Source organism: Acinetobacter nematophilus, from assembly GCF_026344175.1.
GTDB classification, from domain to species: Bacteria; Pseudomonadota; Gammaproteobacteria; order Pseudomonadales; family Moraxellaceae; genus Acinetobacter; species Acinetobacter nematophilus.
In genome coordinates this window covers 173,014-230,684 of sequence record NZ_JAPKMY010000006.1, presented here as the reverse complement: position 1 = coordinate 230,684, position 57,671 = coordinate 173,014, and the positions used below count along the sequence as shown (strand labels likewise).

47 protein-coding genes, 1 tRNA gene and 1 pseudogene (2 of these 49 only partly in view) are annotated in these 57,671 nt (G+C 38.3%); 28 read left to right on the top strand and 21 right to left on the bottom strand.

Annotated elements, in window-relative coordinates; translation table 11 throughout:
* Positions 1 to 176, top strand: the 3' portion of a protein-coding gene (gene sthA, locus OSH00_RS13095; protein ID WP_196076703.1) for a Si-specific NAD(P)(+) transhydrogenase. It extends 1,240 nt beyond the left edge of the window; 176 of the gene's 1,416 nt are visible here — the last part of the coding sequence; its start codon lies off the left edge, out of view; its stop codon occupies positions 174 to 176.
* Positions 177 to 277: 101 nt separating this feature from the next.
* Here the strand turns inward: sthA and mgtA are convergent, their stop codons facing one another.
* Both mgtA and OSH00_RS13085 read right to left on the bottom strand, forming a co-directional pair.
* Positions 278 to 3,034: a magnesium-translocating P-type ATPase gene (gene mgtA / locus OSH00_RS13090; protein WP_266130777.1), complete on the bottom strand. Its 2,757-nt coding sequence runs from the start codon at positions 3,032 to 3,034 to the stop codon at positions 278 to 280.
* Between the two features lie 106 nt (positions 3,035 to 3,140).
* Positions 3,141 to 3,836: a hypothetical protein gene (locus OSH00_RS13085; RefSeq protein WP_266130776.1), complete on the bottom strand. Its 696-nt coding sequence runs from the start codon at positions 3,834 to 3,836 to the stop codon at positions 3,141 to 3,143.
* 557 nt (positions 3,837 to 4,393) lie between these two features.
* Between OSH00_RS13085 and OSH00_RS13080 the strand changes: the two genes are divergently transcribed.
* On the top strand, positions 4,394 to 5,461 hold the full coding sequence (locus OSH00_RS13080; RefSeq protein ID WP_266130775.1) for a 4-phosphoerythronate dehydrogenase: 1,068 nt from the start codon (positions 4,394 to 4,396) through the stop codon (positions 5,459 to 5,461).
* On the top strand, positions 5,458 to 6,432 hold the full coding sequence (epmA, locus tag OSH00_RS13075; protein WP_266130774.1) for an EF-P lysine aminoacylase EpmA: 975 nt from the start codon (positions 5,458 to 5,460) through the stop codon (positions 6,430 to 6,432). Before OSH00_RS13080 ends, epmA begins: the two co-directional genes overlap by 4 nt.
* Positions 6,433 to 6,580: 148 nt before the next feature.
* Here the strand turns inward: epmA and OSH00_RS13070 are convergent, their stop codons facing one another.
* The 6 genes from OSH00_RS13070 to ahcY form a co-directional block, all read right to left on the bottom strand.
* Positions 6,581 to 7,822, bottom strand: a complete 1,242-nt coding sequence (locus OSH00_RS13070) for a multifunctional CCA addition/repair protein (RefSeq protein ID WP_266130773.1) — start codon at positions 7,820 to 7,822, stop codon at positions 6,581 to 6,583.
* A gap of 108 nt (positions 7,823 to 7,930) precedes the next feature.
* Positions 7,931 to 10,201 carry an NADP-dependent malic enzyme gene (locus OSH00_RS13065; RefSeq protein ID WP_266130772.1) on the bottom strand — a complete coding sequence of 757 codons (2,271 nt, stop codon included), beginning with the start codon at positions 10,199 to 10,201 and terminating at the stop codon, positions 7,931 to 7,933.
* Between the two features lie 137 nt (positions 10,202 to 10,338).
* Positions 10,339 to 13,197: an EAL domain-containing protein gene (locus OSH00_RS13060; RefSeq protein ID WP_338150163.1), complete on the bottom strand. Its 2,859-nt coding sequence runs from the start codon at positions 13,195 to 13,197 to the stop codon at positions 10,339 to 10,341.
* Between the two features lie 136 nt (positions 13,198 to 13,333).
* On the bottom strand, positions 13,334 to 14,053 hold the full coding sequence (locus OSH00_RS13055) for a 16S rRNA (uracil(1498)-N(3))-methyltransferase (RefSeq protein WP_266130770.1): 720 nt from the start codon (positions 14,051 to 14,053) through the stop codon (positions 13,334 to 13,336).
* Positions 14,054 to 14,090: 37 nt separating this feature from the next.
* On the bottom strand, positions 14,091 to 14,927 hold the full coding sequence (gene metF / locus OSH00_RS13050; protein ID WP_266130769.1) for a methylenetetrahydrofolate reductase [NAD(P)H]: 837 nt from the start codon (positions 14,925 to 14,927) through the stop codon (positions 14,091 to 14,093).
* Positions 14,928 to 15,050: 123 nt separating this feature from the next.
* Positions 15,051 to 16,433: an adenosylhomocysteinase gene (gene ahcY / locus OSH00_RS13045; protein WP_196076569.1), complete on the bottom strand. Its 1,383-nt coding sequence runs from the start codon at positions 16,431 to 16,433 to the stop codon at positions 15,051 to 15,053.
* A gap of 287 nt (positions 16,434 to 16,720) precedes the next feature.
* Here ahcY and OSH00_RS13040 point away from each other — a divergent pair, with 287 nt between their 5' ends.
* From OSH00_RS13040 to OSH00_RS13025, 4 genes are all read left to right on the top strand, one after another.
* Positions 16,721 to 17,563: a hypothetical protein gene (locus OSH00_RS13040; protein WP_266130768.1), complete on the top strand. Its 843-nt coding sequence runs from the start codon at positions 16,721 to 16,723 to the stop codon at positions 17,561 to 17,563.
* Positions 17,564 to 17,565: 2 nt separating this feature from the next.
* Positions 17,566 to 18,126, top strand: coding sequence for a hypothetical protein (locus tag OSH00_RS13035; protein WP_266130767.1), 561 nt, complete (start codon positions 17,566 to 17,568; stop codon positions 18,124 to 18,126).
* Positions 18,127 to 18,667: 541 nt separating this feature from the next.
* Positions 18,668 to 18,850, top strand: coding sequence for a hypothetical protein (locus OSH00_RS13030; protein ID WP_266130766.1), 183 nt, complete (start codon positions 18,668 to 18,670; stop codon positions 18,848 to 18,850).
* Entirely contained in the window at positions 18,840 to 20,258 is a 1,419-nt protein-coding gene (locus tag OSH00_RS13025; RefSeq protein WP_266130765.1) for an amidase, read from the top strand. The genes OSH00_RS13030 and OSH00_RS13025 overlap by 11 nt, the downstream gene beginning before the upstream one ends.
* A 336-nt stretch (positions 20,259 to 20,594) precedes the next feature.
* On the opposite strand, the gene OSH00_RS13020 is transcribed toward OSH00_RS13025, so the two are convergent.
* The 4 genes from OSH00_RS13020 to OSH00_RS13005 all read right to left on the bottom strand — a co-directional run bounded on the left by OSH00_RS13020 (position 20,595) and on the right by OSH00_RS13005 (position 23,635).
* Positions 20,595 to 21,119: a tetratricopeptide repeat protein gene (locus tag OSH00_RS13020; RefSeq protein ID WP_266130764.1), complete on the bottom strand. Its 525-nt coding sequence runs from the start codon at positions 21,117 to 21,119 to the stop codon at positions 20,595 to 20,597.
* A gap of 89 nt (positions 21,120 to 21,208) precedes the next feature.
* Positions 21,209 to 21,547, bottom strand: a complete 339-nt coding sequence (locus OSH00_RS13015) for a DUF3325 domain-containing protein (RefSeq protein ID WP_266130763.1) — start codon at positions 21,545 to 21,547, stop codon at positions 21,209 to 21,211.
* Positions 21,544 to 23,280 carry a PepSY-associated TM helix domain-containing protein gene (locus tag OSH00_RS13010; RefSeq protein ID WP_266130762.1) on the bottom strand — a complete coding sequence of 579 codons (1,737 nt, stop codon included), beginning with the start codon at positions 23,278 to 23,280 and terminating at the stop codon, positions 21,544 to 21,546. The genes OSH00_RS13015 and OSH00_RS13010 overlap by 4 nt, the downstream gene beginning before the upstream one ends.
* Position 23,281: 1 nt before the next feature.
* Positions 23,282 to 23,635 (bottom strand): hypothetical protein, encoded by a 354-nt coding sequence (locus tag OSH00_RS13005; protein ID WP_266130761.1) that lies wholly within the window; start codon positions 23,633 to 23,635, stop codon positions 23,282 to 23,284.
* A gap of 292 nt (positions 23,636 to 23,927) precedes the next feature.
* Here OSH00_RS13005 and OSH00_RS13000 point away from each other — a divergent pair, with 292 nt between their 5' ends.
* Complete coding sequence (locus tag OSH00_RS13000; protein ID WP_196077493.1) at positions 23,928 to 24,182, top strand: hypothetical protein; 255 nt, start codon at positions 23,928 to 23,930, stop codon at positions 24,180 to 24,182.
* A gap of 55 nt (positions 24,183 to 24,237) precedes the next feature.
* Here OSH00_RS13000 and OSH00_RS12995 read toward each other — a convergent pair whose 3' ends face one another.
* Both OSH00_RS12995 and OSH00_RS12990 read right to left on the bottom strand, forming a co-directional pair.
* Positions 24,238 to 24,627 (bottom strand): carboxymuconolactone decarboxylase family protein, encoded by a 390-nt coding sequence (locus OSH00_RS12995; protein ID WP_266130760.1) that lies wholly within the window; start codon positions 24,625 to 24,627, stop codon positions 24,238 to 24,240.
* Positions 24,628 to 24,777: 150 nt separating this feature from the next.
* On the bottom strand, positions 24,778 to 27,234 hold the full coding sequence (locus OSH00_RS12990) for an acyl-CoA dehydrogenase (RefSeq protein ID WP_266130759.1): 2,457 nt from the start codon (positions 27,232 to 27,234) through the stop codon (positions 24,778 to 24,780).
* Positions 27,235 to 27,813: 579 nt separating this feature from the next.
* Between OSH00_RS12990 and OSH00_RS12985 the strand changes: the two genes are divergently transcribed.
* Positions 27,814 to 30,045, top strand: coding sequence for an NADP-dependent isocitrate dehydrogenase (locus OSH00_RS12985; protein ID WP_266130758.1), 2,232 nt, complete (start codon positions 27,814 to 27,816; stop codon positions 30,043 to 30,045).
* A gap of 186 nt (positions 30,046 to 30,231) precedes the next feature.
* Here OSH00_RS12985 and OSH00_RS12980 read toward each other — a convergent pair whose 3' ends face one another.
* Both OSH00_RS12980 and OSH00_RS12975 read right to left on the bottom strand, forming a co-directional pair.
* Entirely contained in the window at positions 30,232 to 31,020 is a 789-nt protein-coding gene (locus OSH00_RS12980; RefSeq protein WP_004829176.1) for an rRNA large subunit pseudouridine synthase E, read from the bottom strand.
* 46 nt (positions 31,021 to 31,066) lie between these two features.
* Entirely contained in the window at positions 31,067 to 31,243 is a 177-nt protein-coding gene (locus OSH00_RS12975) for a hypothetical protein (protein WP_266130757.1), read from the bottom strand.
* 85 nt (positions 31,244 to 31,328) lie between these two features.
* On the opposite strand from OSH00_RS12975, the gene OSH00_RS12970 reads away from it, so the two are divergent.
* From OSH00_RS12970 to OSH00_RS12950, 5 genes are all read left to right on the top strand, one after another.
* Positions 31,329 to 31,985, top strand: coding sequence for a hypothetical protein (locus tag OSH00_RS12970; RefSeq protein ID WP_266130756.1), 657 nt, complete (start codon positions 31,329 to 31,331; stop codon positions 31,983 to 31,985).
* 357 nt (positions 31,986 to 32,342) lie between these two features.
* Positions 32,343 to 33,599 (top strand): NADP-dependent isocitrate dehydrogenase, encoded by a 1,257-nt coding sequence (gene icd / locus OSH00_RS12965; protein ID WP_266130755.1) that lies wholly within the window; start codon positions 32,343 to 32,345, stop codon positions 33,597 to 33,599.
* Between the two features lie 591 nt (positions 33,600 to 34,190).
* A complete protein-coding gene (locus OSH00_RS12960; RefSeq protein WP_266130754.1) occupies positions 34,191 to 34,676 on the top strand; it encodes a DUF2867 domain-containing protein in 486 nt (161 codons plus the stop codon).
* A 172-nt stretch (positions 34,677 to 34,848) separates the two neighbouring features.
* On the top strand, positions 34,849 to 35,205 hold the full coding sequence (locus OSH00_RS12955) for a DUF4124 domain-containing protein (protein WP_266130753.1): 357 nt from the start codon (positions 34,849 to 34,851) through the stop codon (positions 35,203 to 35,205).
* A 173-nt stretch (positions 35,206 to 35,378) separates the two neighbouring features.
* Positions 35,379 to 35,618 (top strand): hypothetical protein, encoded by a 240-nt coding sequence (locus tag OSH00_RS12950; protein ID WP_196074389.1) that lies wholly within the window; start codon positions 35,379 to 35,381, stop codon positions 35,616 to 35,618.
* Positions 35,619 to 35,685: 67 nt separating this feature from the next.
* Here OSH00_RS12950 and argG read toward each other — a convergent pair whose 3' ends face one another.
* Together argG and OSH00_RS12940 are read right to left on the bottom strand one after the other, a co-directional pair.
* Complete coding sequence (gene argG, locus OSH00_RS12945) at positions 35,686 to 37,029, bottom strand: argininosuccinate synthase (RefSeq protein WP_196074390.1); 1,344 nt, start codon at positions 37,027 to 37,029, stop codon at positions 35,686 to 35,688.
* Between the two features lie 301 nt (positions 37,030 to 37,330).
* Positions 37,331 to 38,182 (bottom strand): LysR family transcriptional regulator, encoded by an 852-nt coding sequence (locus OSH00_RS12940; protein ID WP_266130752.1) that lies wholly within the window; start codon positions 38,180 to 38,182, stop codon positions 37,331 to 37,333.
* Between the two features lie 149 nt (positions 38,183 to 38,331).
* Between OSH00_RS12940 and OSH00_RS12935 the strand changes: the two genes are divergently transcribed.
* The 5 genes from OSH00_RS12935 (at position 38,332) to dld (ending at position 45,683) form a co-directional block, all read left to right on the top strand.
* The gene (locus OSH00_RS12935) at positions 38,332 to 39,249 is read left to right on the top strand and encodes a DMT family transporter (RefSeq protein WP_266130751.1); all 918 of its coding nucleotides are present in this window, start codon (positions 38,332 to 38,334) and stop codon (positions 39,247 to 39,249) included.
* Positions 39,250 to 40,085: 836 nt separating this feature from the next.
* Positions 40,086 to 41,756 (top strand): L-lactate permease, encoded by a 1,671-nt coding sequence (lldP, locus tag OSH00_RS12930; protein ID WP_266130750.1) that lies wholly within the window; start codon positions 40,086 to 40,088, stop codon positions 41,754 to 41,756.
* A gap of 41 nt (positions 41,757 to 41,797) precedes the next feature.
* The gene (gene lldR / locus OSH00_RS12925; RefSeq protein ID WP_196076665.1) at positions 41,798 to 42,541 is read left to right on the top strand and encodes a transcriptional regulator LldR; all 744 of its coding nucleotides are present in this window, start codon (positions 41,798 to 41,800) and stop codon (positions 42,539 to 42,541) included.
* A 2-nt stretch (positions 42,542 to 42,543) separates the two neighbouring features.
* On the top strand, positions 42,544 to 43,698 hold the full coding sequence (gene lldD, locus OSH00_RS12920) for an FMN-dependent L-lactate dehydrogenase LldD (protein WP_196076666.1): 1,155 nt from the start codon (positions 42,544 to 42,546) through the stop codon (positions 43,696 to 43,698).
* Between the two features lie 287 nt (positions 43,699 to 43,985).
* Positions 43,986 to 45,683, top strand: coding sequence for a D-lactate dehydrogenase (gene dld / locus OSH00_RS12915; protein WP_266130749.1), 1,698 nt, complete (start codon positions 43,986 to 43,988; stop codon positions 45,681 to 45,683).
* A gap of 108 nt (positions 45,684 to 45,791) precedes the next feature.
* On the opposite strand, the gene OSH00_RS12910 is transcribed toward dld, so the two are convergent.
* Positions 45,792 to 46,610, bottom strand: coding sequence for a hypothetical protein (locus OSH00_RS12910; RefSeq protein ID WP_266130748.1), 819 nt, complete (start codon positions 46,608 to 46,610; stop codon positions 45,792 to 45,794).
* A 259-nt stretch (positions 46,611 to 46,869) separates the two neighbouring features.
* Here OSH00_RS12910 and OSH00_RS12905 point away from each other — a divergent pair, with 259 nt between their 5' ends.
* Positions 46,870 to 48,903 carry an NADPH-dependent 2,4-dienoyl-CoA reductase gene (locus tag OSH00_RS12905; protein ID WP_266130747.1) on the top strand — a complete coding sequence of 678 codons (2,034 nt, stop codon included), beginning with the start codon at positions 46,870 to 46,872 and terminating at the stop codon, positions 48,901 to 48,903.
* A gap of 98 nt (positions 48,904 to 49,001) precedes the next feature.
* Positions 49,002 to 49,091 (top strand) — tRNA-Ser (locus OSH00_RS12900).
* A gap of 275 nt (positions 49,092 to 49,366) precedes the next feature.
* On the opposite strand, the gene OSH00_RS12895 is transcribed toward OSH00_RS12900, so the two are convergent.
* A complete protein-coding gene (locus OSH00_RS12895; protein WP_266130746.1) occupies positions 49,367 to 51,607 on the bottom strand; it encodes a TonB-dependent receptor in 2,241 nt (746 codons plus the stop codon).
* A 1,117-nt stretch (positions 51,608 to 52,724) separates the two neighbouring features.
* On the opposite strand from OSH00_RS12895, the gene OSH00_RS12890 reads away from it, so the two are divergent.
* The 5 genes and pseudogenes from OSH00_RS12890 to OSH00_RS20575 form a co-directional block, all read left to right on the top strand.
* Positions 52,725 to 53,090 (top strand): hypothetical protein, encoded by a 366-nt coding sequence (locus OSH00_RS12890; RefSeq protein WP_266130745.1) that lies wholly within the window; start codon positions 52,725 to 52,727, stop codon positions 53,088 to 53,090.
* A gap of 4 nt (positions 53,091 to 53,094) precedes the next feature.
* Positions 53,095 to 53,829, top strand: a complete 735-nt coding sequence (locus tag OSH00_RS12885) for a hypothetical protein (protein WP_266130744.1) — start codon at positions 53,095 to 53,097, stop codon at positions 53,827 to 53,829.
* 263 nt (positions 53,830 to 54,092) lie between these two features.
* A complete protein-coding gene (locus OSH00_RS12880) occupies positions 54,093 to 54,440 on the top strand; it encodes a hypothetical protein (RefSeq protein WP_266130743.1) in 348 nt (115 codons plus the stop codon).
* Positions 54,441 to 54,486: 46 nt separating this feature from the next.
* Positions 54,487 to 54,810, top strand: a complete 324-nt coding sequence (locus tag OSH00_RS12875; RefSeq protein ID WP_266130742.1) for a hypothetical protein — start codon at positions 54,487 to 54,489, stop codon at positions 54,808 to 54,810.
* Between the two features lie 375 nt (positions 54,811 to 55,185).
* Positions 55,186 to 55,335 (top strand): annotated as a pseudogene (locus tag OSH00_RS20575) (MipA/OmpV family protein); the annotation flags it as partial.
* Between the two features lie 219 nt (positions 55,336 to 55,554).
* Here the strand turns inward: OSH00_RS20575 and OSH00_RS12870 are convergent.
* Positions 55,555 to 56,253, bottom strand: coding sequence for a DUF1826 domain-containing protein (locus OSH00_RS12870; protein ID WP_266130741.1), 699 nt, complete (start codon positions 56,251 to 56,253; stop codon positions 55,555 to 55,557).
* A 469-nt stretch (positions 56,254 to 56,722) separates the two neighbouring features.
* On the opposite strand from OSH00_RS12870, the gene OSH00_RS12865 reads away from it, so the two are divergent.
* Positions 56,723 to 57,259, top strand: coding sequence for a Csu type fimbrial protein (locus tag OSH00_RS12865; RefSeq protein WP_266130740.1), 537 nt, complete (start codon positions 56,723 to 56,725; stop codon positions 57,257 to 57,259).
* A 62-nt stretch (positions 57,260 to 57,321) separates the two neighbouring features.
* Positions 57,322 to 57,671, top strand: partial view of a spore coat protein U domain-containing protein gene (locus tag OSH00_RS12860; RefSeq protein WP_266130739.1) — the 5' portion only. The gene runs 205 nt beyond the window's last position; 350 of the gene's 555 nt are visible here — the first part of the coding sequence; it begins with the start codon at positions 57,322 to 57,324; its stop codon lies beyond the right edge, outside the window.

Genomic DNA, 57,671 nt, shown 5'->3' with positions numbered 1-57,671 from the left:
TGTTAGGCGTACACTGTTTTGGTAATAACGCTGCCGAAATTATCCATATTGGGCAAGCCGTGATGCAAAGTGGTAACAATACCATCAAGTATTTTGTTGAAACTACCTTTAACTATCCGACAATGGCGGAAGCTTATCGTGTTGCAACATTGAATGGTATGAATCGATTGTTCTAATCAAAAATGTTGATGCCAAATCTATTTAGAGCATCAACATTGCATAATAAAAAAGCCTTTCCCAGCAACATGGGAAAGGTTTTTTTCAATTCATGTAAATTTTATTGCCAACCATAACGACGGATGTATATTGTTTTAATCCACTGTGTTAAACACATATAGGCAATTAAAATAAATGGCAGATAGAAGAAATAGCTTAGTGGCAATGCTTCCAGTTTTAAATAACTTGCCAATGGCCCCATTGGCAAGAATATGCCTATACACATAATGATTGCGGTCATGACCAATAAAGGTGTTGCGGCACGGCTTTGAATAAATGGAACTTTGGCGGTACGGATCATATGTACGATCAGTGTTTGAGTGAGTAGTCCCACCACGAACCAGCCTGATTGGAATAAAGTTTGCTGTGCTGGGGTGTTTGCTGAAAAAACAAACCACATCAGGGCAAAGGTTAAAATATCAAAAATCGAGCTGATTGGTCCAAACACGATCATGAAACGGCCCACTTCACCAGGCTGCCAACGTTGGGGTTGAGCAATCAGTTCATCATCCACATGGTCAAATGGAATAGCGATCTGGGAAATATCGTAAAGTAGATTTTGAATCAATAGGTGAATCGGCAGCATCGGTAAAAACGGGATAAAGGCACTGGCAACCAACACAGAAAAAACATTGCCAAAATTGGAGCTCGCGGTCATTTTGATGTACTTCAGCATATTGGCAAAAGTTCTACGGCCTTCAATCACACCTTTTTCCAAGACCATTAAGCTTTTTTCAAGTAGGATCAAATCTGCAGATTCTTTGGCAATATCCACTGCGGTGTCCACAGAAATTCCAATATCGGCTGCACGAATCGCTGCCGCATCATTGATTCCGTCACCCAAGAAGCCGACCACATGCCCATTGGCTTTAAGTTGATCCACAATACGCTCTTTATGAACGGGACTGAGTTTGGCGAAAATATCATAGTGCTCGACAGCTTCTTTCAGTTGTTTGTCTGACAGAGTTTCAATAATGCCACCAAGTAAAATGCGTTCACATTGAATACCAATTTCACGACACACTTTTTGTGTGACAAATTCATTATCTCCAGTCAATACTTTTACTGCGACACCATGCGCATGTAAGCTTTTTACTGCTGCCATGGCTGATTCTTTTGGTGGATCTAAAAAGGCAATATAGCCAATTAAAATCAGATCACTTTCATCGGCTACAGAAAAATTTTCTTGTGTCGTTGGAAATTCACGATAAGCCACAGCCACTACACGCAAACCATCTTGGTTATAACGTTGAGTCAGTGTTTCAATTGCAGTCTGTTTTTGTGTAGTTAGCGCTTCTACTTTGCCATCAATTTCAACATAACGACAAACTTTGAGCATTTCCTCAACAGCCCCTTTGGTAATCATGCGGACTTTGTCTTGTGGTGTTTTCACCACGACAGACATGCGACGGCGATCAAAATCAAAAGGTACTTCATCTAGTTTTTTAAAACGTAACTTTTGTGTTTTGATCTCTGGGTCAACAGCTTCTAATACAGCAACATCAAGCAGATTTTTCAATCCGGTTTGATAGTAACTGTTTAAAAATGCCTGCATTAAAACATAGTGCGAGGTTTGACCGAGTATATCGACATGTTGTGATAGAAAGATTTTGTCCTGAGTCAATGTTCCTGTCTTATCCGTACACAACACATCCATTGCACCAAAGTTCTGAATGGCATCCAGGCGTTTCACAATGACTTTCTTTTTAGATAAAAACACTGCACCTTTTGCTAAAGTTGAGGTAACAATCATCGGCAACATTTCAGGTGTTAAGCCGACTGCAACGGATAATGCGAATAAAAAAGCCTCTGTCCAATCACCTTTGGTAAACCCATTGATAAACAGTACAACAGGTGCCATGACCAACATAAAGCGGATCAATAACCAACTGACTTTATTTACACCCATTTGAAAAGAGGTTGTGCCTCGATCTGTCGCTGTTACTCGATGAGCCAAAGCCCCAAAATATGTGTGTATTCCTGTGCTTACGACCATGGCATGTGCTGAACCTGAAACGACATTGGTTCCCATAAAGACCATATTTTCGAGTTCCAAAGCATTGCTTTGCTGAAGGTTTGTTTGCACAGGAAATTTTTCTACAGGCATAGATTCACCTGTCATTGCCGCTTGAGAAACAAATAGATCTTTGGCAGTGAGAATTCGACAATCGGCAGGAATCATGTCTCCTGCGGAGAGCAAAATAATATCACCCGGAACCAAATATTGAATTGGCATTTCAAATTGAGAGTTTTTTTGATTTTTAACATCAATGCCATAGCGTTGTTGCATCAGCACCAGATCATCATAACTGAGTTGATCTCTTAAAACGGTTGCGGTATTGCTCACCATTGCTTTTAAGGCATCTGCTGCTTGGTTTGATTTGGATTCTTGCCAATAGCGAAGCAGGGTAGAAAGAATCACCATCACGCTGATAATACATGTGCCTGTCAAATCATCAGTAAGAAATGCCACCAGTGCTAAAAGACTCAATAGAATATTGAAAGGATTACGGTAGCAATACCAAAGGTGCTGCCACCACATCAGCGGCTTTTCATGAGAGATCTCATTCAAACCTATGATCTTTTGTTGGGCACTTGCTTGTTGCTCGGTTAAACCTGCTTCTGAACTGTTAAATTTGTTGAGCAGTTGTGCGGAGTCCAATTTGGCTGCCTTGACCAATCGGGTAGATAAAGTTTTGCTGATTTCTTGTGCATAACTGGATTGATGCAATTCTTTAAAAGATTGACTGCGTCCAAAGAAACGCATGAGATGAAATCTTTTGAGAAAGGTGGTAAATAGTTTGTGCCAGAGTTTCATATTGAAGTCCTCTTTTTTTAGGCGTGCAAAGGCTCTGACCTTATGATCGAAATAAAGCCGATTTGAAAAATAATTTATAAAATAGAGCGGGGAATTAAGCTTACAATTAAGGTGTGTAACTTAATCCGAGTCCAAACCATCTCTGTCGGAAGGCATTGAAACGATCACCGAAAGTTGCTTCGAATGTTAAGATGTTTGGGATCAGGCTATAGTGGGCAGCGGTCTGAAAAAAAGGCGAATCACGATCTTGATTATAGGTTTCTGCGTTTAAAACCCAGCGATCGTTTAGCGAATAATGTGTAGCAATTCCCCAACGAATTAAATGTGAATGATCATGCGCATATTGGTAACCCAAGTTAGTATCTACTGCTAAGTGCGGAGATAAATTAAAACTCATGGGTAGATTGAGAAACCAGTCTAAATCTGAAAAATGCTGAGACTGGTCATCTTGTGATAGCATCAGACTACTTGCAATGCCCCAGAAATGACCCATGGGTTTTAATACGGTTTTTGCTTGAGCTGAAAAACCATGTACATTATCAATATCTTTCGATGCATGATATCCCACTGAAAGTTCTAAATTTTCAGCAAAGTTACAAGCAGGTGCAACTTGATATGACCATGTACCTGCTGTGCTATGTGAATAAGCACTTTCTAATTGGCAGCGGTGAGCTGCTGTAATAGATGCATCATCCGTATTTAAAAGCGGATCGGCTTTGCTTTTTTGAGCAAGCACAACGATTCCACAGAGTAAAAATACACTGATCGCACAATACCATTGAATGGAAGCATGTAAAAACATCGGCCTCTCCCCATTTTTAGGTGAGAAACTAAACGGGTTGTAGTCAACACATTAAATTTTTGCTGATATGTAAAAATTTTATAGAGGGGGGATTGAATTATATTTTTTTTCAAAGCTATCTCGTTGCAAGATAGCCGACCTAATAGGCTATATTGCTCAGTATTCGCTTTGGTTTAAAAGATAATTAAACCCGAACCTCGAACAACTTCCCATTTAGGATCTCCATTGAATAAACTCAACGGCATTATAGTGCAAGTGTTTGGATTAACAAGTCATATTTGATGAATTTTTTATTATAAATTTAAATTTAACAATCAATACTTGGTAAATAAACGACTTAGCTCATTTTTTATTTTACGGATATGGTGCTTCAGGAGGATTGGATTTTAAATTTTTACTCATTTTTTATGTTTAAGATTTAAAAGTCTGAATTATCTCAAAGTACTTAACAGTTTTTCTTGAGCTGCATACTTTTTTAGAAATTTGATCTATGAACAACATAGTTTTAACAGGTTCAAAGGTTTATCATAGCTTCAGTTCAATATGTGGATAAGGTTATGAAAATTGTTGCAGATGAAAATCTAGCATTTACTGAATATTTCTTTTCAGAATTCGGGGAAATTCATCAGGCAGCAGGGCGAACTCTTAGCCACGACAATGTTAAAGATGCGGATGCTTTATTGATTCGATCGGTCACGAAAGTTAATGAGCAGTTGATTGCACAGACTGCATTAAAATTTGTAGGCAGTGCGACGATTGGCACAGATCATTTAGATATTCAAGCTTTAGAAAAACATCAAATTACTTGGTCGAATGCAGCGGGCTGTAATGCACAAGCTGTTGCTGAATATGTCATCACCGCTTTGTTGCATCTTCATCCAGAATTTTTGGATGCAGGAAAACACTTCACTTTAGGAATTGTGGGTTTAGGTAATGTGGGGACGCGTTTAGCTTACATGGCGCAATTATTGGGCTGGAATGTGATCGGCTATGATCCTTTTATGCAGCATGACAGCATTAGACATGTTGAGCTTGAAGAATTACTGAAGAATTCCAATGCTGTGACCCTGCATGTACCTATAACCCACACAGGGCAATATCCAACACATCATTTGATCAACGCTGAAAGATTGGCGATGATGTCTCCTGAAACAATTCTCATCAATTCTGCGCGAGGTGCCGTGGTTGAAGAGGCGGCATTGATTGCAGATATTTTAACGACCCGACGTAAAGTGGTGCTCGATGTATTTGAACATGAGCCTGAGATTTCACAACGCTTGCTTGATTTAATTGCTCTCGTGACGCCACATATCGCAGGATATAGTTTAGAAGGTAAGGCGAGAGGAACGCAGATGATCTATGAGGCGTTCTGTAAACGATTCGAATATTTAAATCATAAAAAGTTTGAATCACAATTGCCTGCCTGTGAACAATACTTCTATGGCAATAGTATTAAACAGACCCTGAAAAACTATTTGGCTGAAATCTATAATATTCAACGTGATGATGACAATTTGCGTGACTGCCTAAAAGATGGAAAAGTGGATCAAAAAGCGTTTGATTTTCTCCGTAAAAGCTATCCTCTGCGCCGTGAATGGTCTGCTCATGGAGGTCCAAAAGCATGACGATTAACTTTAAACCGACTTGTGATATTCCTGCACTGAAAGCACGTGCAAACATGTATCAGCAAATTCGTCATTTTTTTGAGCAACGGAATGTTTTGGAAGTTGAAACACCGATCTTGTCGCAAGCGGGTGTCACAGATGTTCATTTGGCTTCAATACCGGTGCAACGCCATCTGCAAGGTAAAATGCAAACACATTATTTACAAACTTCTCCTGAATTTGCGATGAAGCGTTTATTGGCCAGTGGCAGTGGTGCAATTTATCAAATTTGCAAAGTATTTCGTGATGATGAGCATGGTCGAAAACACAACAGTGAATTTACAATGTTGGAGTGGTATCGACCGCAATTTAGTTTGAAAGATTTGATGTTCGAAGTGACTGATTTACTTAATGTTGTTTTGGCTGAACGTTTTGGTGAGGTTCGTCCAACAATATTGAGCTACAAGCATGCATTTATTGATCGTCTAGATTTAAACCCACTGCAAGCTACTTTGAAAGAACTCAAAGATGCAGCCCATCGAGTAGGTTTAAATCTGGATTTGGGGGATGACCGCTTGGCTTATATGGATTTGTTATTTTCACATATGGTTGAACCGAGTTTAGGCTTTGATACACCTGTATTTTTAATCGACTTTCCAGCTGAATTGGCATCATTGGCGAAAACTAAACTTGATGAAGATGGTGAGTTGGTTGCTGCACGTTTCGAGCTGTATATTGAAGGGCTTGAACTTGCCAATGCCTATGATGAATTGATTGATGCAGAGATTTTACGAAGCCGTTTTCAAGCAGATAATGCTGAGCGTGAAAAACTCGGTTTACATGTGATGCCTGTCGATGAGTATTTATTGGCGGCTTTGCCGAATATGTCGGAGTGTGCAGGGATAGCGTTGGGGATTGACCGCCTATTGATGGTGGTGATGAACCAAATAAAATTGGAAAAGGTGATTACATTTCCTGCGGATGTATCTTGAAAGTATTTTTTTCACCTATTGTTCATGTAGTTGGGGCAATAGGTAAATATATTAAATGGTCATATTCATTTTACAGACAACAATATTAATTGTTTCAGGTTTTAGAGTCGTCCATGAATAAAAAACCTCTCACGCTGAGAGGTTTTTTTTAAACTGTATGATGATGATGACCTGATTGATGTTTTAAGTGTGCAATCGCATCGATACGCTTTTGGATCAGCATCTCACCAATATCCGCCCCTTGAACCTCCGGTGGTAAGTCTGAGGCTTTGATAGTACGTACAATTTTCATGGCCTCCAAAAGGTAATTGGCTTGCGGGTATTCACGATCTTCTAAACCCAAGCGACCTTTGGCATCGCATTCACAGGCTTGTACAAATGCCTCAACACGCTCAGGACGGCGTAATACATCTAAACGTTGTAGTAAACGCCATAATGTACCTGCTTTTAAAGTAAAGGCTTGATGGCATTTTAAATGCTCTTTACATACAGCAAGCGCCAGTTGTTTGGTTTGGGTCGGTACACGTAAACGATCACATACTGCTGTAACAGGTTGAATACCACGTTCTTCGTGCATGATATGACGCGGAAGCTCATCTTTAGGCGTGAGGGCTTTCCCTAAATCGTGAACCAGTACAGCAAAGCGCACATCTAAAGCGTAATGGGCTTTGCAAGCTTGTCGCAGAGACATGAGGGTATGAATGCCACAGTCAATTTCAGGATGGTATTCAGGTCGTTGCGGTACGCCAAAAAGTGCATCAATTTCCGCAAATAGAACTTTTAAAGCACCACACTCACGTAATACTTCAAAATAAACATCGGCATGATCTTCCATTAAAGCGCGTGAGGTTTCTTTCCAGACCCGTTCTGGTGTTAAGGCTTGCAACTCACCAGATTCAGCCAGTTGGCGCATGAGTGCAATGGTTTCATCGGCTATACGGAAACCGTATTGAGCATATCGGGCAGCAAAACGTGCAACACGGAGCACACGCAAAGGGTCCTCTGCAAAAGCACTGGAAACATGACGTAAAATTTTATGCTCTAAATCATCCTGCCCGTGATAGGGATCATAGACTTGACCGGCATCGTCCATTGCCATGGCATTGATGGTCAGATCGCGACGAATCAAATCTTCTTCTAAAGTGACGGCAGGGTCGGTAAAAAATTCAAAGCCATGATATCCAAATCCCGACTTACGTTCAGTACGTGCGAGTGCATATTCTTCTTTTGTTTCTGGGTGTAAAAACACAGGGAAATCTTTTCCCACAGGTTGATAACCTTGGGCAAGAAGTTGTTCTGGTGTTGCACCAACCACAACATAATCTTTTTCGTGATAGGGATGTCCGAGTAAATGATCTCTAACGGCACCGCCTACTAAATAAACTTGCATGAAAAAACCTCTATTCTTGATGCCATCATGCAACAGAATAGAGGTTTTCTCAAGTACAGAACTTGAGTTGCTTGACTAAAGTTCCGTGGGATTCATGACAAAGCTCAATTAGCCTTGTGCTTGTTGAATTTCAGCAACAGTTAAAGCAGTCATATTCACCAAACGACGTGTTGTTGCAGTCGGTGTTAAGATATGTACAGGTTTAGCAACGCCAAGCAAAATAGGACCAATCGTCACATTGTTGCCTGAGGTTGATTTTAACAAGTTGAATGAAATGTTTGCCGCATCAAGATTTGGCATAATCAACAAGTTTGCAGAACCTTTGAAGCGTGAATTTGGGAATGCGAAATGACGAATATTTTCATCTAATGCTGCATCTGCATGCATTTCGCCTTCCACTTCTAACTCAGGTGCAATCTCAGTCAAGATTTCAAATACCTTACGCATTTTTTGTGCACTTGGATCATTTTGGTCTGAACCAAAGCTTGAGTGCGATAACAAAGCAACACGAGGTGTCATACCAAAACGGCGAACTTCTTCAGCAGCCAAAATCGTCATTTCTGCAAGTTGTTCAGCAGTTGGGTTGGTATTGACATATGTATCAGCAATGAAAATATTGCGATCTTCAAGCATCAAAGCATTCAAGGTAAAGAATGTGCTACGACCTTCTTTTAGACCAATTACATTTTTAACGAAGTCTAAATGAATGTCGTAACTTGCATAGGTACCACACAACATGCCGTCTGCTAAACCATGACGAACCAACATTGCAGCGATGAGTGTAGAACGACGGCGTGACTCACGTTGAGCGTACTCAGGTGTGACGCCTTTGCGTTGCATCAAATTGTAATAATCATCTGCAAACTTATCGTAATCAGGATTTTTCTCTTGATCAACAATCGTGATGTTTACACCGTGTTCTAGGCGTAAGCCCAATTTCTTGATGTTGGCTTCGATTACAGAAGTACGACCCACGAGAATAGGTTGTGCTAAACCTTCATCTACAGCAATCTGTACTGCACGCAATACACGAAGATCTTCACCTTCAGCATAAGCAATACGTTTAGGTGCAGTTTTTGCTTGTGCAAAAATAGGTTTCATCATCAATGCTGAGTTATATACAAACTCAGATAAACGTTGACGATAAGCAGAGAAGTCAGCAATTGGACGGCTCGCCACACCTGAGTCCATCGCAGCTTGAGCGACAGCAGGTGCAATTTCCAAAATCAGACGTTGATCAAGCGGGCGTGGAATTAAATAATCACGACCAAATGATGCAGACTTTTCACCATAAGATGCAGCGTCTGCTTCAACATGTGCCATACGTGCAATTGCATGTACGCAAGCGATCTTCATTTCTTCATTAATCGTTGTTGCACCAACATCAAGCGCACCACGGAAAATATATGGGAAGCACAGCGCATTATTCACTTGGTTTGGATAGTCTGAACGACCTGTTGCCATAATCACATCTGGACGTACTTCATGTGCATGTTCAGGCAGAATTTCTGGATCCGGGTTGGCTAGGGCAAAGATAATTGGATCAGCGGCCATCACTTTAACCATTTCTTTGGTTAAGATCCCCGCGGCTGAAAGACCTAGGAACATATCCGCATCTGCAATCACATCTGCGATTTGAGAGCCTTCAATATCCTGAACATAACGCTTTTTAGACTCATCTAAGCCTTCACGTTTAGTGGTTAATAGACCACGCGAATCGGCCACAATGATGTTTTCTTTTTTCGCACCAATCGCGCAAAGTAAATCTAAACAAGAAAGTGCAGCAGCGCCTGCGCCAGAAGCGACAATTTTGATCTCATCAATTTTCTTGCCGTTTAATTGTAAGGCATTGAGAAGCGCAGAACCAACGATGATCGAAGTACCGTGTTGGTCATCATGAAACACAGGGATTTTCATGCGTTCACGAAGCTTTTGTTCAATATAGAAACATTCAGGCGCTTTAATATCTTCGAGGTTGATCCCGCCAAAAGTAGGTTCTAGTGCTGCTACGATGTCAACAATTTTATCCGGATCATTTTCAGCAATTTCGATGTCGAAAACGTCAACACCCGCAAATTTTTTAAAGAGTACGCCTTTACCTTCCATGACTGGCTTAGATGCCAATGGACCAATATTACCCAGTCCTAAAACGGCTGTACCATTACTGACCACTGCGACCAAATTACCGCGCGCAGTATAAAGCGCAGCTTTAGAAGGGTCTTTTTCAATTTCTAAACAAGGTGCTGCGACGCCAGGAGAGTAGGCAAGGGCCAGGTCATGTTGATTGACCAATTGTTTGCTTGGTGTAACGCTGATTTTTCCTGGTGTTGGAAATTCGTGATAGTAAAGGGCTTGCTGTTTTAAAGATTGATCATCCATCTGAATCTCGATTATTACATGTTCCAGCGAGGCTGGTGGTTTGACTAAATTTGATCGAATATAACATTTGTTGAACAATACCGACAGTCAAAAAGTAGTTATTTCCAACAAACTTATAGATTTGAAGTCTAAAAGAATTAACAAATCGTAATAAGCTTGTGCTGTTCTAAATATTTTGTACTGTCTGCTGAAGAAAGTGCTTTTGAAAAATAGAATCCTTGTAAAATATAGCATCCGTGTTTTTCTAAAAATAAAGCTTGTTCTTTGGTTTCAACACCCTCAGCGACAAGTGTAATTCCTATGGCATTTCCCATGGCAATAATTGCATTGACAATCGCTTCATCTTTTTCTTGACCAATTTTTGAAATAAATGCTTTATCAATTTTTAAAATATCAAAGGGATAACTGGTGAGATAGGCAAGCGAAGAATAGCCTGTACCGAAATCATCTAAAGAAATTGAAATATGACGGTCTTTGAGTTGTTTTAAAAGTAAATTGACTTGGTCAGACTTTTCAAATAAAGAAGATTCGGTGAGTTCAAGTTCAAGCATATCACCGGAAATATTGTATTTTTTTAGTGCATAATCAATATCCTCAATCAACTGACCACGATAGATTTGTTGAGCAACAATATTGATGGATACTCGAAAATGGTCAAAGCCCAGAGATTGCCAATATTGAATCTGTTTACAGGTTTCATGCAACACGATCAATCCGATATCGGAAATTAGACTGGTTTCTTCTGCGAGTGGAATGAAAATATCCGGCAAAATATAGCCCAGTGTAGGATGCTGCCAGCGCACTAACGCTTCAAAACCATAAATACGTTGAGTTTTGACACAGATTTTAGGCTGGTAGTGGACAGTTAACTCTTTATGTTTAATTGCTTTTCTAAGTTCACTTTCTAAATTTATACCTTGATTAAGTAAAGGTGTTTTCTTATCCGAATAGAAATAGACTGTATTGCCACCTAAACGTTTGGCTTCTCGTAAAGCAGATTCTGCATGACCATTTAAACTATCCAATTGCAAACCATGTTCAGGGTACAGGGCAATCCCAATTGAAAGCGTGATGGTCTGTTCCTGCGCATTGATATCAAATGGTTGTTTAAATGCATCTAAAATATTTTGTGCGTGCTGATGAATATTGATATTACTGTTTAAATTGTATATTACAGCAAAATCATCATTGTTTAAGTAGGCAATAAGAGATGCGCTGCTACAACACAATCTTAAACGATGGGCTACTCGTTTGAGTAATTCATCACCTTCTTTATGGCTCATGAACTCATTGAACAGTTTAAAACGATCAATGTTAATCCGTAAAACCGCAAAGTTTTTAAATGTACTTGAATAATGGGTTAAATAATGATGCAAGCGTTGCTTGAAATAAAAGCGATTGGGCAGATCGGTGAGAATATCGTAATGTTCCAGATAGGAGAGTCTTTGTTCCTGTTTTTTACGATCCGTCAAGTCAGTAATAATGCCCACATAGTTTGAAATTTTATTTTTTTCATCATAAATCGCATTAATGTGTACCCAAAGAACCAGCTTTTTTCCTGACGTAAAATCAATTTGCAATTCGGATTCAAATTCACCATGTTGGACTAAGCTTTGGGTAATCACCGTATACATTTTTTCAGTACGGGCATTGTTGTTGATGGTGATATCAAAGAGATGGCGACCGATCAAATCATTTTCTTTGTAAGCCAGAAGTTGTTCGAAATAGGGATTTACTTCTAAATAACACAAATTATTGTCTAAAATAAATACACCTTCAGCCACTTGCTCTAAAACATTCGCAGCCAGTTTCAGTTTTTCTTGATCCGTTTTTTCTTTTTGAATATTTCGTTGAATACCCACCATTCTTAATGGTTTATTGTTAAAGTTTTTTGAAACGACCTTACCAATATCCTGAATCCAGCACCATTGATTGTCACGCTTTACACGATAGATTGCTTCAAAACGTTCAGTCTTGCCTTTGAGGTGCTGTTTGAGCAAGGTCTTATAATTTTCAATATCTTCAGGATGAATGAAATCATCGACATTGTTCTGTTTAAGATTTAATTGTCTGAATTCAGCATCGCTTTTTGAATCTGCAATTTCAAATGTACGTTTCTCTATGTTCCAAACCCATGAATGGATGCCTGCTGTTTCATGTGCAAAGGTAAGATTGGCTTGATGATTTTCAAGGCGATCATTCATCTGCTTAAAATCATAGGTTCTTTCCTTTACTTTCTGTTCTAATAAATGATTATGCAGTTGCAATTCATTTTTCATGATTTGAGTTTTGGAAATTTCATTTTTGAGTTGAAGCTGTAATCCTTTTGATTCTTCAAGTTGTTGTTGAGATTGTCTAATCAAAACTCGATTCTTTAGATTTAGAATTTCTGAATTTAAGTAAATTTTATGTGAGATATAGGCACTAAAAAATAACAAGGCAAACCACACAATAAATACTGTGCTATATACTTCATTGGTATTTTGTGGAAACAGTAAGGGAATGCTGAAAACTGGAATCGAAGAGGGAACGAACAATGCTGTAAAATAGCTAAATCTCTGATTCAGAAAGTTCATTGCCATTACATAAGAAAAGCTCAACAAAAAACTGGATAAAAGAAAAGAGTAAAATGGATTGAGTATATCGGGTAATCTGGTTAGTTCTAAATTGATAATATAGATGCCAATTCCAAAAAGAGTACCTAAAATTAAACTAAAAAATTGAAAAAAAACATGTATATGCTTAAAATATCTTTTGTTTTTTTGATAAAGTAAACAGGTTAAAAAAATACAGATAAACAGTATAAATACAACGGTGACAGCAAACCAAGATGCTAATAAATTGCTATGTGTCTTAAACAAATAAAGATAAATAAAGGCATCACATACGCACGTAAAAAATACCCAAATAAAAAATATTCGGATATTTTTAACAGTCTTTCTGATGTTCGATGAATTCACATCATATGAAAGAAGCTCTTCCTGAACATCATTCATTCGCTGTTGCACCTCTGCTATTTTTAGAATGCGTAGGTTTAAGGGAGCAACTATTGAAAATTTGTTAATTAATAGTCTCTTTGCTATTAAAATACTGTGAAATCACCAAATTTGCAATTGCTTTGTGTGAGCCAAGTCACTTTAATGGGAAATAATAATTCAAAATAGACAAGGCAACCACGGGGGCTGTCTCAGTTCTCAGCACTCGCTCACCAATACACCAATTTTTAAAACCGAATTGGTTGGCTGTTATGATTTCAGCTTCGCTCAGTCCACCTTCAGGACCAATCAACAGGACAAGATTGGATGATGCATCTGCAAGAACATCTGTTTGCTCTTTTTCAGGAGCGAGAACAAATCGAGTCTTTGGTAACTCGCTTTCCAGCCAATTCTGTAAGCTGAGGGGAGCAAGAACTTTAGGAACAATATTCATCCCACACTGTTCGCAGGCTGCAATCGCAATACCTTGCCAATGATCTAGTTTTTTTTGGTCGCGATCATATTTTAAACGCATTTCACAACGTTCAGAAGTCAGTAATTGAATTTTGGTCACACCAAGCTCGACTGCTTTCTGAATGGCATAATCCATACGATCGCCTTTACTCATGACTTGCCCAAGCAGTGTTGTAAAAGCAGGTGTACGGTTATCTGGATGAAATGATTCTATCCAAACAGATGCAGACTTTTTAGTCACCTCTGTTAAGCGCACTTCATATTCACCACCTTGTCCGTTGAACAAGATGGCGTGTTCACCAACTTGTGCGCGTAATACCTTGACCCAATGATGAAATACGGTTTCAGTCAGTTCAACTGTCGTATTGACAGCTAAATCCGTTTCAATATAAAAGCGAGGCATTCAGTTTCACTCACAAGTCGGGAAATCAATTTTTGGTTTAGGCTAAGCCAAGATCAAGAACAAGTTGGCGGTTTGGTTCAGTGTGGTTCATTGTATAAAAGTGCAGACTAGGGGCACCGCCTTCGATAAGGCGTTCACACAGCTTAATCACAACCTCATGACCAAAAGCTTTAATACTGGCAGAGTCGTCACCATAAGTAGCCAGTTGTTTACGAATCCAACGTGGGATTTCAGCACCTGTACCGTCAGCAAAACGAATCAAATTACTGGCATTGGTAATTGGCATGATGCCTGGTGCGACTGGAATATTAATCCCTGCTTTCTGGATGCGGTCCACAAAATAGAAATAGGCATCGGGATTAAAGAAAAATTGAGTGATGGCTGCATTTGCTCCTGCATTTACTTTTTCAACAAAGTGTTGAATATCTGCATCATAGCTTTCTGCTTGAGGATGCATTTCGGGATATGCTGCGACTTCAATTTTAAAATGGTCGCCTGTATGTTCACGAATAAAACGAACCAAATCGGTCGCATAAGGGAGCTCACCTAGCCCGACTTGACCTGAAGGTAAATCACCGCGTAATGCAACGATACGATCAATCCCCTGTGCTTTATAAATATCTAATAATTCAGCAATGCGCGCCTTATCATCTCCAATACATGAAAGATGCGGGGCAACAGGAGTACCTTTACCGTTGAAGTCAGAAATTGCGGCTAAGGTTCGTTCGCGGGTTGAACCACCAGCACCATAAGTAATCGAAAAAAACTCTGGATTGAATTGTTGCAGTTCTTGATGAACGACTTTAAGTTTTTCCGCACCTGCATCGGTTTTGGTTGGGAAAAACTCAAACGAAATGGGAATACGTTTGCTCATGATTAAATCCTTTTTTATAAATGCTTTTTAATGTGTTTTCACTTTTACCCAATCCTCTCGCAGAGGAGAGGATGTCTACTTTCAATATATAAACTTTAAAAGTGAGGGGTAGCGGATGAAAACTTAGTATTTATAAGCTTCAGATTTAAACGGACCTTCAACTTGCACACCTAAGTAGTCTGCTTGTTCTTGAGTCAATTGTGTCAATACACCACCGAAACCTGCAACCATTGCAGCAGCAACTTCCTCATCAAGTTTTTTAGGAATTAATTCGACACGGATTTTTGCAGCTTTTTGATCTTCAGGAAGATCAGCAAACTTTTCAGCAAATAAGTGCATTTGACCTAATACTTGGTTGGCAAATGAACCGTCCATCACACGTGATGGGTGACCTGTAGCATTGCCTAAGTTGACCAAACGACCTTCAGAAAGAAGAATTAAATAATCATTTTCATTTTCTGTGCGATAGACCTGATGTACTTGCGGTTTAACTTCAACCCATTTGTAGCCACGTAAATAGTTGGTATCAATTTCGGTATCGAAGTGACCGATGTTACACACAACAGAACCCGCTTTTAATGTATCTAGCATTGCTGAGTCACATACGTGATAGTTACCTGTAGTGGTTACAATCAGGTCCGTATTTTGAAGAAGGTCTAAGTTAATATCTTCTTTCTTGCCTGTTTGAATACCGTTTTTATATGGAGAAACAACTTCATAGCCATCCATACACGCCTGCATTGCACAGATCGGATCAATTTCTGTAACACGAACGATCATGCCTTCTTGACGAAGTGATTGAGCAGAACCTTTACCTACATCACCATAACCAATGACAAGTGCACGACGTCCAGATAAAAGCATATCTGTACCACGTTTAATCGCATCATTTAGCGAGTGACGGCAACCATATTTGTTGTCATTCTTCGACTTGGTAATAGAGTCATTGACGTTGATTGCTGGAACTTTTAATGTTCCATCACGGAACATTTCATGCAGGCGTTGTACACCTGTTGTTGTTTCTTCAGTGATACCATGAATTTTAGCGATGAGTTCAGGATATTTCTCATGAACAACAGCAGTTAAGTCACCGCCATCATCTAAAATCATGTTGGCATCCCAAGGTTTGCCATTTACATTAATCTGCTGTTCAAGACACCACATGTATTCTTCTTCAGTCTCACCTTTCCAAGCAAATACTGGAATGCCAGAAGCTGCAATAGCCGCAGCAGCATGATCTTGGGTAGAGAAAATATTACATGATGTCCAACGCACTTCTGCGCCTAGTTCAACCAGTGTTTCAATTAAAACAGCGGTTTGGATGGTCATATGGATACAACCAAGAATTTTTGCGCCAGCAAGTGGTTTTGCTGCTGAATAACGCTTACGTAAACCCATCAATGCTGGCATTTCTGCTTCAGCTAGTTTGATTTCTTTACGACCGTAATCGGCAAGGGAAATGTCAGCAACTTTATAATCTGTAAATGAAGCATTAACCGCGTTCATCACGATCTCCTTTATAAATAACAAATATTGATCATTCAGTTCGCGGATGCCGTTGTTGATCAGTATATATGTCTGACCGAATCGTCGAGCCTAGCGATTTCACATTTAAGTGCCTGTGAAAAAGTCGCAGCATCCCTCGACTGGCGACTATTGTACCTAGATTTTATTAGAGTTCAAATGTAGTTGGTTAATATTCAACTAAAAGATAGAATGAGTTTTTGGGCAAAATCTGTATGAAAAATAGTTCAGCATCAATAAAACGATCAAGATCATAATAAAGGCAAATAATGCATTCACATCAAATCAAACAATATTTAGGCGTTCTATTTGTAGCTGTATCTGTGATTTTTGGTCTATTTTTCTATTTTATTGCGGATGAAAATATTCACATTTTTCTCTATGTGTTTTTCCTCTATATTATTTTCTATCTATTTCGAGGACGAAAATATTCATTTTCCCAGCACGGTTATCTGCATGGTTTGGTATTGGTTTGTAGCTATTTAATTTTGCAGTGTGTTTATACCGCTTCCCCTCGAATACAATTTGAAGAATTTAGACTCTGGCATCCGACTTGGGAAAAAGTACAACACGTCAGTGTCATTGATTATTCTGCTGAACGGTATCGAATCGGGCGCAGTACCAGTTTTGCCTATATGAATGTGATCTATGAGTATCGTTATCATCAAAAGATGTATACGGTTGAACAACCAGATATTGCTCGGCAGTATTATCTGTGGTTTACAGATCAATCTGATACCTTGACGCAATATTCGCAACAGAAGTTTGAAATGTCAGTGCAAAATCATGAATTTGAAGTTTGGATCAATCCGGCACAACCCCATGAGGCTTTTTTATTTTATGCCCAGGATTGGTTTGATTTAAGAGGATCGTGGCTCGCCAAAATAATTTTTATTGTTCAATATATTTTTGTTTTTGCAGTGACTATTGCTGGTTCGATGTACGTAGTGGGACGATTAAGAAAGCATTTGTCTGGTTTTAGCCGAGCACTGAATCGTCAACCCGCTTGGCTGAGATATGTGTTAATCAGTGTGATATTTACTGTAGGTGTGATGACTTTGCTTTTTCTTTGGATTGGTTTTATGGTTTTAAAAAGTCAGTATTGGGGCTGAAAATGATAGATATCATTAAAATCATTGTCTTACATATCTTTGCACTTAAGCAATCAATTGAACAGGCCTCAATTGAACAACGCAAGAGTCTGGTCAAAGCGATTTTCAGTTTTTATGAGAAATTACCTCTCTTTTATTTTTATATTGAAAAAAACTATAAAATTACGATCAATAAATCCCAGTTGTTTGATGATATCGATCACGAGCTTTTGATTCACTATCAACAAAAGATCCAACGCAGTAATGCGGTCATAGATGAATACGCTGATGATTATGAAACGCTTGATGAAATAGAGGTGATTTGCTTAGATGCTTTTGCAATGATGGTTGCAAAACAATCTAAATCTCAAGCATTGGTGGCGTTATTCAGTGCCGTGGTTGAAGTGTTGGACTACTATCAAAACTTTTCAGATCAGCCGGAATATTGGAATGCCATACTGGAAAAAGAAATTCTGTTTCAAGAACAGATCATCCATGATATTTCAAGCCATATTATTTTTGATAGCGCGATTTACATGAGTCAATATCAAAACATTGAATTTAAGTGTTTAGATGAAATTTAATACTGCGATAAAGAGAAATAAAATTAATAATTAAAGCCAGTAGATCTAAGGAGAGGATGAGCGAAATCAGATGTTTTTTTCAGATGATTATGAATATCTAGCATAATGAATATTCGGATCGCTAATCTAAATAGAGTTTTAAGCTACACGTATATTTTTTAAAATTTTAAGAATATATTTTTAATAATTATACCTTTGTAATTTTTAGGCAGTTAATTTTCATCATAAAAAATTAACAGGAGTTAATGCAGGTTTAAATTTAAGCGTATTGCTTGTAAGTGAAACTGTATTGTCTATAAGGGATTGTTTTTATTATTGTTTCTATGCTGTTAAGTGATGCATTTCTTAAAAATGGTTTTCTGTGTCAATTCAACCTAGGTCTAATATTATAATTTTTATATCCAATTAAATTGGAGCTGATTGCCTGTTAAATAATCTTTATGGATGTAATTAAAGAATTATTATTTTGTTGAAACCCAAGTTTTCTGGTAATCAGATAGTTAATCTGAAAATATAATTTTCCAAAAGGACGGTGATAATAATGGATATTAGTGCAACAAAAATATTGGAACAACTTGATATACCGGTTAATCCAAAAACTCAAGCAGAATTAGAACAAAGATGGAAAGGAATCAAAACGCTAAAAAAAATGGTACGGACCCAAATTAAAAACGACAATGATATCTGCATTATCAATACAGCAGGAGGCGATCATGTTAAATAAAGAGGTATTGAGCCTTTCTGTTATTGAATTGGCTAAAGGTATTGAAGATCGTCGTATCAGTTCAGTAGATTTAACGCAACTCGTATTACAGCATGCTCAAGATTACAATACGGAAATCAATGCATATATTTCTTTTCGTGCAGATAAAGCTTTGGCAGAGGCTGCTCAAGCAGACGCAGAAATTGCACAAGGAAAATATAAGGGTATATTTCATGGCATCCCAATGGGCATCAAGGACAATATTTATATTGGGGGTGAAGTGACTACCATGGCTTCTAAAATTCATGCCCAATTTATTTCTAATGATGATGCAACTGTGATTTCCAAACTCAAGGCTGCTGGTGCAATCATTATCGGTAAGTTGAATATGCACGAGTATGCCTGGGGCATTACAAATAACAGTCCACACTTTGGTGCATGCCGAAATCCATGGAATCTGAATAAGATTCCTGGAGGATCAAGTGGTGGTTCAGGTGCAGCGGTTGCTTCTGGAATGTCTACCATTACATTGGGAACAGATACAGCAGGTTCAATTCGTATCCCATCTTCAGCATGTGGTTTAGTTGGATTAAAGCCCACTCACGGCTTAGTCGCAAAATATGGTTGTTTTCCATTAGCATGGACCTTAGACCATATTGGACCAATGGCAAAAACTGTCGCTGACGCTGCGGCTATGTTAAAAGTAATAGCAGGATTTGATGAACGTGATCCAACCTCTAAACATGTAGAAATTCCAGATTATGTTGCCTTGCTCAATAGTGATGTCAAAGGCAAAGTGATTGGTATCAATGAAGACTATTTCTTTCATCAAGTTGATGCGCCGATTGAAAAATTAGTTCGTGAACAAATCGCTCAGCTTGAGCAACGTGGTGCGATCATTAAGCAGGTCTCAATCCCGGCACTGCAAAATGCTGAATATGTAGAGTTGGTGACGAGCCTGTCCGAAGCTTCTACAATTCACCATGATGATTTGCAGCAGCGTCCAAATGATTTTGGCGATGACATACGTCTATTATTTGAATTGGGTGAGTTGCCAACGGCAGTTGAATATTTACAAGCTCAACAATTGAGAAGGGAGCTAAAACAACAGTTTGCTCAAGCCTTCAAAGACATTGATGTTTTGATTGCACCGACCTTACCTATTTTACCACCGGATATAGACAGTTCAGTTGCAAAACTTAATGGTGAAAATGTTGATTTATTGAATCATATTATTCGCTTTACCGGTCCGAGTAATTTAACAGGCTTACCTGCTTTAAGCATTCCCTGCGGCTTGGTTGATGGACAACCAGTAGGATTACAAATCATAGGTCCAGCTTTTCAGGAACAAAAAGTATTCAATATAGCCTTGGCTATTGAAGAGCAGATGAAATTTAATTATCAACAGCCTGTTTGGGACCGTATTTAAACTTTTGAAGTCGAAATGCCAAGACGAGATGATAGAAGTATGAATCAAGGTTTGTATTTCTATTATTTAAAACGAGCAGTGAGTACATTGAGTTAAATTGCCGTCACTGAGGCAAAATGGGCAAAATCAATTCAGATTTTTAAATCAACGATCGAACAATACAAGAGTGAACCTGTTTCATTTTTTGGAAAGTGATGAAATACACAATCAGTCCAATGCAGTTCCAAATGTTAGAAAAACGCTTTATGCCTCAACAGGATGAGATGTTTTTTGTGTATTTAAGCAATTAGAGAATTTCAGCATCAAGTCCATTCAGATTAGACTTGATGCACTGTTTTATTTTTCGGTATCTTCAGCAAGCTTGGCTTTATCCGCCCAAAAGTCTGCTTTTTCATCATCAATTTCAACACCTAAACCGTGTTCATAAACACAGACTAAATCACGCATGGCTTGAATTTCGCCTAATTTTGCTGCTTGCTCTAGCAGTTCAACAGATTTAAGCAGGTCTTTTTCGACTACATCACCACGACGATAAAAATTCGATAATTCTAACAGTGCAGCAGGGTGTTGATGCTTGACTGCTTGTTCTAACCAGCGATGTGCGTGTTCGAAGTAGGTTTTGGATTCCTCAGGATCTTCTTCCAAAATTTCTTTTGCATAATAAGCATAGCCTTCACCCAACCAGTACATGGCTTCGACATGGCCTAATTGTGCTGCTTTCAGAGCCCATTCTTCAGCGAGTTGATTGTTATCTTCATCTTCACTTTGCATGTAAATTTCAGCAAGTTCAAATTGTGCAGCAGGATTACCCATTGCAGCACGATTTAACAATTCTGAAGGGATTGAAAGTTGTTTAGACATAAAAATACCCGTATAAGCACAAAAGGGTTTAAACAAAAAAGCCAATCTAAAGATTGGCTTGATAGTATAACTGATTTTGATTAAACAATTTAGACGAGAAGGACAATGCCTGCAATACAACTAACAATAAAGCAGATGATTGCCGCAGTTTTTACTTGGGCGCTGTAATAGCTCAATAGCGATCCTACAAATAATGCTGAAAAGGTGAGTATGCCTACCCATAGGCTGAGCATAGTACTCGGCTTTCCTGACATTAAACAGATGATTAAGGAAATGGACAGTAAGCCCCAACCTGACAGTGTCGCAAACAGCGTAGGTTTTTCTGCCAATTCATGACCATACATTTGTTTTTGATGCTTTGACATGGAACTGGCGAGCCCAATCATTGCCAAACTGGAGATGGACCAGATCAACAAGAAGAAAATCATACCTTGATCTCCTTGGTTGCTGCTACTTTTTTAGCTTTTTTGACAGGAACTCCTTTGTGTTTTTTCACTTTATAAAATGAAAAGAAAAATAAAATTGCGATCGCCCATGTCATGAAATCAAAAGAGGCAATCATCCATTGACCATTGGCAATACTGTTCCAAAGTGCTTGACCACCTGTCATAAAATTGATGAACGGTAACAGAGCATAGGCAACAGTTGCCAGCATTAAAAGTTCTAGCCAAGCCTGACGGTGTGGTCGGATGACTGCATAAATTAAGCTTGCGAGCCATGCCATAAAAAATGCGCGAATTTCCCAGTTCAGGCGTGATTCCACTTCAAATGGGATGAAACGATTGGCGTAGAAATAAGCAGCACAAGCAATCGGTAATCCAATTACAGCAGCTATATTCATCACTTCCACAAAGCGATAGCCAAAAGATTTATAACCTTGTTTCTGCTGTTGCGGTGCCCGTTTTACACACCACAAGATCAAGCCCGTAGCAACCATTAAAGTGCCAACAACACCTGAAAAGAACAATAACCAACGGAAAGTTAAATCTAGTCCGCGTGCTTCATGTAAGACAGTTACAACGTTGTATATGCCCATGGGAATAGAGGTATTTCTGGCTTGTAGATCATCAGAGATATCTTTACCCGTAACGCCATCAAACTTTAAAACAGGATATACACCACGCTGTATCACGCTTTTTGCATAGAGTGCACGAAGTTCAATGCTTGCATTGGAAGTATTGGGTGCAATGATTTGAATAGATGCTATTGGATTATCTTTCCACTGCGTTTGTGCTTTTGCAATCATCGGGGCTAAATCAGTGAGTGGGGCAGAATGTCCAGTTTCTCGATGATGCTTAGCACGTTTCTCACCACGTGAGCGTTGCTCATTGCCAGCAGTTTGTTGTGCTTGACCACTTTGCCCCTGAGCTGTGTTTGTGGTCCCGTTACGATTTTCTACGCCTCGGTTGCGTGCATTATTCTGTTGAACACCGCCACGCATCTCCTGAAAAAACTCTTGTCGATCTTCATAGACTTGGTTGATTCCCCAAGGCATGAACATAAACATCAGAAGTAACAGACCACTCAATGTGATCATGATATGAAAAGGAAGTGCAAAAACTGCTGTGGCGTTATGTGCATCTAACCATGAACGTTGCCCTTTACCAGAACGGAAGGTAAAGAAATCTTTAAAGATTTTTTTATGTGTAATGATACCGCTGATGATTGCAACAAACATCAGCATTGTGGCCAAACCCACTAACCAACGCGCCCAGATACGATCAACACCATAGAGTTCAAAGTGGAAGCGATAGATAAAACCACCACCGCGTGTATCTCGTGCTTGAATTACCTGTCCTGTAGCACTGTCAATGGTGATACGTTGACCGCCTCGACGCGCTTGTAGGTCTTCACCTTGTTTACGGATGTTCAATTCAGTGGTGGTTTGTCTAGAGTTTGGCAGTTGAATGGTCCAACTGCCTGCATCAGGGTAATTGTGCTGTAAATAATTTAAGGCAACTTGAGTTTGTTGTAACTGCGATGGATCAGGAACAGATTGGTGAGTCTCAGGTTTCATCCATACAGAGATTTCTGACTGGAAAAAGCTCAATGTTCCTGTTAAAAAAATCGCATAGAGCAACCAGCCAAGAATGAGACTTGCCCATGTATGTAGCCATGACATGGATTGGCGAGGACCCTCAACCTTTGCATCAATACGCATGTTAATTCCCCATCATTTTAAAAATCACCAATAAAATGATGCATGGAACAAAAATCCCTAAGCTCGCTTTCAAAGTTTTGTTGACCATAAATACCCAAATAAATGCAGCGCAATGAATACAGAAAGCAAGTAGTGTTGCAGCCATAGCCGCAGAAGCTCGGTAATCTGCAAAAAACTTTCCGATTACCATGGCAGAAAGGGATGCAACTAAATAGCCTCCCAAAATCGCCAAAGCAAAACGATAGAAAATCATGACACGATAGGTGAAAAGGGAGGGTGTGGATTTAGCTCGTGCAGAGACAGTCGGAGTTGAAACTGATGCACTAATCGCATCGAGTTCAGTCTGGCTATTCATAGGCAATCAAATTATTAAAGATTAAAAATTAAGTAAATAATAACAATTATCATTTACTTTTTAAACATAAAAGTTAAATATCATTCAAATAAGGCATTGGATTTATTTTAAGTTTTATGAATTTGCGGTATGGAAACCAGTCGGATGGTGGGAGAAGATATGTAAACTTGTTAATCTGACAAGCTTGGTCTTTATTTGATTTTAGAGAAACCTGATCTAACACAAACCAAACAGCGTATTTTTAGTTTTATTTATATCTTGTATCAATCCCAATAAAAATATGGAAATAAAAATGTTCATTCATGCAGATGATGCAAAAAAGTTGGCATCACATTCAAATCTAAATATCGAATTGTACAAGATTCGTCTTGCTCAAATGATTGAAGAGAATGCCAGACAGGGCAATACCGCAGTATTTACAGTTTTACCTAAGCATTTAGCCTTAGAGGATATTCGAGCACTATCTTCGGAATTGACGCAATTGGGCTATCACATTCGTTTTGAAGTTGATGAATTTTTTTATACTTTTAATGTGTTTTGGAACTGATGATTCAATCGCAGATAGGACTTAAATCACTGCGATTGAACAAAAAGGCTTGCAATCAAGAGCGCTGACTTTGATATTCACTGATGACTTCAAGCGCAGCCCGGAAAGCTTCTTGTGTAGTCGGTGCACCACAATAGGGTAAGCTATGTAAAAGCACTTCCTGTATTTCTTCGATGCTGGCACCATTGTTTAAAGCGCCACGAATATGCCCTTTGAGTTCAGTTGGACTTTTTTGCGCAACTAAAAATGCAATGGTGACCAAAGAGCGATATTTACGCGGCAATACACCTTCACGTTGCCAAGTTGAACCCCATGCATGCTCATTAATCCATTCCTGTAATGGCTCAGTAAATGGTACTGTGTTGTCTTGAGCACGTTTGACAAAACTTTCCCCCATGACTTCTTTGCGTACTTTTAAGCCATTCTCATAATCTTGTTTAGACATCATTGTTTCCCTGAACTGTTCTATTTTTAACACTGTACTGACAATAGTTTAATGAGCCTACTGGCAGAGGTCTAACAAAAAGCAGTGAAAATGATTCACTGCTTTTTAGGAAAGTTTATAGCATTTAAAATGGTGAACTCTCAAATACTTCTATGCTTGATGAAGATGTGGATTGTCTAATTCCAGTACTTGCTCCAGTTTTTCATCAAAAATATCGGTGAGCATACTGTCGTAGCGCAATGCATTGTATTGTGCTAATTTTTCTGCAAGATCTTGCTGAATTGCTCCACGCCTGACTGCATCAGCCAAACGCTCCTCAAATGTAAGGCCTTGATATTCACCTTTAGATTCAGCTTTTTTAAAGCGATTCCAATCATTTTCTACTGTCGCCAGTAAATTAAAAGTAGCTTCCATACGACCAAAAGCATCCTCTGAATCAATCGAATAATAGACCTGGGTTTTTAGATAATCGCGGAATGGATTGTTCTGCATGATCAATTCAGCTGCTTCAGTTTTTTGACGGTCACTTGGCTTTTTGATCGGTCTGCCGAATGGGAAGCATACAAACTTCACCAGACCCGAGGCGACTGGGATCGGGAAATTATCAAATAAGCCGAAAAATGCTTCTTGAGCCTGATAAAGCGTTTCATCTAAAGCCAGTTTGGCATGCACTTGTTCTGCTTCAGTCCTTTGCCCGTGTTCATAAAATTTAAGAATCGCCGTTGCGATAAACATATTTGCGTGAATATCGGCTAATCGTCCTGAAAGCATTTCTTTACGTTTAATGTCTCCAGCCAGAAGACCTAGGCACATATCCGCAGTCAGCGCAAAGTCTGCACTCAAGCGATTGATAATTTTATAATAAGGTTGAGTAAAGTCATCTGAGGAATCTGGTCGATGATGGCTTGAACCAAACCAACCATAGGTGAATGCCCGCGCAGCTCGATTCAAGGTATAACCTAAATGCTGGTAGAGCATGGTATTAAAGGTTTCCAGTGCACTAATTTTATCCTCAGCCTGTAAAAACTGTAGTTCTTCAAATAAATACGGGTGACAGCGCATTGAGCCTTGACCAAAGATCATCAGGGAGCGACTTAAAATATTTGCACCTTCGACTGTAATCGAAATTGGAATGGCTTGGTACATGTTGGCAAGGAAGTTACGTGGACCTTGTTGAATGCCTCGACCGCCAGTAATGTCCATACCATGGTTGACCAGTTTGCGCATGGTCTCAGTTGCATAGTATTTTGCCATGGCTGTCATCACAGCAGGCTTACCCCCTTGATTGAGTCCGCAGGTGACTAAATAACGGAAAGCTTCGAGTTTATAAGTTCCACTGACGATTTCACTACTGACTTCCTGTACGCCTTCAAATTGACCTACAGAAAGTTTAAATTGTTGTCGAATTTTTGCGAAAGCACCTACTGATAAATAGGTCATTTCGCTGGCTGCAGTAGATAGGGCAGGGAGTGAAATTCCACGTCCTACAGCAAGACATTCCATCAACATACGCCAGCCTTTACCCGCATTCTCAGCACCGCCAATAATCCAGTCGATGGGTATAAAGACGTCTCGACCTTCAACAGTACCATTCATAAATGGCGAGCCACCCGGATGATGTCGGGGCCCAACCTTGACACCCTCATGAGATGCAGGAATCAATGCACAGGTAATCCCGTATTCAGTTTTTTCTTTATTGCCCAATAAACCATCAGGGTCATACAGTTTAAATGCTAAGCCAACCACAGTGGCAACTGGCGCTAAAGTAATCCAACGTTTGGAGAAATTCATTTTTAAACCCAGCGTCTGTTGTCCTTCAAACTCGCCATAACATACAACACCTGTGTCTGGAATTGCGCCAGCATCAGAACCTGCTTCAGGACTGGTGAGACCAAAACATGGTATTTCCTCACCTTTGGCTAAGCCAGGGAGATAACGATTTTTTTGTTCGTCTGTACCGTAGTTGAGTAATAATTCGCCTGGACCTAATGAATTCGGCACCATACATGTCACTGCAGCAGTCAATGAGCGAGATGCAATCTTGCTCATAATACGACTTTGTGCAAATGAGCTAAATTCGCGACCTCCATATTCTTTAGGAATGATCAGCCCAAAAAAGCCTTTTTCTTTGATGAATTGCCATGTTTGTTCATTTAAGTCTTTATTCTGATGAATTTCCCACTCATCCAATAATTGACACAGTTGTTCAACTTCATTGTCCAAAAATGACTGTTCTTCATTTGAAAGCGTTGGATAAGGGTAATCATTGAATTTTTCCCAATCGGGTGCCCCCATAAATAATTCTTTTTCCCACCAACTGGTGCCTGCATCAAGCGCTTCACGTTCTGTAGTACTCATACTTGGCATTGCATTGGCAAGCTTATTGTAGGCAGGCTTTGTCAAGAATTGCATTCGTAGAGGATCTATGATTAACACCAGGCTGATAAGAATAAGTGGAAGACCAATAATCAGTGACCATGGACTGATCAATGCTACCAAGATTGAAACTACTATTGTACTGACAGCCCCCATGTTTCGATTCAGCGCAAAAAAGAAAATGGCCCAAAGTGTGATAATTTGAATAAGTATCGCAATGAGTAACAGCATAAACATATTACCTCTAGAGTTTTAATATTAGTTTTGAGAAATACGAAGACCTGATGAGATTAGATTTATTCTTTCATTAAAAACAAGGTGAAAAAATAAACATATTATTTATTAATAACGATTTTTTAGATCAAAGATTAAGGTAAAAGTATTGTTGTTTTGTGACTATAAGTTAACCAAGATGGAAAAAAACTGCATGAAAACTAAATTTATGTGGTATTTATTCAGTGAATACTTTAGCTTGAAAATCATATCAGTGCTGTTCGTCTATTTTTCAATGTTCGCATTCTGATCGTACAATTATCTTAAATAATGGATCCGTTCTAGCTACAAAATTATGTTTATTTCCAGAACATTGATGATTTTTAGTAAAAATGCTTAATTTTTGTGCAATTATTGGTTTTAATGCACTATTTGTGATGTACCATTTTTTTTCGAAATGTCGTTATCACAGATCTTGCGTTGACTCTCATACCATGAAGGCTGATACTCTCAGGGTTAATTTTAAGCAAATCGGTTCGTAGGAGTCGAGTCATAAACTCGGTTCTCAAAAACACAATCAACAGCAAGGGGCTATATATGGCTGGTGGAAAGTCAACAATCATTTACACACTGACTGACGAGGCGCCACTATTGGCGACTTATTCGCTACTGCCGATCATTGAGACCTTTACTAAGCCAGCTGGCGTAGAGATTGTCAAAACTGATATCTCTGTAGCTGCACGTGTCCTCGCTGAATTCGCAGACTATTTAAGCGATGAACAGAAGGTATCTGACAACCTTGCACAGTTAGGTCGTCTTACTCAAGATCCAGACACTAATATTATCAAACTCCCGAACATCAGTGCTTCTGTTGCTCAGTTAACAGCTTGCATTAAGGAACTTCAGTCTAAGGGTTATGCAATCCCTGATTACCCTGAAAATCCAACAACTGAAGAAGAAAAAGTAATCAAGACTCGTTATAGCAAATGTCTTGGTTCTGCAGTAAACCCGGTACTGCGTGAAGGTAACTCAGACCGTCGTGCGCCTGCTGCAGTTAAAAACTATGCCAAAAAACATCCACACTCTATGGGTGAATGGAAACAGTGGTCACAAACCCATGTCTCTCACATGGATGAAGGTGATTTCTATCACGGTGAAAAGTCAATGACACTTGACCGTGCACGCAATGTGAAAATGGAATTAATTACAACAACTGGTGAAACAATTGTTCTTAAGCCAAAAGTTGCACTTCAAGAAGGTGAAGTGATTGATTCGATGTTCATGAGCAAGAAAGCACTGTGTGATTTCTACGAAAAGGAACTTGAAGATTGCCGTGAAGCGGGCATTTTGTTCTCTTTACACGTCAAAGCAACCATGATGAAAGTTTCACATCCGATCGTATTCGGTCACTGCGTGAAAATTTATTACAAAGATGCTTTTGAAAAACACGGTAAACTGTTTGATGAGCTCGGCATTAACGTCAATAACGGTATGGCCGGTTTATACGAAAAAATCGCAACTTTGCCAACTTCATTACGTGAAGAAATCATTGAAGATCTTCATGCCTGCCAAGAACACCGTCCTGCATTAGCAATGGTTGATTCTGCAAAAGGTATTACCAACTTCCATTCTCCAAACGATGTCATTGTTGATGCCTCTATGCCTGCGATGATCCGTGGTGGGGGTAAAATGTGGGGTGCTGATGGCAAACCTTACGACTGTAAAGCGGTAATGCCTGAATCTACATTTGCACGTATTTATCAAGAAATGATTAATTTCTGCAAATGGAATGGTAATTTTGACCCACGTACCATGGGTACTGTGCCAAACGTGGGTTTGATGGCGCAAAAAGCTGAAGAATATGGTTCTCATGACAAAACTTTTGAAGTTTCAGCAACGGGTGTTGCCAACATCACTGACTTGGAAACAGGTGAAGTATTGATGTCACAAAACGTTGAGGAAGGCGATATCTGGCGTATGTGTCAGGTGAAAGACGCACCGATTCGTGACTGGGTAAAACTTGCTGTAACACGTGCGCGTAACTCGGGTATGCCGGCAATTTTCTGGCTTGATCCATACCGTCCTCATGAAAATGAATTGATCAAGAAAGTACAAAAATACTTGAAAGAGCATGACACGACGGGTCTTGATATTCAAATCATGTCTCAAGTACGTGCAATGCGTTACACACTTGAGCGTGTTGCGCGTGGTCTGGATACAATTTCTGTAACAGGTAATATCTTACGTGACTATCTCACAGACTTGTTCCCAATTATGGAGTTGGGTACTTCTGCGAAAATGTTGTCTATCGTTCCGTTAATGGCGGGCGGTGGTATGTATGAAACCGGTGCAGGTGGTTCAGCGCCTAAGCATGTACAACAACTTGTAGAAGAAAACCATTTACGTTGGGATTCTCTAGGCGAGTTCTTGGCATTGGCTGTTTCTTTAGAAGAAATGGGCATTAAAGAAGATAACGCACGTGCAAAATTGCTTGCGAAAACTTTAGACCAAGCAACAGGTAAGTTACTTGACAATGACAAATCACCTTCACGCCGTACAGGTGAGTTGGATAACCGTGGTAGCCATTTCTATCTTGCGAAGTTCTGGGCTGAAGCTTTGACTGAACAGGATGAAGATGCAGAGTTAAAAGCAAAATTTGCACCTCTTGCACAAGCATTAGCGGACAATGAAGAAAAAATCATTGCTGAACTTGCAGCAGTTCAAGGTAAGCCAGCAGATATTGGCGGCTACTATGCGGTTGATACAGCTAAAGTTGAAGCTGTCATGCGTCCAAGCGCGACATTGAATGCAGTACTTGAGAAAATCTAAGTCTGACGGTTTTTTAACCCGATCAGGAAATAGATGAGAAAAATCGGTGTCTAGGCACCGATTTTTTATGATCCAAGCTTGCAATTATGCTTATTTAATCTGGATCAAGATCTTGTACAGCTGAGAATTCAATCAATATAATCATTAAAAAAGCCCACTAAGGTGGGCTTTAAGTATCCTTAAAATCTAACGCCCATTACGCCCACGACCTCGTGGAGCTTTGGTGTTTGGACGTGTCGTTCCATTGGTCTTGCGACGTGGTTTTTCACTGTCATCCATCTGCCAAATACGTTTGGTTCCTGATTTTTTAGTAGAACCATCTTTGTTCTTACGTACCATCGGTTTTCCGCCAGTACCGCCTGGTTTTTTGACATAAGAACGCGAACGATATGGTTCTTCCGCAGGTACATTTTGAAAATCAGGATAAAGCAATGGTTCGATTTCTTTTGTTTCGCCCGGTTGTAAACCCATCTGAACTAAATCAATTGCACCGATTTTGGTGCGAATCAAACGTAAAGTTGGGAAACCAACAGCAGAGGTCATACGACGCACTTGACGATTACGCCCTTCACAAATCGAAATTTCTACCCATGAGGTAGGAATATTGGCACGGAAACGTACAGGTGGATCACGGTCCCATAACCATTCTGGTTGTTCCACTTTAGCGGCTTGAGCGGGTAAGGTTATACCGTCTTTTAACTCAACACCTTTACGTAGCTGCTCAAGTGCTTCTTCAGTAATATCACCATCGACTTGAACCAAATAGGTCTTAAACTTTTTATTGGTTGGATTGGTAATATACTGATTGAGACCACCATGATCAGTTAAAAAAACTAAACCTTCAGAGTCCATATCAAGACGACCAGCTATACGCAAGCTAGGGTCGTCAACGAAGTCAGATATGGTCATATGTGCTTCGTCTTTACGAAATTGGGAGAGGACGTCATAGGGTTTGTTCAGAATGACAATTTTCACTTTAAGCCACTAATATATATAAATAAAATTTTTTGGGTTTGATTTGTTACCCGATTGAATACCCGTTTTGATAAAAATGGGGTGGTTTAGGTTGCAAAAAGCCCAGTTGATTGTGGGCTACTATAACAGATTCAGCTTTGTATTCTTCAACTTTATTTGTCATCAAGTCAGGAACATAAAATACATCGTGTGTAGGGTTGGCCATTTGAGTGTCTAAAGACATACGTAAATTCTTTTATAATTGAATTGTAAGGTTTTCATTTGCTTAAATTATCGGTATCTTGGATTAAAAATAAAGAGTTAAAGTGATGAAAACAATACTGCAAGGTGGCGGGGCAACAATTGCAATGATCATATTGCTGACAACTTCGGGGTGTACGGGAGTTTTACTTGAGACTGTAGCAAAAGTAATTCCTGAAAAGAAACAAAATCAAGAACCTCTACGAAAGTTAAATCCAAAGCCACAACATGCATACCAAGTGAAAGTTTCATTAACAAATCCACCGGGAAATTTTCAACAAATCACAGGCAGTGTGGGTTTTGATGTTGAAAACCCTGCATGTGGTAAACACCATCCTATATCTGGCATAGTTCCAAGTATCTCAAGTTATGAGCCCATAGCGCTGAGTAAAATTTCAGAGCACGAATATACAGGAGTTTTTTATTCTGACATGATTCTAGATGGAGATTACTATGGAAGAGGGGTGTGTAAATGGAAATTAAGTAGTGTAAGTGCAAGGTTTTCCAATAGGGTTGATACTCAAACCAGTGGGTATTCAATATTTTTAATTGAAAATTCAATCCAAAATCAGAATACAAATACTCGATATTATTGGAATGGCTACTATCGTCCTGCTGATCTACCGAGTTTTATCGATTCAGGGCACAAAAATTTGGCTCAAGTTCCAGAAAATAGAAAAAATGAATTCTTCTCAATCACCATCAGTGCGAAAAAATTAAACTAAGCGCTTTGCTAATCGTAGAAACCACTTCGGTGGTTTAACTTTTTAAATTTCAGTATTAAAAAAACAGCGAGATCAGATGTACACTTCTTTAAAGATGTTGTTGTGATAAGCCAAGCAATCAGAATGATTTAAATATTTGACCGAGGTTTAATTTCTATAAAAAATGAACGCGATAAAAACATTAAATCATGAAACAATGCGTTTTATTAAGTTGAGAAATGTTGTTATTCCTCGTATAAATCTCAAAAAATGATTGAATTCGATTACACTGATCTTGCTGAAAAAGTGGTCGCAAATATTGCTCATAGCGCAATTTTTTTGGATTTACTCACTATAATAAAATGGAGATCCTGAACAATGGGTTATCAGAAGATCGTAGTACCTGCGGATGGCAGTAAAATTACTGTAAATGCAGACTTGTCACTCAATGTACCAAACCATCCAATTATTCCTTTCATCGAGGGAGATGGTATCGGTGTCGACATTACACCTGCGATGAAAGCGGTGGTCGATGCTGCAATTCAAAAAGCTTATAGTGGCAAGCGTTCGATCGAATGGATGGAAGTTTATTGTGGTGAAAAAGCGAATAAAATTTATGGCACTTACATGCCTGAAGAGACTTTCGAGGCTTTAAGGGAATTTGTTGTATCAATTAAAGGTCCACTTACAACGCCTGTTGGTGGTGGTATTCGTTCCCTAAATGTTGCTTTACGTCAAGAATTAGATCTATATGTGTGTGTGCGACCAGTACGTTGGTTTAAGGGCGTACCGTCACCCGTCCAACATCCTGAACAAACAGATATGGTGATTTTCCGAGAAAACTCAGAAGATATCTATGCAGGTATTGAATGGAGGGCAGATTCTCCTGAAGCTAAAAAAGTAATTAAATTTCTGAAAGAAGAAATGGGTGTTACTAAAATTCGTTTTGAGGACAGTTGTGGTATCGGGATTAAGCCTGTTTCAAAAGAAGGTACTCAGCGACTAGTACGAAAGGCGATTCAGTTTGCAATCGATAATGATAAGCCAAGTGTTACTTTAGTGCATAAAGGCAATATTATGAAATACACTGAAGGTGCTTTTAAGGAGTGGGGGTATGAGCTCGCATTGGATCGCTTTGGTGGTGAGCTGATTGATGGTGGTCCTTGGGTTAAAATTAAAAACCCTAGAACAGGCAAAGACATCATTATTAAAGATGTGATTGCTGATGCTTTTTTACAGCAAATTCTAATGCGTCCTGCTGAATATTCGGTGATCGCCACCTTGAATTTAAATGGTGATTACATATCTGATGCACTTGCCGCAGAAGTAGGCGGTATAGGTATTGCGCCGGGTGCAAATATTGGTGGTGCAATTTCTGTTTATGAAGCAACGCATGGTACAGCGCCCAAATATGCTGGGCAAGATAAGGTAAATCCTGGATCTATTATTCTTTCAGCAGAGATGATGCTGCGTGATATGGGATGGATTGAAGCCGCTGATTTAATTATCAAAGGTGTTTCTGGTGCGATTTCTGCAAAAACAGTCACTTATGATTTTGAGCGGTTAATGCCAGGTGCTACTTTGTTGCGTTGTTCAGAATTTGGACAGGCGATTATTGAAAATATGGATAATTAATCTAAAGACAAGCTCATCAGAGGTCTGCCAAGTGCAGACCTTTTATCATTGATTGATGTTCTTTGTTAAAGTGTGACAAACACATTAACAAAGGTAGGCTTAATCTTAACATTTCCACTTTTATGTGACTGGATTTGAAGATGGACAACCATTGCGCAATATTTTTTGATTGTTTTCATTTTTATCACTCCAATAGCGATTAAGAAAGTGTTTTACATTTTTCCAGCAGAATATGGGTATTCGGTTATCAGTATTGCCAATCCGCGTGATGAATGTTGTTGTATTGATTAATTAAAACCATAGCAACTGAATTTACTTGTTTAAAGTTTTTTAGTTCGCGATGATCTGAGTGATTTTCGACTTTAGGTTGTTTTGAATGATATGCGAGAGATAAGATGCATATCACTGTGATTAGAATGAAATAATGTCTATTCGTCTTTCGACAGCTGTAGATCCACAAATAATTGATCCCTGGTCTATGATTTAACTCAGCTTTAGGCTGCTTGTGATTGTACTTAATATGAATTGCTGTAGACTGAATTTAGATTTTATTCATACGTTAACTTATTATATTTAAAAAGGTTGAGTTCCATGAATACAGAAATAGATCCGTATGTATTGGTTGCACCTGTTCATCAGCTTAATTTTATTCATCAAGACCAACAATGTATTGATAAAAATATCACTGCATCACAAGCTTATCGCTTGATGACCAGTACACCACCAAAATGGTTAAAGATTGCGTTTAAAGTTCGAGACTTTTTAAGTCAACATTTAGGTGGTGTACAGCCGATTCAAGGTTTTAATCCTTTAGTTCAAGCGCCGCTTGAGCAGGGTGGAAAAGCAGATTTTTTCGAGGTGGTTAAAGTATCGGATCACGAGCTTTTTTTACAATCAACGGATAAGCACTTAAGTGTCTTGGTGGTATTGCAGATTCTTCCATACAATGAGCAAAAAAATCAGCTTAAAATCTCAACCAGTGTAGTGACCTATAATCTTTTTGGTAAAATTTATATGCTTCCTGTGGCTATGGTACATGGCGCGATTGTTCGTAATCTGTTGAGAAATTTGAAATAGCACAAAATTTACGACAATCTAGACATGACAAAATCCTGTAAAAACTTGGCAAAAAAAGTCATATTTCCCCCTTTATTGTGATAAGAAAAACAGAAATTAAAAAAACTCCTGTGTAAATAGCAATTTAGATCATTTATTGATATTTTGTTAAAACTTGAAGGGAGTGTATGTTGTGAAAAAAATCGTGCTGGTCGTTTTAGCTTTAGGATTTTCTCATCACGTTTTGGCTAAAGAAGTACACAAGTGTGTGGTGAAAGGTTCAGTCACTTATCAGTCTCGACCATGCGCAGGTACAGTGATACCCAATCAACAACAGCAACTTCAGCAAAAACTGACTCAACGTACGGCTACGCAAAACTCACAACAACAAGTTAAGCTCCAACCAGAGACACACAGGTATTCTCAACAGCAGCATCTTCAACGTCATTCAAGTAATGGCACAAGCAATGAAATTCCCGATACAGTCGAAGGGAAGAAGAAGAGTTTAGCAATCGCACAAGCCGCTTATCAGTCTGCTAAGGATCGCTGATTAACAATCTAATCTCTAAAGTGCTGGCATAAAAGAAAGGTGAAAGCGCTATTCGGAGTAAGCCCTTTAACGAAGTGAATGGTCATTTTTTAAATTTAGATTTTTGCTATATTGAGTAAGTTTGTTCTGTTATATTATTCTGTTTACTTAAATGTACTGAAAGATTTAAATGTATGTCACAGACTCGTTCGAAGAAATTTCCTAAAGTTTATCTGCTCGCTGCATTGGGACTATTATTTCCAGTTTTTTTAGTGGGAATGGCATTTTTAGCTGCAAAAAGTGATGCAGAAACTCAGCGAGAGTATGATCGAATTCGTCAAGAACATGCAGAAAGGATTGAATTGCAAAAACAGCAGCAAAAATCGCAACAAAATAGCATTCAATCGACTCAGGATTCTACAACTGTATCTTAATCAGATCATATCAAAAAGCATTGACCAATAAAAACCGCCATATGGCGGTTTTTATTTTTAAACTCAATTATTTGTTTTTATCTTTCAACTGAGGAACGGCAGAGCCGGTACCCACAGCCAATAAACCTGTTTTGGTATAAATACCGAGCTTAGCACGTGTATCGGTAATATCAAGATTACGCATGGTCAATTGACCAATACGATCAGCAGGGCTAAACATTGAATCACCTTTTTCCATGGTCAAACGCTCAGCTTCATATGTGAGGTTTTCAGATTCAGTATTCATGATGGTGTAGTCATTACCACGGCGTAACTCTAGAGTAACTGTGCCTGTAATGGCTTTTGCTACCCAACGCTGCGCTGTTTCACGAAGCATTAATGCTTGAGAATCGAACCAACGGCCTTGGTACAGTAAACGACCTAAACGTAAGCCGTTAATACGATATTGTTCGATGGTGTCTTCATTGTGAATACCTGTAACAAGGCGTTCATAGGCAATATGAAGAAGTGCCATCCCCGGAGCTTCATAAATACCACGGGATTTTGCTTCAATGATACGGTTTTCGATTTGGTCAGACATCCCTAAACCATGACGCCCACCAATACGGTTTGCTTCAAGAATAAGCTCTACTGGATCTTCAATACGTTTGCCATTTAATGCAACAGGGAAGCCTTCTTCGAAAGTTACAGAAACTTCTTCAGCTTCTATTTTGACATCATCTTTCCAGAACGCAACGCCCATAATTGGATCAACGATTTTGATACCGGCATTGAGATATTCAAGATCTTTAGCTTCGTGTGTCGCACCCAACATGTTTGAATCAGTTGAATATGCCTTTTCTTTCGACATTTTGTAATCAAAACCATTGTCGATCAAGAATTGTGACATTTCGGCACGACCACCCAACTCATCGATAAACTGTTGGTCTAACCAAGGCTTATAGATTTTAAGTGCAGGGTTGGTCAACAAACCATAACGGTAGAAACGTTCAATATCGTTCCCTTTGTAAGTTGAGCCATCCCCCCAGATATTTACGTCATCCTCTTTCATCGCCGTAACAAGCATTGTACCTGTTACTGCACGACCCAATGGTGTGGTATTGAAGTAAGGAACACCACCCGTACTGATATGAAATGCACCACACTGAATCGCAGCAATACCTTCTAATGCAAGCTGTAAGCGGCAGTCCACTAAGCGTGCCTTAACAGCACCATAGTTTTCAGCTTTACGCGGAATTGCATCGTAGTCATCTTCATCAGGCTGCCCTAAGTTTGCTGTATAAGCATAAGGTTCTGCACCTTTTTGCTTCATCCACAATAAAGCTGCTGAAGTATCTAGACCACCAGAAAAAGCGATACCCACTTTTTTGCCTACTGGTACATTCTGCAAGATCGTTGCATTATCAGTCATTGCTCGTCCTAACTATTTCGAAAGAGGCACCACATACACGGGTGACCATTGAGAATTTTATAAACACGGTATTGTAGCACTTTTTCGGTCAATGTTTTATGGGATTTAAATGTTAACATTGAAAAAAAATAACAATTTATGGCGTGTAAGTCATTTACTTAAATTGCTGTGAGTAGTGTTGGCTAAATTGTTGAGATAATTCAAATCTACGAAAAACCAAATGACAATCTGGGAATCGATTTTTGATCCAACACAAGTCAGACTCTGTTTGTGAAGCTAAAATCATCCTGACTTATGTTCTTTAAAGCTGATCATTCAATCCAATAAATTGCTTTTCAATCGGGGTGAATACATGTTCACTTCGTGCGATTAAATAAAATCCAATATCTCGATATTGCTCAGGTGTTTCCCGATAGTACTCAATATTAAATTTTTTGATCAGTGATTTTGCGATCATTGAGATCCCCATTCCCAATTGAGTGAAATTGACCAATGCTTCATGATCATAAATATGGGTGAGTTCACCTTTACTTAAATTGTAGTCTGAATAAATATGATCTAATGTTGTGGCATAACAGCATTCTTCTGAAGCCAAGAGAATATTCTGATGGTTGAGACAATCTTCAAGATTTTCATGGTTAATGACGCTTTTTCCGATGATCACCAATTGATCTTCAGCTTTCTGTATATACTGTATATTTTTCTGTTTTGGATGCCCAAGTACATAACCAATATCTAAATTGCCCGATAAAATTTCATCTTCGATATAACCTGTAGCACCAGTTTTCATGGTGATTGAAAGCTCGGGATACGTTTCATAAAGTTGACTAAATGACGGGTAGAAACGCATACCTCCCAGGCTGGTATTGGTTCCAAAACGAAGATATTTTTCTTGTTGATAGATTTTATTTTCTGTCTCTTCCCAAGTGAAGATCATTTTTTTGTATTGTTGGTAGAGATTCATTCCAGATTCAGTCAGTTCAACGCCTTTGGGTTTGCGAATGAATAACTGACGTTTGTAATGGTTTTCAATTTTTTTAATTTTTGCGGTCATATTTGACTGTAAATAGTTAAGTTTATTGGCAGCGGCAGAGATGCTTTTCATTTCAGCAACCGTAACAAATGATTTAATATCCCCAATGTCGATATTCATTTTAATTCCTCAAGCCATTGTAATTTTGGTGGCACATCAAAATTTCAAATACATTAAAAAAAATGATGGATGTATTAAAACATAGCATTATTCATGATGTCATTTATTTTTTAAACTGTACTGACTTTCCATCTGTATGAGTACAGCAAATGAATCTTAGAGTAATGGCTGCAATCGTTTTGTTGTGTCTCGTTTGGGGATCATTATGGGGACTGGTCAAACATAGTTTGCAAGTTTTCCCTCCATTTCTATTTATTTCTACACGTTTGATTTTAGCTGCACTCACCTTGATGTTGGTTCAAGGTTTATTGCGTAAATCCATTCTTCCTCAAAGAGGCGAATGGAAAAAACTGATGGTTTCAAGCATGATGATTTGTATCGGTTTTTATGCAACTCAGACTTTCGCCATGCAATTTGTAGATTCAGGACTGTCAGCAGTTTTGGTCTTTACTATGCCGATTTTTATTGGTGTGCTGGCACATTATGCGCTCAAAGAACGTTTAAATACACAAAAAATGTTTGGATTGGTTTTGGGTACATTGGGCTTGATTGCAATTCTTTGGCCGCAATTGCATGATTTGCATTTCAATCTATCTTTGATTGGACAAGCCTTTTTAATCTTGTCTGGTTTTTTCTGGGCATTGACCACAGTTTATATCAAACAGAATTTTGCAACCTATGACAAAATGAAACTGACGATTTGGCAGTTATTGATGGGTGGATTTGTAATCTTCATTGGGGCAATGATGTTTGAACGGATTGATTTGCATGTATGGATGAATCCACTGAATGATTCTATGCTGTTTTACATTGCAGTGGTCGGAACAGGATTTGCTTTTGCTCTTTGGAATTGGATTGTGAGTCAGGTGGATACTTTTGTAGCTTCAATCTCAATTATGTGTATTCCGATTTTAAGTTTGTTTTTTGGTTACATGATTTGGCATGAACCGATTACACTCAATATTTTGATAGGTGCAGCTTTTATTTGTTCTGGCATTATTTTGAGTTCTTTAAACATTCAAATGCAAAAGAAAGCGAATTCGGGATTGAGCTGTGAGCATCATTAAGGCGAATCAGGTATTTTTTAACCTGAGTTCGACTTAACTTTATCTATAAGTTATTGAAAAAATAAAATTGGCGAAGTTGCTAGGCCTTTATCCTTTTTTTGGGTCAGCCTACGGCTCGTCATACTTTTGTTTTTTGTTTCGGTATGAGCAGAGAAGTATGCAAGTACAATCCACTTGCATAGCAATATTGCTGTTCACTGGAAAAGCCACCCACAATCAGCAATATATAAAAATAAGTCAAAACAATATTAGAAAAAGGAGTCCTGCCTCAGGCGGTGGTGGATGATGTTGATGAGCATCATATTTTATCAAGCATTTTTATCGAACTCATTTGAGTTGAGCACAACATTGAAATCATGCTTGTCTACAAAATCAGTAAATTATTACTGATTTTTGTTGTTTATCGGATGTATAGCATGCATCGAAATGTTTAATTTTTAAAATGATCAGACCAATTTGAAAATCTTGTGATAAATAACATAATAAAAAGATGTTTTAATTTTGGTTAAAATTTGCTTTTTAAAGATCTTTATAGACTAAAGTTGTATAAGATAAGAGTGTTTTTGAAAAAAACATTTAAAAACAATTATTTTTTAAATTTGACAGTCTGAATTATTGAGAAAAAATGCATATATAGCTAAATAAATACACCTAAAATTGGTCATACCATTGTTTAAGTAATCGAGTAACTATTGATCTTTAAATCAGCAAAAATTACTATAAAGTTGAAATATGCGTTATTTTTTTGTTTTTAATTTAATATTGGTCATACCATTTATTAAGGAATAAATGTGTGACTTTATCAAATTTCACGTTCAGGCAAGCATTTCAAGGAGATGACAATGCTTCAACATTGGCAACAGATTTATGATCCAATGGGTAATATCTGGATATCCAGTGCCATTGCACTCATTCCAATTATATTTTTCTTTTTGGCCCTTGCCGTATTCCGCATGAAAGGAAGTGTTGCGGGGACAATTACGGTCATATTGGCATTATTGGTTTCCTTATTTGCTTATCAAATGCCGACTATGATGGCATTGGCATCTATGGTTTATGGCTTTTTCTATGGCTTGTGGCCAATTGCATGGATTATCATTGGTGCAGTATTCCTGTACAAAATTTCGGTCAAAACAGGGCAGTTCGATATTATCCGTTCTTCGATATTATCGATTACAGAAGATCAGCGTTTACAAATGCTGTTCGTTGGTTTTGCCTTCGGTACTTTCTTAGAAGGTGCAGCGGGTTTTGGTGCACCCGTTGCAATCACTGCAGCATTATTGGTCGGGCTCGGGTTTAAACCGCTTTATGCTGCTGGTCTGTGTCTGATTGTGAATACTGCACCTGTGGCATTTGGCGCAATGGGAATTCCCATCATTGTTGCAGGGCAAGTCTCAGGTGTTGAAACCCATGAAATTAGCCAAATGGTTGGACGTCAGTTGCCATTTATGGTGCCAATTGTATTGTTCTGGATTATGGCCATCATGGACGGATGGCGTGGGGTAAAAGAAACTTGGCCTGCGGTGATTGTTGGCGGTGGTGCTTTTGCGATTGCTCAATATTTGACATCGAACTTTGTTGGACCCGAGTTACCAGATATTACGGCATCTATTGCTTCTTTGGTTTCGTTAACGATCTTACTGAAGTATTGGCAGCCTAAGCATATTTTCCGTTTTGCCAATGAAGATGCCAGCATGAATGAAAATCTTGCTGAGCAAAAACAGCAAAAGTATACCCTTGCTCAAATTGCAAAAGCTTGGTCGCCATTTGCAATTCTCACCGTCATGGTGACGATCTGGAGTGTTAAACCATTTAAGGATTTATTCACTAAAGATGGTGCATTACATGATTTGGTAATTTCAATCAAAGTGCCTTTCTTGCATCAGATGGTGCAAAAAATGCCGCCAGTGGTGTCTGAAATCAAGGACTATGATGCGATCTATAAGTTTGATTGGTTTTCAGCGACGGGTACAGCCATTATTTTTGCTGCAATCATTACCATCATTTTCTTAAAAATGAAGCCTAAAGAAGCGGTAGTGACTTTTGGTGAAACCGTTAATGAGTTAAAAATTCCAATTTATTCGATTGGTATGGTGTTGGCCTTTGCTTTTATTGCCAACTATTCAGGCATGTCTGCGACCTTGGCTTTGGCACTGGCACACACGGGGCAGGCATTTACTTTCTTCTCACCATTTTTGGGTTGGTTGGGGGTGTTCCTAACAGGCTCGGATACGTCTGCCAACGCATTATTCGGTGCATTACAGGCCACCACTGCACAGCAAATCGGTGTGCCAGAAGTTCTACTGGTTGCTGCAAATACCAGTGGCGGAGTAACTGGAAAAATGATTTCTCCGCAATCGATTGCGATTGCCTGTGCAGCAGTCGGGCTTGTGGGTAAAGAATCTGATCTGTTCCGTTTTACGGTTAAACACAGTATAACGTTTACTGTAATGATCGGTATTATTATTACCCTACAAGCTTATGTGTTCCCATGGATGATTCCATGAGACTCAGCGACACTGAACCAATGCAATATTAAGGAAAGCAGATGAAAGTCTCCGACAAAGTGGTACAAAGCCTACGCATGTTAATCGCAGAAAAAAACATGCAGGTCGGAGAACGTTTGCCTGCTGAACGAAAGTTGTGTGAACAACTCGGTGTATCTCGTTCCTCTTTACGAGAAGCGATTTCTCAACTGACCAGCACCGGTATGTTGGTCAGTAAAGTCGGTGCGGGAACTTATTTGCAGCAAACCCCTGTGAATTGGTCACACAACCAGATTGTGACGCCTTTAAGTAATTTAATCGATCAAGACCCTGCCTATCGTTTTGATGTGCAGGAAGCGCGAACCATTCTTGAAGGCGGTTCAGCTTGGTATGCGGCACAACGTGCAACTGCTGAGGATCTGGCTTTGATTCGTGAATATTATGATCAGATTTCATACTTTCAGGCACTTGGGGATGATGAACAAGCTTCGCTGGCTGATGCTAAATTTCATTTGGCGATTGCGGAGGCATCGCATAATTTAGTCTTGATTCAGATGATGCGAGGCGTGTTTGATTTGTTGCAATTTAACGTGTTGCTGGGCAGACGTAAGGTCTATTCAGAGACACACCGGTTTGATCAATTGCATGATCAACATTTTAGGGTGATGGATGCAATTGAACGTCATGATCCAGATGCTGCAAGAGATGCAGTATGTGGACATATAGAATTTGTAGTGCAGCAAGTACGGATGATTGATGAAGAGGAAGCTCGTCGTCAACGTGCAAGCCGATTAAACAGGATATGAACATGATTATTTCTTCTGCAAATGACTATCGTGAAGCAGCGAGACGTCGTTTACCTCCATTTTTATTTCATTACATTGATGGCGGTGCATATGCTGAATATACACTGAAGCGAAATGTAGAAGATTTATCAAAAATCGCGTTGAGACAGCGTGTTTTAAATGACATGTCTCAGTTAAGCCTAGAAACAAAATTGTTTGATGAAACTTTGTCCATGCCTGTTGCATTATCTCCTGTAGGTTTAACGGGTATGTATGCACGCCGTGGTGAAGTACAGGCCGCAGTCGCTGCAGATAAAAAGGGCATTCCATTTACACTGTCTACAGTTTCAGTCTGCCCAATTGAAGAGGTTGCTCCGGCAATTGATCGTCCAATGTGGTTTCAGCTTTATGTATTACGTGACCGTGGCTTTATGAAAAATGCTTTGGAACGAGCTAAAGCAGCAGGCTGTTCAACATTAGTGTTTACTGTAGATATGCCTGTACCAGGTGCACGTTATCGTGATGCACATTCAGGGATGAGCGGTCCAAATGCAGCAATGCGCCGTTATATGCAGTCTTGCTTCCATCCTCATTGGGCTTGGAATGTCGGCTTGATGGGGCGTCCGCATGATTTGGGCAATATTTCCAAATATTTGGGTAAACCTACTGGGCTGGAAGACTATATCGGTTGGCTGGGCAATAATTTTGATCCGTCTATTTCGTGGAAAGATCTGGAATGGATCCGTGAGTTCTGGGATGGTCCAATGGTGATCAAAGGAATCCTTGACCCAGAAGATGCTAAAGATGCAGTGCGTTTCGGTGCAGATGGCATTGTGGTTTCCAATCATGGCGGACGTCAGCTCGATGGTGTACTGTCCTCAGCACGTGCACTTCCTCCAATTGCGGATGCGGTGAAAGGTGATATAAAAATTCTTGCTGATTCTGGTATTCGTAACGGTTTGGATGTTGTGCGAATGCTTGCTCTTGGTGCAGATACCTGTATGTTGGGACGTGCATTTGTCTATGCACTCGGTGCAGCCGGTGGTGCAGGCGTGTCAAACCTACTGGATCTAATCGATAAAGAAATGCGTGTTGCAATGACATTAACTGGTGCGAAAACAATTGCCGATATTACTGCTGATTGTTTAGTCAAGCTAGATAAAGCACTGGATGAATAATAGATTGTTGATATTTAACAGATATTCGTCAGCGTATGCAATTTGATATGTCTAAATATCAACTGTCGAAGTAAGCGCCATGCGCTTGCAACAGTTGATATTTTATGAAAATGAAATGAAAAATATTGACCAATATGTATGGATGGCAAGAATTTGATCAATCTGCTTTTTGAGAGATGAAGCAGATAAAATGTTAATTCCTAAATCACCTTTATATTGAAAAGATGCCGCCGAGATGAATGCTGAACTGATCTATTGAGTAAGCATTTATAAAAAGGATAGCGAAAATGCAATCGAATTTTGATTCACAGCAAACCATTCAGCAATTGACTCAAATAGTGGGTCAGCAACATGTATTCACTGAAGATCATGATACACGCCTTTATCGTCAAGGACGTCGTTATGGTTCAGGTAAGGTGTTGGCTGTCGTTGTTCCTGGGACTTTATTCGAACAATGGCAAGTTTTACAAGCTGCTGTGAATGCCGATTGTATTGTCATTATGCAAGCTGCCAATACAGGCTTGACTGGCGGTTCTACGCCATTTGGTGATGATTATGATCGCCCTGTAATTTTGATGAGTACGCGTCGTTTGACTGGAATTCAGGTAATTAATCAAGGTCAGCAAGTCATTTGTTTGCCAGGTGCAACTTTGGATCGTCTGGAGAAAGAATTAGCCCAGTTTAATCGTGAACCGCATTCTGTAATTGGCTCATCATGTATTGGTGCATCAGTTTTAGGTGGTATTTGCAATAACTCTGGTGGTGCACTGGTACGTCGTGGCCCTGCCTATACGGAGTTGGCACTTTATGCACGGGTCAATGATGCAGGTGAGTTGGAATTAGTCAATCACTTAGGTGTTGATTTAGGGAAAACGCCTGAGGAAATACTCACCAAACTTGAAAGTAAAAGTTATCAAATTGATGACATCATCAATAATTCAAGTTGCTGTGCCTCTGATCATCGTTATGCACATGATGTAAAACAAATTGATGAAGATACCCCTGCACGATTTAATGCGGATCCATCCCGTTTGTTTGAAGCTTCGGGCTCAGCAGGAAAAGTCTGTGTGTTTGCAGTGCGTTTGGATACTTTTGAAAAAATTCCAAGTCAGGTGTTTTATGTGGGAACAAATTCACATGATGATCTGACCGAAATTCGCCGCTTTTTACTGAAAGATTTACCTAGACTGCCGATTGCCGGTGAATATATTCATCGTGTTGCCTATGATATTGGCGCTGAATACGGCAAAGACACTTTTATGTTCATTGAGAAATTGGGTACAGCAAAAGTGCCTGCTGCATTTGCAATGAAAGATAAGGTCGATGGTTATCTGGAGAAAATCGGCTTACGCAACTTATCCGATAAAGTTTTGCAGATGGTGACCAAGCTGTTACCTAATCATTTACCTCAACGAATGAATACCTTTCGTGATTTATATGAACATCATCTAATGATCCGTATCGAAAATCAGGATGTCGAGCAAGTCGAAGCTTTTTTAACGGATTATTTTCAACAGCATTCTTCAGGTGATTTTTTTCGCTGTACTGAGGAAGAGGGGCGAAAGGCATTTTTACACCGCTTTGCAGTTGCTGGTGCAGCAATTCGCTATCGGGACACACATCGTTCAGATGTAGAAGATATTGTTGCTTTAGATATAGCATTGCGTCGAAATGACCGAGAATGGGTGGAAACTTTACCTCAAGCAATGGATGATTTAATTATCCATAAGCTATATTACGGACATTTCCTCTGTCATGTGTTCCATCAAGACTATATTGTCAAAAAAGGTGTTGATCCTTTAGCGATGGAACATCAAATGTGGCATTTGTTGGATGATCGTGGAGCTGAATATCCTGCAGAACATAATGTTGGACATCTCTATATGGCTAAACCAAGTTTAAAAAATCATTATCAAAAACTTGATCCGACCAATAGTTTTAATGTTGGAATCGGGCAAACCAGTAAGTTAAAATATTGGAAATAATAGAAAAGATGAAATTTTAAAAATCACTATCCAGAAATTATTTTAGAAAATCATGATCAATTGCTTGTTATATTGATCATGATTTTTTATCAAACATAGCTCTATTTTTTACTTTGCTTCACCTATTTTTGAAGAAATGAATCCCAGTACAAAAGCACTGATGATAAATATAAGTACACTGTACAGAATTGAAGCGGTAACGAACCAAACCCCCAGTGTTAATAAAGCGACAATTCCTGTGCAAATCCAGATCGCCATCCCCGATGAATCGGCTGCTTTTGTTGACTGGCTGTGCGTAGGAGGTGTTGAGGATTGCTCTTCATGATCTGATTCTGGCATTGTATTCAGAACATCCGCACCATAAAAGAAATAGGCATAATCATCGAAACGAGTAAGGTCGTGACGTTGTGCTTCTCGAAATGCAATATAGTCAGGATCATCGGTTTGCATATTTTCTATTTGTGTTAATGGTTGGGTCAGGAAATTTGCATCATTTAAATCTAGAGGTAGCCCACTGGTTCTTAATAGAATATGCTGAGGATAATACTGTAATATGAAAGATTTAAAATCTTCGAAATGATGGACATTTTCATCACCAAAAAAGTCTCTAAATAAAGCTCTTCGTTGTTCTAAATTAATCAAGGCCTGTTGTTGGTCAATGACCAAATAGGCATAGCTGCTTTCGGAAAAATCCTGTTGATACTCTTCCAGGTCGCCTTGATTTCTTTCATCGTCATGATCTAATTCATCGATATATTTTGCCCAGTGCAGATGATCTTGTCTAAACAGCATCAGCCATAAAATAGGAATGAACGCATTGGCTTCCAGTTCAAAAGAAGCTGTTTGAAAAAAATCTGCCCATTGGTTTTCTTGACCAATCGGCATATGATTAAACGTGGTACTGGTTAAAAATACAGGATGACTCATTGTTAAAATGCCTTTTCTTATTTGCTTTTATTCCAAAGTAATATTGCAAAATAACCAAAATCCATGCTTAACAATGTTATAAAACTGTATTTTAAATTTTCGATGCAGTGAAATAATGGAAATATTGATCGTTGCAAACGTATCGATAAAATTGACACTATCTACCATGAAATTCTCAAAATAAGCCATCCAAAAAATAAAAAAAAACGATAAAGTAGTATGCAACAAGTTGCAAAGCCAAATTAAAAAAGGATTCACCATGACAACTAGCTATGCACATATTTTAAAACCTCTTCATTTGGGATTTACCACGATTAAGAACCGTGTCGTGATGGGCTCAATGCACACTGGATTGGAAGATCGTTTCTATCATTATCCAAAACTTGCTGCATACTTTGGTGAGCGAGCTAAAGGTGGGGTGGGACTGATTATTACTGGAGGAATTTCTCCTAACCGTCAAGGTTGGTTGTTGCCTGCAGGTGGAACGATGAATACTCTGGGTGATATTGCGCCCCATCGTTTAGTTACTCATGCTGTACATAAGCATGGTGCAAAAATTCTTATGCAAATTTTGCATTCTGGTCGTTATGGCTATCAACCTTTTGTTGTTTCAGCGAGTCCAATCAAGTCTCCAATTTCGATGTTTAAACCACGCCAAATGAGTGACAAGCTGATCCTCGAAACGATTCAGGATTATGCTGAAACTGCAAGTCTTGCCAAAAAAGCAGGTTATGATGGTGTGGAAATTATGGGTTCGGAAGGCTACTTGCTGAATCAGTTCTTGAGTCGCCATGTTAATCAACGTACAGATCGTTGGGGAGGACCAATTGAAAACCGTATGCGTTTCGCGGTGGAAATTGTCAAAGCGATTCGTGCCAAAGTGGGTGAAAAATTTATTATTTGCTTTCGTTTGTCGATGCTGGATTTAGTCCATGACGGTAATACCATGGACGAAGTCATCACTGTTGCACAAGCTTTGGAAAAAGCTGGAATTACCTTATTAAACACTGGAATTGGCTGGCATGAGGCACGTATTCCGACCATCGTCACCTCAGTTCCTCGAGCTGCCTTTGTTGACTATACCGCAGAGGTGAAAAAACATGTTTCGGTTCCAGTCATTGCTTCAAACCGTATCAATATGCCGGATACCGCTGAAGAAATTTTAGCCGCAGGTAAAGCAGACATGGTACAGATGGCACGCCCGTTGTTGGCAGATGCTTTTTGGGTCAGTAAAACTGCGACCAACCGTGTAGATGAAATTAATACCTGTATTGCCTGTAACCAGGCATGTCTAGATCATAGTTTTCAAAATAAACGCGCAAGTTGTTTGGTGAATCCACGCGCAGCGCATGAGACGGAGTTGGTTTATCTCAAAACCAAAAAACCAAAGAAAATTGCGGTTGTTGGTGGTGGCGTTGCAGGGATGTCAGCTGCGACTATTGCAGCAAGTCGCGGACACCAAGTCACTTTATTTGAAGCCTCCTGCGAAGTCGGTGGTCAGTTTAATCTTGCTAAAGTTGTACCAGGCAAAGAAGAATTTCATGAGACCATTCGTTATTTTAAAGTCCAGATTGAAAAAACAGGTGTCGATCTACGCTTAAATACCAAAGTTAATCGTGAGCAGTTGGAACGTGAAGGTTTTGATGATGTTGTGATTGCTACCGGCGTTGTCCCTCGTGGTTTGAAGATCGAGGGCAGTGATGCTCCACAAGTTTTATCCTATGCGGAAGTATTGCGCGGTGCACCAGTGGGCCATCGGGTTGCCGTGATAGGTGCAGGAGGCATTGGTTTCGACGTATCTGAGTTTTTACTAAAACCTGAACATCAGCCGCAACCACAGCCTTTGGCAGATTGGCAACGCGAATGGGGGATTGATCCAAATCCAAACTATATGACTGAAGGTGGTTTTGTTCCTGCCGAGGTTGAACCACCGATTCGTCAAATTTATTTGATGCAGCGTAAAACAACACCTTTGGGTATTGGTTTGGGCAAAACTTCGGGTTGGGTACATCGTGCACAATTAAAAAAGCACGCGGTAAAAATGTTGCGCGGTGTGCAATATAAAGCAGTAACCAATGAGGGCTTGTGGATTGAAAGCAATGGTCATGATCAATTGTTGCGTGTAGACACTATTGTAGTGTGTGCCGGACAGGAATCTGTCAAGGATCTAATGCCGAAAGAGGGTGAGTCGACTTTAGCCAATTATCATATTATTGGTGGCGCTAAATTGGCTGGTGAACTTGATGCAAAGCGTGCAATCCGTGAAGGTGCTGAAATAGCAGCCAAACTTTAATCAAAATCACTGATTTTGATGAAACAATATGCATTTGAATACTTTAAGCTTATTTTTTTCTTGTCATACTTGGAAAAGCTTAGTATTCTTGCGCACATGGAAGCGTGGCAGAGCGGTTTAATGCACCGGTCTTGAAAACCGACGAGGGTGTGAGTCCTCCGTGAGTTCGAATCTCACCGCTTCCGCCAAATATCTAAAAAGCTCTTGTGATTACAGGAGCTTTTTTTTGTCTGAATCTTTTATGATGCTTTGATTAAGTTTATTTTCTATATTTAAAAGTCTTTATACAGTTTCTATTTGAGATTAATATTTTTATAGGTTCTGATAGATTCTTCGGTGTCCTTGATTCAGTTTAGTGTCGATAAAATGTGAAAAAAGAGGCTATTCCAATTCAGTTTTTAAGCCGAATTTAGAACAGCCTCTTTTTAATGCACTAAAAATTATTCAAATGTCAAAATTTTTATTACCATTTATGGCTATATGATGCTTTTAGCGTAAGCCCATTTGCCAATAAATGGCTGGTATTATCACTACTACGCATTAACTGGCTATATAGAGGATAATACTTACGGTTAAATATATTCTCTAAACCGATCGTTACAGTATCTTTTTGATTAAGCGCAAAACTCGAGATTAAGTCAGCAGTAGTATAGGATTTAACGTCATAACGACCAAAACTATTTGCGTTATTTAAGCGGTAATCTTTTGAGCCGAAGTAAGTCGCTTGCAAACGGTTTGTCCAAGTTTCAGTTGGGTTATAAGAAATATAGGCCAATAGTTTTAATGGTGGAATACGGAATCCTGTCATATCCTGTTCATTTTGAGTGCCTTGGGGCTGTTCACGACCTTCCATGACGCTGATGCTGCCACCCGTTCCCCAAACATTTGCATCATCTATATAATCTAAAGTCGCCTCAATACCTGTCACTTTCTCTTTTGTTCTAGCAAGCACTAAACCATTGTTGAACGATTGCACGCCTCCAAGATCAGACGTTGAATGGAATACTGCTAAACTTGATGAAAAATTATTAAAGTTTCCTTTCCATCCAAGTTCATAGTTATCTACTTTTACGGGTTCTAAAAATGATGAACCAAGATTAAATCCATTACCTGCATTACGGATAATCACACCGACATCAGGTAACTGAAATCCTTGATTGAAAGAAGCATATATTGAATGTTGATCTGTCGGTGAAAAGGTTAGATTGGCATTGTATAACCAAGCATTGGCTTTTACTTTACCGCCTGGAACCGTATAAGGTTGAGTCTTGCCTAATTGTGATAATGGCACAAAACTATCAATTTGCGCATAGGTATCTTCATAGCGTGTCCCTGCTTCTGCTGACCAATAATCGTTAAAGCGGTGTTTCAGTTGTAAAAAACCGCCTATGCTTTGGGTAGTTAACTCTGGCAAATAAATGAGTTTTCCAATTTTTACAAAGGTTAAGCCACCAGATTGATCATAAATTTGAGGATCAAAAATATCTAAAGGCATTTCACTTTTTTCTCGGCTGAAGTCTCCGCCCCAAACAAGTGATGTATCACCTAAAAAATCAACTGGGGTGGTAACGGTGAGACGGCTTCCTAGCACATTATTTTCTTGATAAATCTGATCGACCTGCTTACCACGATTTGCATTTGAACGGGCATCGAATGGTGAAAAACGTGTAAAGAAGTCACGATAATAAATTTGTGCATCAACTTTTTGACCAAACAGGTCTTTATGGTTATAAGTTAAATTGTAGATTTGGTTCTCATTTTTATTTTGATTTTTTAGTTTTAGCCCAGTAATTGCTTTGGCAGGCACAGTGCCAGCTGGAAATTTTTTGGTACTTGGATCAGATGCATAATCCGAATCCTGTTCAGCGTTGTAATAATTTGCTGCAAGTTGTATATATTGATTATCATCAATGTGATAACCAATTTTTCCTCCTATGCTATAGGTATTGGCATCAAATAAATCTCCTTGAGCTGGTTCAGGGGCAACACGATCGCCACTTGCATCGTAGGCACTACCAATACGCTGATAACCAAAGTCGAATGCGTAATCAAATTGATTAAAATTACCTGTGAAATATTGGTGAATATCGCCACCTAAAGCATCAGAACGGAAATTTGTTAAAGATGTTTGTAGTCCAACAACTGTTTTTGCGGTAGGTTCACCGCCCGCGGCTTTGGTTGTGATCGAGATAATACCACCGGCAGCACCGCTACCATAAATTGCATTACTCCCTCGAATGACTTCAATGTTGGCAATACTTTCAGGGTCTATTGCCGATAGTCCTCTTGCCGTATCCCGTGTAAGGTTCATGGGAACACCATCAACCAAGATGAGGGCATTACGACCACGTAAAGTTTGACCGTAATCTGTCATGGTGCGACTTGAGTCTGATAAACCAGGTACTGCTTTGGCTAAAACAGTTGCAATATTTCCAGATGAACCATTTCTTAAGCTTTCAATTTGTTTTTCATCGAGTTTGGTGACCTGCTTGGCAGATGTGGAGAGTTCATCTGCACGTGAAGCACTGATTGTAATTGTAGGGAGTACGCCAGGTTTCTTTTCAGTTTCTATGGATTCGGAAGTTGAAGCTGCAAATACTGGGTTTGAAAGAAAGATGACCCCACTGAATGAAAGAAGAGGAATGATACTTCTGATTTCAGACTTGCTTTTAAAAAGTGTATGATTTTTTGTCTTATTTCCCATTTTTCTCGCCTTGAGATTGCTTAGAAATTTGAGGAATTATAAGTGAGAATCATTGTGATTAACAATATTACTATTCAACAGCAACTGATTAAAGTCAGGTTATTGAATCTATAAGTTTGCAACCGTTTTTATGATTCCTAAGACTGTAATGTCCACAAGTTTATGGTCGAGGGGAAAGCCTATCCTAAATCAAAATAGTAAAAATCCTTTAAATAGACAATCTATGCTCTGTGTATTTCAAAAAACTCGCAACTGTCTTTGTTTAATCATTAAAAAACATGAAAGAGATGTTTTACCTTCTCTTTGATAACGCTTCAGTTGAGGTAAAATTCATACATATACTTTTTTTAAATCTTATATTTTTGTCTATAAATATTCATGGAAATAAAAATTCTTTTAAAATTGCTAGACCCTGGCGATATTTTAGTAGATATCAAGTCAAATAATTTATCCCTTATTGCCCTTTTGGTATTTGGTATTTGGTATAAGTAATATTTATAGTAAATCTGTTTCATAAATCAAAAAAGCTCATCTTTTTGCTTATTTTTCCTTCTGATAAAATTAATATTTTTAAGCATAATCTGCGTATGGAATATTTCGACTCAAAAAACTTTCTGATGCCTAGTTTAAGAGTTATAAATGTATTTCTCGTTCAACATTTCCTCTAATTTTCGAACAAATGCAGATGAATATTCCAGTTAAAGGTAAGATTACCAAAACTGTGCATTTTGGATTAGATGCTGTGCTAAAAATATATAATTGAGAAATTAATAAAAGAAGAATTGGGGTTGAGTATGTATTTGGTATATTAAAGATTTTAGAAATGCTTACATAATATTATCGAAAGAGAGGGAAACGACTTAGCTTGAGGTTTAATTTGATTGCTGAAATTTATAGTTTGGAACTGTATAAAACGATTTATAAATAAGTCTATGAGGTGAATTAATAATTATTATGAAATTGATTTTTCATTACATTAAATCATTAATGTATTTGATTTTTTTTGCAGCTTAATATTGTTTGAATTTGTAAAAAACTATGTTATACATAATTAAATATTGTATTTACAGTATTTATTCTTCTTAAGAAATCATAAATTTATTACATGGATTTTAAAATGAAAAAATCAATTACAAGTATATTTTCACTTTGTTTAATCAGTGGCTTATTGGTCGCTTGTGGAGGAGGTGGAGGTGGAGATAATGTCAGTTCTTCTGGTAATTCTGGTAATTCAGGGGCAGGAACACAAGCAATTACTGAGAGTTGTTCAACACCAGATAGCGGTAAAACTTATCTCGTAAGTACGAATGGCTGTTTAATCAAAACTTCTTCTACGACTCAAACAGGCGTATGTACTTCTACAACAACTATTAAATTATTAACAGGTACAGGTCTCACTAAAGATAAAGTGATATCCGAAGGTGCTAGCTTTAGTGCTGGGAGTAACCTATCTATTAATGGCGTAAGCTATAAGTGCGTTTAATAATATGTATCTAAAAGAAATTCTCATCGGCTTGTGCTGTTTTGGTACAGGCTATGGAATCGCTTTGATGAATACTGATGACGGGTTCAATAATCCGTCTCATTCATACAACGAAATTGATTCCAAAATACTAAGCGAAAATATAAATAAACCGATTCCAAAAAGCCATGATGATCAATTTAATGCGTTGATATCACAATCAAATGGACGTGTTTTATCTCAAGCAACAATCGAAAAAATTAAAATGATACTCAATCAAATGCCAGAGCAAGAAGTTGAAAGTTATCTATCTAAGGCATTTCCTTTGAATAACTTTAATTCTATTCAAAATAAAAAACAGTTTTCAGGAAGACTATTGGAAGAACTGTCAAGTGAAGCTATTGTTTCTAAAGAGGATATGCAAGGTAAACTTGTTTTATCTAGAAATCTAAGTAACAACTTACAGTCTGAGAATATGTCACAAATCTATAAGAATCAACAAATCGTTGCTCATTACGATACCTTAGGGAAATTATCGAAAAGTGATCAAGTTTTTGTGAAATGGGTGAATAAAGATAATGGTGAGGTATTATTGTTTACACCTCAGCCTGTAAATCCTCAAAGTGATCAGAATTGGGTAAGTTATGCTCCACCAGATGGTTGGAAGCCTGGTGAATATGCAATTCAGTATTTTCAAGTTGATGATAAGTTAACCCCTATTGCTCAAGCTGATTATACGATTGGACAAGTATTGGATTAGTTTACACTATCATTGTTTTTTATAATTTTAGTGAGTATTGAGTTTAAGGAATTAACTTTAAATAAAATACAAGATTAAGTGTAATAAAATCTAGAAGTAAACTGATTTTTAAAAATTACAATTAAATATAATTTTGTAATAAGGATATTTATTGAAGGTTGTCGAGTAATTAAAAGTTGTTTAATTTATAATACCACTCTTTTGCTAATAAAATTAAGTGATGTAAAAGGGTTAATATTTTTTGATATTATTGGATTTAATTTATGAAAAAAATTTTCATTATTTTTAGTTTTTCTTTTATTTTGACTGCCTGCAATAGCATTCAGCCTTCACACCAGAATACAGAAACGGTAGACTTATCTAAATTGTCGAACTGTGAACAAATTAATGATACTCTTAAAAGTACATTGGTTAATTTAGATGAATTAAAAAAACAGAAAAAAATAACCAATACTGGTAATGCAATGAATGCAGCGGCTGCATTGTTGAGCTTGAATCCTTTGGCATTATTCGATCACAGCCGTACAGGAGATATTGATAGATTGATTGAAAATCACTCAAATCAAGTCGTATTACTAAATAAGTTACAGCAAGAAAAATGTACTCAATGATTTTTAATAGTTGGTATTTAGCTTTTAAAATAAAATAAGGTTTTTTATGAATAGATATCTATTATTAATTTTATTTTTTATATTTGCAAATGGTTGTGCAACTATAAATAAAATAAATGATTCAATCTTAAATCAGGGAGTTCGATATAAAGAACCTATCACTGGTAAAACTGCAAATGTTAGAGTTTTTTATGGGTTAGGTGAAAGTATTAGAATTTTTCCAAATTCTATTACAATAAAGGATATAAAAAATGATAAAGATAAAGGGGATGCTTTTACGAGTGTTAAGACATCAGGTATGTTAGGAGCAACAAAATTTGAATATACTCCTAAAAGCTTAGGTATGCCTAATGCCCCAATAAATAATTAAAATTATGGTGAGTTTAAAGTTCCAGCGGATAGGCCTATTCTAATTTCAATGACATATAGTTATAATAATGGAGCTAGAACCGAGTTCTGTAAAACAAAAGTTTTTAGAGTTAATTTTGAAGAAAATAAAAATTATTTTTTGGCAATAAATGTTAATTCGGGTTGTTCTTATTTAATTAAAGAATATGTAGGTGATATAAAAGTACCATTAGATAATGTGGAAGTGTTATAGTTCATAGCATTTAAATCTATCTTTTCTTTAAATAGACAGAATAGAATTAACGTATTTTTATTTAAAAATGGATATATTGACTCTATTCTGTTTTATAAGTTAGGTTTTACGCATTACAATTTGATTTTTTAAAATCCTTATGTTTCATTCGGTGCAAGCTATAATATTAATAAAAGCTGGCGTACAACGGCAATCGTGACACATGAGTTTATCCCTCATAAAGTTGTAGATTCACCTTTAATTGATCAAGACTCTAGAACATCTTTGTTTTTGGGTATTTCTCGTAAATTCTAGGCAATTTATAAATCTTGGATACTCGTGTTGGGTCATCTCAACATGATCTGCCTAGGTAGTTAAGCAGGATATTTATTTGATCTTTAATTTAAGTATTCACTCAAAACTTGATTTAACAGTTAGCCATTTTAATGGGGCTGTGTTTCTAAATTTGAGCTAAAGTACCAAGGTTAATATTTTTAACTTCAAATTATTCTTAGTATCTATTTTAGTTGTTAATTAACAAATTAACAGCAACCTATATTCACCATCACTTTCCACAGGCGCTCGATGAATACAAGGTAAAACTTGCTGTGTCGGGTGGTCGACTGCCAAACGCCAAAGATGACCTAAGCCTAGATTTATTGGTGCTGCATCAGGGGTAGCCTGATAATGCAGATCAAAAAAACAGTCTTTTAAAAAGTTTTCAAATTCTGCTGCTGATCCATCATGAAGTGTTTTAAGTTTTTCTCGAATTTCTGGAATATGTATTTTCTGTTCAGCCTGAGCGTTTGGTAAAATATCACTAGACGCGCCATGATAGGTACATAAAAAAGTATCCGTTTCAATTGGCGAGCGGTCAACATGGAATGAATACACATCAGTGGAAATGAAATCTAATTCCTCATCACGTTCATAATATTGAATGAGGTTTAGTGTAGGCGATGTGCCAAGTAGTGTTAATTGTTCTATGTCATTTAAGATGGTTTTTCTTGCGAGTTCACCTTGCTCAGTGAGTTCTAAAGCAAGAAGTTCTTCCTCTGAAATTTCAGTAATATTTTCTTTAGGTACAATCTTAGCCACAATCTCTTTAAAATCACCTGCTAAATTTCTGTGCCAACAGATTGCATTGGTATCCCCTTGAAAAGTTGTATTGATCAGCTCTTCAAAACTGGACGCGAGGTGAATTTGGATGCAGTCTGAAAATGAATGGGTCATATGGATGGATCATATAGCGGTAAAAATAAATTGAACAATGTTCAGTTTGAGGGATTGGAAGAACTGCCGAGTAACGCCAGCTTCATCCCTAATTAAGATTTAGCTTACTGATACTCATATCACTCTGCAATACCCATAACAAGCATAAATCATGACTGTAATATATCTGAATTATTGCTTCAACTCAGACTGCTTTCGTTAAATTTAACATTTTAATATTTAAACAATAAAAGAATGAGTATTTAAATATCGTTTCAATCATTAAAGTGTTTTATTTCTATGTTTTAATCTTCGGTATAATTTAATTCATATATATTTCAATATTTATTCATAAAATACAAAAGATTATGTTTTAATTTTTTTTATTGCCAAGTGTGTTTGTTGAACACGTATTAGTCACATGCAATCATTTATTTGCTCTCCACTTTTGTGTTGCAGTTTACAAATAATGATTATCATGGGATTTAGTATGAATATTTTAAAAAAATTAACACTGACTGTGTTTTTGGGTACAGGTTTTATCGCAACAACGCAAGCTGCAGTTACTGGTCAAGTAGATGTAAAACTGAATGTATCAACGGGTTGTACAGTAGAAGGCTCTCAAGTGGCTGGAAATATTAACCAATTTGGTACATTAGATTTTGGTAAGACTTCTGGTAATTGGGCAAATATATTAACAGCACAAGTTGCTTCATCTGCTACAGGCAGTCATCTGAATGTGAAATGTGATGGTACAACACCAGTTGATTTTACAGTTGCGATTGATGGCGGTACACGAGGTGATCGCAGTCTTAAAAATACAGCTGGCACAGACTTAATAAACTACAATGTGTATCGCGATGCCGCACGTTCAAACCTATATGCTGTCAATACGCCACAAGCTTTCACTGCTACAGTTGGCGCATCTCAACAAGTTCCAATTTTTGGTGTGATTGCTGCAAATAATGGTACCGCAAAAGCACAAGGTGATTATCAAGACACTTTATTGGTAACGGTTAATTTCTAACGGGTATACGTAACAATGAGTAGGTTTGTTCACTCAAGCAAATCTACTTTGAGGAGGTGCGTATGCATGTGCTGCTAAAACAAAGCCTTTGGCTACTGGCCTGTAGCCTTCTTTCATCCATCGCGATTGCAGGACAAATGTCGGCTAAATTAAATTTGCAACTTGAATTAGAGTCTTCTTGCAATATTAATAATCAGCCGATAGATGATGGAACAAATGGATTAAATTTTGGTCAATTGAATTTTGGGGAAGTCAGTGCTTCATTTAATCATGTGTTGGAAACCAGTTTAAGCAACGGTTCTACAGCAGGTTTGACGATTCAATGCCCTGAAAATCTCCCAATAAGAATTACTTTTGGGGCAGGCTTACACGACAATCATGTTCCGGCACCTTTTAATACAAACTACTTCCA

Coding starts and splice junctions, on each gene's coding strand:
- OSH00_RS13065 (WP_266130772.1), bottom strand. CDS start 10,201: ATGGATGATCAATCTTTAAAACAGCAAGCCCTTTACTATCACGAATTT.
- OSH00_RS12985 (WP_266130758.1), top strand. CDS start 27,814: ATGGCTGGTGGAAAGTCAACAATCATTTACACACTGACTGACGAGGCG.
- dld (WP_266130749.1), top strand. CDS start 43,986: ATGCAATCGAATTTTGATTCACAGCAAACCATTCAGCAATTGACTCAA.
- OSH00_RS13035 (WP_266130767.1), top strand. CDS start 17,566: ATGATAGATATCATTAAAATCATTGTCTTACATATCTTTGCACTTAAG.
- OSH00_RS12940 (WP_266130752.1), bottom strand. CDS start 38,182: ATGAATATCGACATTGGGGATATTAAATCATTTGTTACGGTTGCTGAA.
- OSH00_RS12960 (WP_266130754.1), top strand. CDS start 34,191: ATGAATACAGAAATAGATCCGTATGTATTGGTTGCACCTGTTCATCAG.
- OSH00_RS12975 (WP_266130757.1), bottom strand. CDS start 31,243: ATGTCTTTAGACACTCAAATGGCCAACCCTACACACGATGTATTTTAT.
- metF (WP_266130769.1), bottom strand. CDS start 14,927: ATGAGCAAACGTATTCCCATTTCGTTTGAGTTTTTCCCAACCAAAACC.
- lldP (WP_266130750.1), top strand. CDS start 40,086: ATGACAATGCTTCAACATTGGCAACAGATTTATGATCCAATGGGTAAT.
- OSH00_RS12990 (WP_266130759.1), bottom strand. CDS start 27,234: ATGCTGTTACTCATTGCGATACTTATTCAAATTATCACACTTTGGGCC.
- OSH00_RS12935 (WP_266130751.1), top strand. CDS start 38,332: ATGAATCTTAGAGTAATGGCTGCAATCGTTTTGTTGTGTCTCGTTTGG.
- OSH00_RS12880 (WP_266130743.1), top strand. CDS start 54,093: ATGAAAAAAATTTTCATTATTTTTAGTTTTTCTTTTATTTTGACTGCC.
- argG (WP_196074390.1), bottom strand. CDS start 37,029: ATGACTGATAATGCAACGATCTTGCAGAATGTACCAGTAGGCAAAAAA.
- OSH00_RS12910 (WP_266130748.1), bottom strand. CDS start 46,610: ATGAGTCATCCTGTATTTTTAACCAGTACCACGTTTAATCATATGCCG.
- OSH00_RS13015 (WP_266130763.1), bottom strand. CDS start 21,547: ATGATTTTCTTCTTGTTGATCTGGTCCATCTCCAGTTTGGCAATGATT.
- OSH00_RS12870 (WP_266130741.1), bottom strand. CDS start 56,253: ATGACCCATTCATTTTCAGACTGCATCCAAATTCACCTCGCGTCCAGT.
- OSH00_RS13030 (WP_266130766.1), top strand. CDS start 18,668: ATGGATATTAGTGCAACAAAAATATTGGAACAACTTGATATACCGGTT.
- epmA (WP_266130774.1), top strand. CDS start 5,458: ATGACGATTAACTTTAAACCGACTTGTGATATTCCTGCACTGAAAGCA.
- OSH00_RS13080 (WP_266130775.1), top strand. CDS start 4,394: ATGAAAATTGTTGCAGATGAAAATCTAGCATTTACTGAATATTTCTTT.
- OSH00_RS12905 (WP_266130747.1), top strand. CDS start 46,870: ATGACAACTAGCTATGCACATATTTTAAAACCTCTTCATTTGGGATTT.
- OSH00_RS12865 (WP_266130740.1), top strand. CDS start 56,723: ATGAATATTTTAAAAAAATTAACACTGACTGTGTTTTTGGGTACAGGT.
- OSH00_RS12890 (WP_266130745.1), top strand. CDS start 52,725: ATGAAAAAATCAATTACAAGTATATTTTCACTTTGTTTAATCAGTGGC.
- mgtA (WP_266130777.1), bottom strand. CDS start 3,034: ATGAAACTCTGGCACAAACTATTTACCACCTTTCTCAAAAGATTTCAT.
- OSH00_RS13005 (WP_266130761.1), bottom strand. CDS start 23,635: ATGAATAGCCAGACTGAACTCGATGCGATTAGTGCATCAGTTTCAACT.
- OSH00_RS13070 (WP_266130773.1), bottom strand. CDS start 7,822: ATGCAAGTTTATTTAGTAGGCGGTGCCGTTAGAGATCATTTACTCGGA.
- OSH00_RS12970 (WP_266130756.1), top strand. CDS start 31,329: ATGAAAACAATACTGCAAGGTGGCGGGGCAACAATTGCAATGATCATA.
- icd (WP_266130755.1), top strand. CDS start 32,343: ATGGGTTATCAGAAGATCGTAGTACCTGCGGATGGCAGTAAAATTACT.
- OSH00_RS13000 (WP_196077493.1), top strand. CDS start 23,928: ATGTTCATTCATGCAGATGATGCAAAAAAGTTGGCATCACATTCAAAT.
- OSH00_RS13055 (WP_266130770.1), bottom strand. CDS start 14,053: ATGCCTCGCTTTTATATTGAAACGGATTTAGCTGTCAATACGACAGTT.
- OSH00_RS12895 (WP_266130746.1), bottom strand. CDS start 51,607: ATGGGAAATAAGACAAAAAATCATACACTTTTTAAAAGCAAGTCTGAA.
- lldR (WP_196076665.1), top strand. CDS start 41,798: ATGAAAGTCTCCGACAAAGTGGTACAAAGCCTACGCATGTTAATCGCA.
- OSH00_RS13040 (WP_266130768.1), top strand. CDS start 16,721: ATGCATTCACATCAAATCAAACAATATTTAGGCGTTCTATTTGTAGCT.
- OSH00_RS13025 (WP_266130765.1), top strand. CDS start 18,840: ATGTTAAATAAAGAGGTATTGAGCCTTTCTGTTATTGAATTGGCTAAA.
- OSH00_RS12995 (WP_266130760.1), bottom strand. CDS start 24,627: ATGTCTAAACAAGATTATGAGAATGGCTTAAAAGTACGCAAAGAAGTC.
- OSH00_RS12950 (WP_196074389.1), top strand. CDS start 35,379: ATGTCACAGACTCGTTCGAAGAAATTTCCTAAAGTTTATCTGCTCGCT.
- OSH00_RS13085 (WP_266130776.1), bottom strand. CDS start 3,836: ATGTTTTTACATGCTTCCATTCAATGGTATTGTGCGATCAGTGTATTT.
- lldD (WP_196076666.1), top strand. CDS start 42,544: ATGATTATTTCTTCTGCAAATGACTATCGTGAAGCAGCGAGACGTCGT.
- OSH00_RS13060 (WP_338150163.1), bottom strand. CDS start 13,197: ATGAATGATGTTCAGGAAGAGCTTCTTTCATATGATGTGAATTCATCG.
- OSH00_RS12875 (WP_266130742.1), top strand. CDS start 54,487: ATGAATAGATATCTATTATTAATTTTATTTTTTATATTTGCAAATGGT.
- OSH00_RS12885 (WP_266130744.1), top strand. CDS start 53,095: ATGTATCTAAAAGAAATTCTCATCGGCTTGTGCTGTTTTGGTACAGGC.
- OSH00_RS13020 (WP_266130764.1), bottom strand. CDS start 21,119: ATGTCTAAACAACTTTCAATCCCTTCAGAATTGTTAAATCGTGCTGCA.
- ahcY (WP_196076569.1), bottom strand. CDS start 16,433: ATGAACGCGGTTAATGCTTCATTTACAGATTATAAAGTTGCTGACATT.
- OSH00_RS13010 (WP_266130762.1), bottom strand. CDS start 23,280: ATGCGTATTGATGCAAAGGTTGAGGGTCCTCGCCAATCCATGTCATGG.